This is a genomic window from Latilactobacillus sakei subsp. sakei DSM 20017 = JCM 1157, assembly GCF_002370355.1.
Lineage (GTDB): Bacteria > Bacillota > Bacilli > Lactobacillales > Lactobacillaceae > Latilactobacillus > Latilactobacillus sakei.
In genome coordinates this window covers 1,557,128-1,614,798 of sequence record NZ_AP017929.1, presented here as the reverse complement: position 1 = coordinate 1,614,798, position 57,671 = coordinate 1,557,128, and the positions used below count along the sequence as shown (strand labels likewise).

The window sequence follows — 57,671 nt, the reverse complement described above, 5'->3', positions numbered from 1 at the left end:
CCGCTCCATTTTCCCAAATATCCGCAGAAATTGCGAAAAGCACAGCAAATTACCGGACTAGAAGATAGTATTTTGACCGGTGTGGCAACTATTAAACAACAAAAATTCGCATTAGGTATCATGGACCCTTATTTTATTATGGGAAGCATGGGCAGTGCGACTGGTGAAAAAATTACACGGCTCTTTGAACTGGCAACTGAAAAAGGCTTACCCGTGATTTTAATTGCGGCTTCTGGTGGTGCTCGGATGCAAGAAGGGATTTTTTCTTTGATGCAGATGGCTAAAACCTCAGCGGCTGTTAAACAGCATGCCGAACAAGGGCTGTTGTACATTAGCTTATTAACCGATCCGACAACCGGTGGGGTAACAGCTAGTTTTGCAACGGAAGCCGATATTATTTTAGCCGAACCCAAAGCGGTGATTGGCTTTGCGGGCCGGCGTGTGATTGAACAGACGATGCACGAACAGATCGCACCGGATTTACAAGATGCCGAAACCGTCTTAAAAAATGGGTTTATTGATCAAATCATAGCACGTCAGGATCAAAAAAAGGTACTTCATCAATTGTTGAAGTTACATGAAAGAGGGGCTCATTATTAATCGTCAAAAAAAGACAGCCGCTAAGATTGTCGCCGGCGCCCGTAGTAGTCAAAAAATAACGACACCGGCATTATTGGCCAACCTTTTTGATGATTTAATGATTCTCAAAGGCGACCGAGTCGGCGGCGAAGATCCAGCCATTATTGGTGGTATCGCGTTATTTAATAATCAACCGGTGACGGTGATTGCAACTAATAAAGGGACAACACTTGAAGAACGTATGGCGTGTCACTTTGGTTGTCCTGAACCCGCCGGTTATCGCAAAGCGTTACGGTTAATGAAGGAAGCAGAGAAATTCAAACGTCCGATTATCACTTTGGTGAATACCGCGGGAGCTTATCCCGGGGCGCACGCTGAAGCGACCGGTCAGGGAATGGCGATTGCCAATAATTTATATGAAATCAGTACTCTGAAAACACCGATGATTAGCGTAATCTTCGGTGAAGGGGGCTCAGGTGGTGCCTTGGCACTAGCCTGTGGCGATCAAGTTTGGATGACCACTGAGAGTATGTATTCCATTTTATCGCCAGAAGGGTTTGCTTCAATTTTATGGAAAGATAGCCAGCGCGCTGATGAAGCGGCGGCAATCATGCAATTAACACCCCAATCTTTACAAGATGCCGGTGTGATTGAAGGGATTATTCAAGAAGAACCAGATGAACACCTTTTCTGTCAAAATATAACCACCGTCTTAACCGAACAATTAAATCAATTACAACAATTACCTGTCGAGACTTTATTGGCCACTCGACAAGCCAGATTTAGGCAATTTTAACGAAAAAAAGGAGTGTCAGAAACGTGTTAAATGGAAAGAAAATCCTAGTGATGGGCGTTGCTAATCAAAGAAGTATCGCGTGGGGATGTGCACAAGCAATTACACAAGCTGGTGGGGAGGTTATTTATACCTACCAAAACGACCGAATTAAACATAGTTTGTCAAAATTTGTCCCCGAAACAAGCTTATTGGTTGAATGTGATGTCAGCGATGATGCCGCAATTGAACAAACTTTTGCTGAAATTAAAGCTAAAGTGGGTCAAATTGATGGGATTGTTCATGCGATCGCCTATGCCAACCGTGAAGAGTTAGAGGGTAAGGTTTATGAAACATCTCGTTCAGGTTACTTATTAGCCCAAGAAATCAGTGCGTATTCATTAATCGCCGTCGCTAAATATGGTCGTGACCTCTTAAAACCAAATGGTAGCATTGTGACAATGACTTACTTTGGTTCAGAACGCGCTGTTCCTAACTACAACGTGATGGGTATCGCCAAAGCATCATTAGAAGCTAGTGTTCGCTATTTAGCACGAGATTTAGGCGCTGATCAAATTCGCGTTAATGCCATTTCTGCAGGGGCCATCAAGACACTCGCAGTGACCGGGGTTAAAGATTTCCGTTCATTATTAGAAGAATCAGAAAAACGAACTGTTGATGGTCAATCAGTCACGATTGAAGAAGTTGGGAATGTCGCTGGGTTCTTACTCAGTGATATGGCAACCGGTGTGACTGGTGACATTATCTACGTTGACAAAGGCGTTCATTTACAATAGACTTAATGACAATCGAGGCGGCGCAGATACAGCGGGTACTTTCCCCGGAACTACGCGATTTGCTCACCCTCTCAGTTCAGCAAGTCCTACCATCAACCAACGCTTATTTGTTGCAACAGCCAATGCGTGATCAGCAATGGTCAGTTGTGGTAGCGCAACAACAAACACAGGGCCGCGGCCAAAGAGACCACCAATTTGTATCGCCGATTGGTGGTCTTTATTTAAGTCTTTTGATGCCCGTTCGAGATCCTGCGTGTTTTAATGCCTTTCAACAAACAGCTGCAGCGGGCGTTGCACTTGCCGAAACAATTCAAGCCTTGTTGCATTATGAAGTTCAGCTTAAATGGGTCAATGACGTCTATAATCGGCGGCAAAAATTAGCAGGTATTCTAACAGAGGGTTATCTGGACGTTACCGGTCGCTTAAGTGGTGTCGTGGTAGGGGTCGGGCTTAACTTTGCCTCAACGATTGAAACTGAACATATTGGTAACTTGCGGGCGCTAGTAGTGGCACAGCAAGTCACGATTAACCAATTTAGTGCCCAGTATCTCAATCGATTATATACACTCTTACAATTACCAGCCCTTGAACTAACACGACGTTATCAGCGCTGGACGCCTTTGGTTGGTCGTAAGCTTCAATCGATTGCCGGACAACCGGTTAAAGGTCTAAGTGTTAGTGCACTCAAGCCAGATGGTACATTAATTTTAAGTAATCAACAAATCGTGCGAATTGGACAACGAGTCCGGTTTGCAGATTAATGAGCAGGAGGAATTGCGATGTCAGTATCAGTTGCGCGCCGGTTAAGCTATATCGGCGTATGTCTAGCCTTATTAATTGTTTGTGCCCAGATTAGTATTCCGATTTGGATTGTTCCGATTACACTTCAAACACTAGCTGTTGGACTGATTGCAACCGTCTTACCATTACAGTTGAGTAGTGCGGTAATTGCGGCTTATCTATTACTAGGATTAGTTGGATTACCAGTCTTCGCTAATTTTGCGGGTGGGGCGAGTGTTATCGTCGGACCGACAGGTGGTTATTTATTTGGCTTTATCATCTATATTGGCATCGTGCATTATGGCTTGCATTATTTTGGTCGTTCACGGCGCGTGATGTTTAGTGTTAATTTACTCGCTAGCCTCTGTCAGTTATTAATTGGCACGTTGTGGTTGAGAATAGCACTTCATTTAGGCTGGCAAGCTAGTTTCTTAACTGGTTTTGCACCTTATGTCCCAATTGAAATATTAAAAAGTGGGCTGATTGTGGCAGTGATTGCACGATTGCCACAACGCATTCAGCAGTTCCGTTAATCATGAAGAAAGTCGCCTTATTCGGCGACTTTTTTTGTGGTCAAAAAAAGCAAGATTTGCATAATATGCTATAATAAAACCGTTATCATATTCAAGTACAGTGGGGGATATTATATGAAAAAGCAAGGGGTATTATTTGGTGCAGCGGCGCTCTTATTATTAGCAGGGTGCAGTCAAAAGGTTGAAGGACCTAAGTCAACAGCCAAAAGCAGCAGTACGAGTCAACAAGTTAAAACGTCAAAAAAGGCGAAGAAAACAACAACTAGCTCAGCTAAAAAGGTTAGTCGCAAACAAGTAACACAAACGTCGTCTTCAGATAAGGCAGTCTGGTCGTCAGCCAAGTCACAAGCTTTGAAGAGCTATATGGCTAATTTTAGTCAATCAATGAATCAACAATACGCGGACTATCAACCCGGTAATGAAACTCATTTCTTTGGGCTTAACTATCCAAGTTACTTTAAAGAAGACAAACTAGCTGTTGATGATCAACACGTGACAGCTGATTGGTCAGCAGACGGGACTGGCAGCAGCGATTACAATGTCGTGGGGATTTATTCAGACAGTGCGGCTGCGCACGATATGTCGGCTCATCTATATCTATTTACGATTCATGACGGCCAACCGGTGGTCTTGATTACAGAACAAAATCAAGGCATGCCAGATGGTCTTGTGCACTTCAAAGAAACAGCCAATACAGATTTGAAGCAAAACTTTACACAAATTGTCGGTGGTGGCTCGGCAACAACGGCTAATACAACCAAAACGCCATCATCAACTGCCAACTATCAAGTGCCGTCAGAATTAGTTGGGACTTGGTATGGTTATAGTGAGTATAGTAAGCAGCCAGAGCAGATTGATACGCTTGAAATAGCTGGAAATAAGCTGACACTGAATGGCGAAACGACTGAATTACATCAAGATAGTGAACGAACAAGTCAAGAGCGCGAACTATTGAGTGGTAAAGGTGATCCAAATCAAATAGATAAAAATAAAATGGATAATTGGGGTGTTATTAAAGAGTTTGATGTCGAAGGCCGTCACTGGCTCAATGTTCGTGGTTGGTATCAAAGTGCCGGGGATGGTAGTTATTACGGTGTTAAGAGCCGTAATATCGATGGGGAAACCATGCCTGTTTTAACGATTGCTGGTGGGGCTGGTATGTGGCCTAGTCAACATTTATATCCAACTAAGGCAGCGGCGTTATCAATGAAAGATACGAAATTTGATGATGAGCATAATCAAGAATAATTAAAAAATTCACCGGAATTGCGTAAGATTCTGCTTTCCTCTATAATAATTTGAAAAGAGGAGTGATGGAGATGTTTAAATCGCGTGATGAAAAGGTAGCGGCTTACGAAATGTTACTCAAGCAACAAGCAGCATTATTAGAAGGCGAGACAAATTTAATTGCTAATTTGGCTAATTCTTCGGCCTTGTTGAACCAAACGTTACCAGAAACGGTTTTTGCCGGTTATTATTTGTATCAAGATAATGAGTTAGTTTTAGGACCTTTTCAAGGCAATGTCTCATGTATGCATATTACAATGGGCAAAGGCGTCTGCGGTGAAGCTGCTGCTGAACAAGCGACTGTGATTGTAACGGATGTGACGAAACATCAAAATTACATCGCCTGCGACTCAACAGCTCGCTCTGAAATCGTCGTACCAATGATGAAAGACGCGCAATTGATCGGCGTTTTAGATCTCGATAGCCGCGAAGTCGGCGCTTATGATGCAGTTGATCAAGAATACTTAGAACGTTTTGTTCAGTTATTAATGCAAGCATAAAAAACAAGGTCCCTTTTAGGGGCCTTGTTTTTAGTTTCTAGAGTGTGGCGATTTGTTTTTTGAGGTGGTAACAAACTTGGGTCACAATCACAATTGCCAACAAGCGGTCCAAGTAATCAGTTCCAGCTTGGACAAGCGTGATGCTCGCGAATTGATTGAGGCCGAGGCCACTGAGTAGTTGAACAATCATGCTGGAACCTGAAGACGTAATACCGTGGAATAGGAAATAAGTAATCAGTGAACTAACGACAGTGCCGGGCAAAGCAACGCCAATGGCAACTAACGGAATTTCGCGTTTACTACGTTGATGTTGGTATAAAAAACAACCTGCTAGTAAGCCGGTTAAAAGGCCATCTGGTAAATAGTATAGCGCGAATAAGTCAGTCGTAATACCACTAAGAACGCTACTGGCAGTCGCCGTTAATGCGCCAGCTAAGGGTCCCAGTAACGCACCGGCAAGGATTGTCCCAATACTGTCGAGGTAAATTGGGAACCGTAAGACGAGCGCAATGTTACTGCCAACGTAATTTAAGGCGATTGCTAAGGTGATAATTGTTAGATGGCGCGTTTTAAATTTTTTCATTAAAGGTTGTTCCTATCTGAGTTTTTTTAAGTCCGTTTTAATGATTGAAGCCTGTGCATTTAAAACGACGGTCAAAAACTGTTCAAAGAAACGATTTGTATCTACCTCAGTTAAAATGAGGCTATTAATAGGACGGTGCCAAAAGTCGAAGCGGTCCACCAGTGTTTGGTCAATACTGATGCCGGTTATTTCGACAGTGGTGTAGCTTTCAAAGCCCTGACAAAGTGTCGGGTCGATGAAATAGGCGACTGCGAGCGGATCATTAATGACACAGCCGATGATGTGTTCATATTGCCAGTGGAAATCAAAATAAAACTGCGTAATAGCGGCTAAATAGTCACCAACTTCAGGATTGATCCGCTGACAATAAGCTAACAAGGTGGGCGTGAAGACAATCTCACGAGTGACATCTAAGCCAATCATTTCGATTTTCTGATTGAGGTGTTCATAGACCGCCAAAGCAGCCTCCGGATCACTCCAATAATTAAATTCCGCCACTGGGGAGCAATTACCATGACTTTTATAGGTGCCACCCATCGAAACGAACCGCGCACAATTGGCCCCCAATTGGGGATTTAATGTTAGCGCGGTCGCAATGTTGGTCAGTGGCCCGAGTGCGATAATACTAATATCACAAGGTGCCTTAAAAGTCGTCGCTAAAAAATCGGCTGCCGATTGCTCAGCGGCCTTGGTAGTCGTTTGGCGGGGAATATGACTATCGCCCAAACCATCCATACCATGTGTATCTTGAGCACTAACAAAGGTCTTCTTGAGCGGCTGGGCCGCACCAGCGTAGACCGGGATGTCTAGTCGACCGAGTCGTTCTAGACATTTAAAGGCATTGTCGACGCCAATTTCGACGGGGACGTTGCCGCAAACAATCGTTAAAGCAACGACTTCTACTTCAGGCGATTGAATGGCCAAATTCAACGCGAGAGTGTCATCGATGCCTGGATCGCAATCAATAATAATTTTGCGAGTTTGCATTTATTTCTAACCTCCTTGAGATCCTTAGTTTTTTATTCTGGGAAGTTTCCGAACCAGTCCAAGCGGGGCTTAGGCGCTTGATTTCAAATGCACCATTTCATGATAACGTGTTGATAGCGTCCTGTAAATAGGGGGTTTTAAGCCGGATTGAAAAAAATTAAATAACTTAGTAAATTTGAGTTGACATTAATTGTCAGACTTGGTATTATAATAAACGTTGTAAGATATTGATATGGAGAATTACCCAAGTCTGGCTGAAGGGAACGGTCTTGAAAACCGTCAGGTGGGTTCTGCCCACGCGAGAGTTCGAATCTCTCATTCTCCTTAATGAATAACAGATAAACACCTCATCGGATAATCGATGAGGTGTTTTTTGTTCTAATTGCGTAAAAAAATAACCAGTCGATTGAAAAATCAATGGCTGGTTATTTTTTGAAACGCCTTAATTAAAAGCGATTATTTATTGTATGTTGTGAAACGGTCTTCAACAGTTGCGTATTCCTTAGCATCTGCTGGATTTTCGATTGAGCCAAATGGCATTTGAGCACGAAGTTTCCAGTTTGATGGGATATTCCATTTAGCAGCAACTGCTTCATCAATGACTGGATTGTAATGTTGCAAGTTAGCACCGATATTTTGTTCAGCAAGTGCCATTCATGTTGCGTATTGTGCCATACCATTTGATTGTTCTGCCCAAACTGGGAAGTTTTCAGCATATAATGGCACGTTTTCTTGGAAGCCCTTGATAATATCTTGATCTTCGAAGAACAGAATTGTGCCGACACCACCAGCAAATGATGCTAGTTTAGCTTGTGTATTAGGGAAGTATTCAGCGGGTGTTAATGGTTTTAAGGCACTTGCTGTAATATCATTCCACAAAGTATTGTTGGCTTCACCGAATAAAATAACTGCACGTGAACCTTGGCCGTTGAAAGCACTTGGTGTTTCTTTGATTGTCTTGAAGATTAATTCTGAAACTTCAGCTTCAGTTAAGTCGATGTTTTGACCTAAAGCGTAGATTGAACGGCGTTGTTGTTGTAAATCGAATAAGTTTGTCATATTTAAAATGCCCCTTTAGAAGTTAGTTTATTGATAACAGGTATTACTATATCACACTTACAAAAGATAAGTAAAGTGTTTTGTAAGCCTTTTTTTGTTAACTAATTTATAGATTGTTGGCAATTTAATTGTTAAAACCCGTTATGGCGCTATTTATAGCATATCTAAATGGCGGGATTAATATTTAATTTAGTAATATTTTTTTGGCGATTAGGATTATTAGTTTCAGAAAGCGTTTTATTAATCTTAACGGTTTATGTCTGGGGTAGAATACTCTATAATAAGGAGCTATGAGCAGTTGTCTGTAGAAAGTAGGGTGACGATTAATTGAAACAAGTTCAAAATGTTATTCAGCAACTTACAGAAATTAGAACAGCACTAATGAATGGTGAAATTTATCAATCTGTACCAGAAAAAGTATTAGCCGTCATGGACGGTGTTCAATACAAAACACGGCGCACGCACATTGCAATTCCGGATGATGCGGATGCCGCTTTGGCACGAATTGCTGCAATTGACCAACAAATCAAAACCGATGGTAAAGCAGCGCAGATATCGGATGAAGCGTTGGATGATTTATTACGGCATATGGCTAGTCCAGATGCACGTGTGAGAGATAAGGGTGTCTTTTATCTCTTTAATCGGTTATTACGCCAAACCGTTTTAACGAAAGAACAATTATTATGGGTTAAAGATCGTTTGTTAAGCGATGACTATTTATTCGCCCATATTTTTGAACCTGAAAACGATGGTGTTTTCTTGCGCTCATTTAGCGCGATGTTTCTGGCTGGTGTTTTATACGCTAACCGGACGTTCTATCATGTATTAACAGAAGCCGAGTTAGTGGCGATTGAAATGCGCATTATGGCGTATACGGTCATTGAATTGGATTCAAGAGGGTATGTTGAAAACAAGGGCTGGGCGCACGCAATGACGCATATTATTAACGTCTGGTCTGAACTAAACGAAACGACCGAATTACAACGGGCGGATAAATTATTAATGCTAGTGGTTGTGATGCAAGCTTATCGCTTCTCTGATAATGCATTAGCGTATGGTGAAGACAGTCATTTAACCAACGTGATTATCAATTTAATGAAGAAGAATCGGTTATACATCGATTACTTTTTAATCGTGCTGCAAGAATGGCAACAAGCGATGTTAACCATTGCGCCGGAAGAAAACGTGGCGTTTTGGAATCGTTGGTATAACCGGAATCGATTTTTACAATCATTGCTGGTACAGCCAGAATTACCAGAAAAAATTGCGGATTATTTACGTAAAATTTCTGATTTATTTTAAGACTATTAGTGAGGATTGAAACAAGGATGACAGTAAAAGGTGTAATTTTTGATGTTGATGGGATCTTAGTCAACAGTGAACCATATTATTTTGAACAACGCTTAACATTTTTAAATGCAATTGGGGCAAAGTTAACCGTTGAAGAAAGTCGACGCCAAATTGGCTCTAACATGAATGCCGTTTTAAAACAGGTTTATCCGGGTAGAACTATGAATGACTATGCGATGATTAAAGAGGGCTATCGCTCTTATAAGCGTAAACATCCGATTCGCTTTGATAAAATTTTAAATCAGGATGCGCAGACGCTGTTAGCCGAGATTGCACCGAAATATCAAATCGGGTTGGCCTCAGCTGGTGAACGTCAAATTATTAATCAAATGCTTGCTGAAACTAAACTAACGCCTTATTTTGAAACAATTGTCAGTGGTGCGGAGACGGCTCACAATAAACCGGCACCGGATGTTTATACAACTGCAATTGCACAATTGGGGTTAAAAAGTGATGAAGCAGTGGCCATCGAAGATTCTGAGTTTGGCATTAAGGCTGGTAAGGCGGCGGGATTAACCGTCATTGCTTTAAAACCGCTTGACAGTCAATTTAAAATTAACCAAGAAGAGGCTGACTACCGTGTTGAATCTTTAACCGAGGTACCGGCTATTCTGGCACAATTATCATAAAAGTATAATCTTGAACCCGAGATTATTTTTTAGTTAATTGGCTAAATAACGTATATTAATACCTGTTTATCGTATATAATGGTAGGCAGGTATTAAGTGTCAACGGGATTAAATAAGAATGTCACTGGGGAATTTGAAGATGATGAAGATATTAGGGGAAAACTTTAAACGAATCCGTAAGTCAAAAGGATTCACGCAAGCTGATTTAGCGCATGGTATTTGTACGCAAGCGACGGTTAGTCTCGTCGAACGTCGTAATCAGGTGCCGAGTACGAAAATCTTAATGCAGCTTTGTCAACGCTTGGAAGTCTCGGTCGATAAAATTATCGTCCAAGAAGAAGATCAATTACACGTTTTAATGCGTAAACTACAAGATTTAGCGAATGATGATGAGTTTGAACAGGCGCATCACATTATTCAACAGATTCATAGTAATGAGTTAGCCGAACCTGAAGATTTTAAACGTTACTACTATTATCAGGGGCAGATTAGCTTATTATTACAAGATAGTCCGGATGATGCACTCTTTTTCTTCCACCGGGCTTATGAACAATATGTGACGTCACGAACGGATACGTATGGTGTTTTATGTATTATTGGTATGAGTTTGGCCAATGTGAAGAAGGGTCAATTAGACCGCGCGCAAAAGCAAGTCGATAAAGCAATCCGAATTATGGATAGTGAACCGGGCTTAATGATGATTGATTTTCCGAATCATTTGCGCATTTACGGCACCATTGCTGAAATTTTCTGTGCATTAGGCGCTTATCCGACAGCACGACGTTATGTCAAAGAAGCTATCCAAGATGCACTCGATAAACATAGTTTGTATCTATTGGATTATCTCTACTTCGTTTTAGGCCAAATTGAAGTTCAACGCGAAAACGACCAAAAAGCATTGCAACATTTTCACGTTGCCCAAACACTTGCGCAAATTAGAAAGCATCCTTTAATTTTGACGCAAGCCAACGCACAAATTCAAAAATTAGCATAAAAAAAGCTGAGGATTTAAATCCTCAGCTTTTTTTAGTGCCATTAAATATCTTGGCCAATACTACTTTTCTTCTTATTGAGTGCATGTTTATTGTCGAGATCTGTTCTAACCACTAAAACGTCGCAAACAGCTGTCCGAGTAACGTATTCCGTTACTGAACCGATTAATAATCGTTCAACCGCATTTAGACCTGTCGCACCAATCATGATGAGATCGATGTCTTTTTTCTCAGGGACTTCGCGAGCGATAAGACTCTTAGGTGCCCCATATTCGATACTGTAATCAACGTCGGTTAAGCCGAGGTCATTGGCAGTAACGATATATTCGTCCATTGTTTTCTTAGCTGTTTCAGTTACTTGTTCGACCATTGCTGAATCGAAACTTGAAATGTTTTGGAAAGCGCGTGTATCGATAACGTGAATCAAATGTAATTGACCGTTGTTTCTAAGGGCTACTTCAACTGCTTTTCTAAAAGCAAGTTCAGCTTCATAAGAACCATCAATTGCGACCAAAATATGTTTATATTGTTGTAACATAGTCATCACCTCATTTAGATTTACAAGCTTATTGTACGCTAATTCAAGAACAAAAGTAAAACTTAAAGACTACCAGCAAAAGATAATGCAACAAATCCAGTGACTAAACTAGCGGCAATTACGGTGATTAGATTCCATGTGAGGGGCAGTGTTATAAAAATAACGAGGCCCAACACAGCAATTAATAAGAGTAACCAACCGGCAACTAGCACGCGACGACCTAAGCGACGATTCTCAGCGAGGTTGAAAAGTAAAAATGATTTATTTTGGTAGTAACAAAGTACACCGCCTAATAGAGCGATGACTACCAAAAATAAAATAAGGACAAAAGAAATCAAAAGAAAACCTCCTAAAAATTGTCAACAAAAAAGGGCCAACGCAAACGTTAGCCCTGTCAAAGTCATTGGACTTTGGGAAATCTAGTGGTACCGTAGAAGCTTCCCGATAGTTGAGCCCGCTTTAATATGCAGGTGGGTCAGACTATTGTTAGACTTGGTTCCTTCATGAAAAAGTATACACTTGCTAACAACTCGTCCATCCCATTAACGAATTACTTGATCGGTCAACATAAGGTGGGAAGACGCGCATACCTTAGAAATCCTACTATTATAGTAGCACGCTTATGGGATTGGTGCAACTTTTTTGTAACCGTTCACTTGTGGCGGCTTGCTTGTCTCAGCCGTTCAAGTTGTTGTTTTAAAACTTGCTCGTATTTACCAGTTGCTTTGGCTTCGTAGTAATGACTCCCTAAAAGTTTTGTCGGGAGGTAATCTTGTGCGACCCAATCATTGGGATAGTTGTGTGGATACTTGTAGTCTACACCATGACCAAGCTTAGCAGCACCGGCGTAATGGGCGTCTTTTAAATGCGCGGGCACTTCACCGGCCTTACCGGCGCGAATGTCGCCTAACGCATTATCGATTGCTGTGATAGCGGAGTTTGATTTTGGTGAGAGACAGAGATCAATCACGGCAACTGCCAATGGAATCCGTGCTTCGGGGAAACCTAATTGCTTGGCGGCTGTTACTGCTTCAACGGTTCGAGCGCAGGCTTGCGGATTAGCTAAACCAACGTCTTCATAAGCCATCGTCATCAAACGGCGACTAATGGAAGGCAGATCACCGGCTTCAATTAAGCGGCCCATATAATGTAAAGCGGCGTCAACGTCGCTACCGCGAACAGATTTTTGAAAAGCCGAGATGACGTCATAGTGCGCATCGCCATCTTTATCATGGGTAATGGCCTTTCTTTGAACGCATTCCTCAATGACAGCAATATCAATGTCGATTAAACCAGTTTCTGGGTTTTTAGGTGTCGAGCGGACGGCTAATTCTAGCGCGTTTAAGGCACTTCGAAGATCACCATTGGTGACTTGTGCGAGGTATTTTTCAGCCGTTTCATCGAGGTTAACGGGTTCATCGCCCAAGCCTTTTTGCGGGTCGGTTAAGGCCCGCTGGATGGCGACGTGAATATCGGCTTCATTAAGTGGGTGAACTTCAAATATCTGGGTCCGACTCCGAATGGCGGGGTTGATCGTGATGTAGGGATTTTCGGTAGTAGCGCCAATTAGAACAATCCGACCGCTTTCGAGATGGGGCAGTAAGAAATCCTGTTTTGTTTTATCGAGCCGATGAATTTCATCGAGTAATAAAATAACAGTGCCACTCATTTTAGCTTCTTCAGCGACAATTTGAAGATCCTTTTTACTATCTGTTGCGGCATTCAGCATCCGAAAGGCGTATTGCGTACTACCAGCAATGGCGCTGGCAATACTGGTTTTTCCGGTGCCAGGTGGGCCATAAAGAATCATTGACGAGAGTAATTTGGCATCAACCATTCGTCGAATGATTTTTTGCGGACCCACTAAGTGTGTTTGACCCACAATTTCATCGATATTTGTGGGGCGCATACGATATGCGAGTGGTTGTTGCATAGCTGTCATCCTTTAAAATAATGTTTACCATTAGTATAACACGTGTCAAAAATTTAACGACGAACAAGCGTTTTAAAAAACGGTGGGGATGTGTATAATGGGGATACAACTTTGAATAAAAGAGGCCTCGATATGTCCAATCAACTATTTGAACAAATTCAACAATTACATTTAGCCCCACTTTTAAATTGGGGGGCCTTCGGGATTGAAAAAGAAGGGCACCGGGTGACAGCCGTTGGACAATTAAGTCCGCTAAGTCATCCAGCGAGTTTGGGTTCTCGTGATTTTCATCCGTACATTAAAACTGATTTTGCCGAAATGCAGACGGAGTTGGTTAGCGATACCTTCGATAATACCGACGAAATCATGCAACAGCTAGGTGCCTTATCAGAAGTACTTGAGATGAATCTAGCCGACGATGAATTGATTTGGCCCCTCAGTATGCCACCTGTATTACCAAGCGATGAAACGACGATTCCAATTGCAGACGTCGCACCAGATGCGCGTGCTTACCGTGATTACTTAGCCAAGCGGTATGGTCGTCGGCTACAGATGATTTCTGGCGTTCACTTTAATTTTAGCCTGGCCCCAGCCTTAATCGCGCGCTTATACGATGAGGTCTATCATGATCAATTTGCAACGGTGAAAGATTTTAGCGATATGTTGTACTTACAAATCGCACAGAATTATAGCCAATACCGGTATTTATTAACTTATTTATTTGGTGCTAGTCCGATTACTGAAGCACTTTTTCAAACAGATACGACGAACTTGCCAGATTATGCAGTCCGCAGTTTACGTTCAAGTCAACTCTTTGGTTATGCCAATCATGACTTGGTAGTCTCGTTTGAATCGGTTGCTGCGTATCACGATTCATTGGAACAGGCAATTAGTAAGAAACAATTGATTTCAGAACGTGAATATTACGGCAGTGTTCGGTTACGTAGTCACGGCCATCTCGCCCAAGACGGTGTTGATTATCTTGAATTCCGCGGTTTTGATTTGAATCCATTCGCTGCAAGTGGTGTGACACAAGAACAACTTGATTTCTTACATCTGTTCTTTACGTACTTATTATCGTTACCTAAGGCTGTTGAAAGTTTAACGGCTCGCATGGCGGAAGGGCAACAACTAAATGAGGCGATTGCGCTTGAAGATGCGACGAAAGCATCGGCACAACAAGCTAATATGCAAATATTGATGACTAATATCCGTCAATTTATCACGACTTATCAATTGGATCAACGATTTATTGATGCGTGGACAGTTATGAATGAACGAGTTAATGATTTCAAACAGACATTGAGTTATCGACTAGCCCAAGAAGTCCAAGACGATTCTCTAACCGCTTTTGCCATGCAGCAAGCACGGCAATTTAAACGCGAATTAACCGAGAAACCATTCCAATTACAAGGCTATACGGATATGGAATTATCAACGCAAATGTTAATGCTAGATGCCTTTCAAAAAGGGCTCCACGTTGCCGTATTAGATCGCAGTGATCAATTTGTCGAATTGACCTACCAACAACATCATGAGTTGGTGAAAAATGGCAATATGACCAGTCTCGACCGTCTAATTAGTTGGCCGTTGGTGGATAACAAAGTTGTTACCAAGATTGTCTTGGCCAACCAAGGTATTCGCGTGCCAGCCGGTGCTGAATATGCGGATTTAGAAGTTGCTAAGCGCGACTACCAAGCGGCCTTTGGGCAACGGGCGTTGGTGATTAAGCCCAAGACTAGTAACATGGGGGCCGGTATTACGACCTTTTTAACACGGCCATCAGAAACTGATTTTGTTACAGCCTTTAAACTCGCGCAACAATACGACCAACAGGTGTTAGTTGAAGAGTATATCGCCGGTTCAGAATACCGTTTCTTAGTCATGGATCATCAGGTGCAAGCCGTCTTGGAACGCGTGCCTGCCAATGTTGTTGGCGATGGCCGTTCAACAATTACGCAATTAGTCGCTAAGAAAAATCGGAATGAGTTACGTGGTGAGGATCACCGCACACCGCTCCAAAATATTCGCTTAGGGGCTCGTGAACAATTGATTTTGAAACAACAAGGTTACCAAGTCGATGATGTGCCAATGCGTGGGTCGCAGGTCTTCTTATTACAAAATTCCAATATTTCAAATGGTGGGGATTCCGTTGATGTGACGGATGATATCGATAAGAGCTATTTTGCAATTGCTGAAAAGGTTGCGGAAATTCTTAATCTGAACGTTACCGGTGTTGATATCATTATTCCTAATTTATATCAACCGTATGATCCTGAACATCCTGAAATGGCGGTTGTCTTAGAAGCTAACTACAATCCAGCGATGTTGATGCATCTTTTCCCAATGATGGGGCAACAGCGCCGTGTGACAACTAAAATGTTAACGATGTTGTTCCCTGAAATGGATTAATTTAAAAAGAATACCAAAAAAGCCGTTGGCATTGCCAACGGCTTTTTTGTGTGGTTAATCGAATAGACGACCGAAAAGCCCTTCTTTTTTAGGCTTTTCCGGAGTCGGTGCTGCTGATGGATATTTAGCGCTAATTGCGACAGTTTCGCAATTAATCGCGTCTTTGGCAACGACTAGTAAGCCGATTGCTTCTGGTGCAGTTTGCGCAGTTTCGTTATTGACCAAAGTAAATTCAACTTGGTGTTTGGTAATTGCCGCGAGATAATTAGTGGCCGCGTCATTTTTACCATTCAAGAGAATATGGTAAGCCTTGAAATCGGGTAGATGGCTTTCAAATGTCGCTTGAATTGCAGGTTGGCTTAATTCAGCATTGGTGATGCTGAGTAAGACGCGTTCGCGCAGAGAGCCTAAATACCGACGGCGTTCATCAGGATTGGTTTGGGGCGCGCCATGGATCGCACTATCTAGATGTTGTTGCAATTGATCGTTCTCTGACAAAATGGTCACCTCATTTCTAATTTGTGCTATATTAGAACTAAACCTAAGTATAACATGTTGGAGGAAAAAGATGTTTACACGTGCTGATTTTGAAATTTTTGATGACCCGACTCTAAAGGGGCGTTTAAATAAAATTTATACGGAACTTGATCCCAAATTTGAAGTATTTGGGGCACAATTACAAAATGAACTAGCTGTAGCTACTAACCGCGAATTTACGCTGCATATTGCCAAACATTTACGCCGCTTCAAAAATCCACCAATGAATACTTGGATGGCGCTTAGCGAGAGTTCACGTGGTTACAAGATGATGCCGCACTTTGAAGTTGGCTTTTGGGATGACCGAATTTTCGTTTGGTTTGCCCTAATGGCCGAAATGCCAGACAAGACGGATTATGCACCACTATTGGCGAGCCAATCAGAAAAACTCTTAAGTGATTTTACTGATTGTGATTTAAGTTATGATCACATGACGAAACAAAAATTTCCGATGTCACCGGATAACTTACAGTTGATCCAAGACAAGTTTGCTAAGACCAAAAAAGGGGAGTGGTTGCTCGGAAAGGTCTATCTGAAGGACAATCCTTTGTTTGACCACCCTGAAGCACTAATGGCCGATATCCAGGCCACATTATTAAAGATGGTGCCACTTTACGAATTAATAAATGCTAAATAAACCAAAAGGCGCTGCTAAATTTTAGCAACGCCTTTTTTGATGACAAAAAAAGAGCCAGACCGAAGTCTGACTCTTTTTGTTTAACAGATAACAGCTTATCTGTTGTAGAATTCAACGATTAAGGCTTCGTCGATTTCTGGTTCTAATTCTGAACGTTCTGGTAAACGAACAAGTGAACCTTTTAAGTTGTCAGCGTCAAATTCAACGAATGAAGGACGACCAACAGTGCCTTCGATAGCGTCTTTGATGATAACAAGGTTCTTAGATTTTTCACGGATTGAAATTTCTTGACCAGGTTTTACTTCGTATGAAGGAATATCAACACGTTTGCCATCAACGGTAACGTGACCATGGTTAACTAATTGACGTGCTTGTGCACGAGTGCTTGCTAAACCTAAACGATAAACAATGTTGTCTAAACGTTGTTCTAGTAAGATCATCAAGTTAACACCATGTTTACCTTCGCGAATCTTACCAGCGCGAGCAAATAAGTTCCGGAATTGGCGTTCTGTTAAACCATACATTAAACGTAGTTTTTGCTTTTCGCTTAATTGCATACCATATTCTGAAATCTTACCGCGACGGTCGTTACCATGTTGACCAGGAGCGTATGGGCGACGGGCAAGTTCTTTACCTGTACCTGATAATGAAATTCCTAAACGACGTGAAAGTTTCCACTTTGGACCTGTATAACGTGACATAAAAAAATCCTCCAATAATTGTTTTGGAGTAAAATAATCCGATGTAAACTTAGTAATCGTTCAGTTCACTTATTAACAATCTTCACCTTTGCAGCCGCAAGGTTACACAATTGAACCAAAACTCTGGGCAAATGAACTGTTGACGGCTTTACCGTTTACTGCTGCATTATTTTACACAATGGCTAGTATAGCTTATTCATTTGGACAACGCAAGCTATTTTAATAGTTGCTTGGTTTAATTTTTATACAATTTATCGGCAAATATTGCTGTATCAACGGCTTATTCATGCTATAATCAAGATTAGTTTGTAATAAAGAAATCGGTTAACTATTTAAAAATCTGAGTTAAATCGCAAAAGGGTGGGTCTTTGAATGCTTTACATTCTCATAGGAATCGTAGTCGTCGTTTTGATTGGCTACTTAGGAGTTGCTTTTTATCAGCGTTACTTCACCAAACAAATTAAGAGTTTAGAAGAACGTAAGGGCGCTTTAATGGCGTTGCCGATTCCCGAAAAGTTGACGAAGTTGCGCTCACTACGTTTAACGGGTGAAAGCCAACAAAACTTTGATCGTTGGGAAAAACAATATAATGACATTACCAATCATAATTTCGAAGCGATTGAAGCTTATTTATTTGATGCGGAAACAGCCAATGGTAAGTATCAATTCCTATTAGTAGCGCGGATTTTAAAACAACTACGTGCCTACCTACAGGAAACGGATCAAGATTTGGTTGATGTCAAAGATGCGCTGGATCAACTATTAGCAAACGAAGCTGATACGCGCGAACAAATCGAAACGCTGCGGGTTAAGTATCAAGGCCTGCGCAAACGTCTGTTGACGAAGAGCTTTTCATTTGGCCCAGGACTAGAAGGATTAGAAGCCATTTTAGGTCAATTAGAAGAAGATTTTAACCAAGCTAATGAATTAACGGGTGCCGGTGATTACTTAGGTGCCAAGATGATGTTACAAAAATTAATTGAACAAACTGATGATTTAGAAGATAAAATGGCACGTATTCCGAAGCGTTATAGCGAGTTAGCCAATGAGTTCCCTGAACAAATTGACGAAATTAGTGAAACGTATCAAGCCATGTTGCGTGAACATTATAATTTTGGCGATAATCAATTGGAAGTGCAGCTCACACAAGTGACAGAACGCGTTGATAAGAGTTTAGATTTAATGGAAGCTCTTGATATTGAATCTGTTGAAGCCAATAATGTTGAAATTGCGCAAAATATTGATCAACTCTACGCGAGTTTAGAGGTTGAATTAAATGCACGCCAAACAGTTGAGGAACATATTGGTAAGACTGAGACAATTGTGTCACACGCGCAAACTCAAAATCGCGAACTACTATTAGAACTTGATCATTTGAACCAAAGTTATGCCTTAACGCATGATGAGTTGGTTACTGCTAAAAAATTAACGAAGCAAATTAATGAGCAAAAAGCGATGCTTGAAGGCCATCAAGGTAAGATTGCCAATCATGAAGCCGTTTATTCTGTTATTGCGGATGACTTAATGGCCATTGATGAGCGCCTTACTGAGATTGAAACACAACAAAGAGATATTCATGAACAAGTTTCTGGATTACATCAAGGTGAAGCAGTTGCTAACGAGAATTTACAACAATTCGAATTAGAATTGCGAAATTTAAAACGAACCGTCGAAAAATTACACTTACCAGGTCTTGCGGATAGTTACCTTGACTTCTTCTTTGTCGTAACGGATGAAATTAAACGCTTAGATCATGATTTAAGTCAGATTAAGATTAATTTAGACGAGATTGCCAAACAAATGGTACTTATTCAAGATGATCTAGATAAGTTGAAAGTCAAAACAAATAATTTGATCGATAGCGCGTTGATTACAGAACAACTCTTGCAATATGCTAACCGTTACCGAATTGATTTCCCTGAAATTCAAACGGCTTGTGAAGAAGCGCAAGCGGTCTTTAACCGTGAGTTTGATTATCCTAAATCAGTTGATATTTTAGCAACAGCCTTAGAACGAATCGATCCAGGGGCTTATACGCAGGTTGAAAAGAACTACTATAGTCAAAAACAAACTGATGCATTATAATCTTTAAAAAAGTGGGCTAAAAGATAGCGCTGATATTAATCAGGTGTTGTCTTTTGGCCCACTCTTGTGTTTAATGTAAGATAGAACACTGGTCTTTATAAAAGAATTTGTTATAATTAAAAAAGTTTAAATACTAATTTTTAGTAAGAAGGATCGATAATGATTTATTTTGATAATAGTGCGACTACCAAGATAGCGCCCGGCGCGCTACAAACTTACCAGGCAGTCAGCGAACAGTTTTACGGTAATCCCTCAAGTTTACACGTTGTCGGCGAAAAAGCATTTCATCTTCTAGAACAATCACGGCAGCAAATCGCCGATTTATTGAACGTTCAATCCGATGAAATCTACTTCACCAGTGGCGGGACTGAAGGTGACAACTGGGTATTAAAGGGGACTGCGATTGAAAAGAGTGCTTTTGGCAAGCATCTAATCACAACGTCAGTCGAACATCCAGCCATCATCAAATCAATGCAGCAACTTGAAAAGTTAGGCTTTGAAGTGACCTACTTACCAGTTGATAAGTTTGGTCGGATTAATCCGGCTGATCTAAAAGCGGCGATTCGTTCCGATACCATTTTGGTGTCAATCATGGCCGTTAATAATGAAATTGGGACGTGCCAACCATTAATGGCAGCGGCAGAAATCTTAAAAGATTATCCTAATATCCATTTCCACGTTGATGCGGTTCAGGGGATCGGTAAAGGTATCCAAAAAGAAATCTTTAACGATCGCGTCGATTTTGTAACGCTCTCTGGGCATAAGTTCCATGGCCCACGTGGCACGGGAATTTTATACAAAAAACGAGATCGTCATCTTGCGCCGCTACTAACAGGTGGCGGTCAAGAACATGATTTGCGTTCTGGTACCGAAAACGTTCCGGCAATTGCCGCTATGGCTAAGGCCCTTCGTTTGTTATTGACTGATGAAGCACAAAAGGTTCAAAAACAAGCAGCTATTCGTGAACGCATCTACCAACATGTCAGCCAAGCTGAAAAAACGGTGATGTTTTCACAATTGACACCTGATTTTGCACCGCATATCTTATGTTTTGCAATCAAGGGTGTCCGGGGTGAAACGACGGTTCATGCTTTTGAAGAACACGAAATCTATATTTCAACGACGAGTGCTTGTTCTTCTAAGAAGGGCATGGAATCAAGTACGTTAAAAGCGATGCACGTTAACGAAAAGATTGCGACAAGTGCCATTCGGATTTCATTGGACGAATATAACACTTTAGCTGAAGCGGATGAATTCATCAAAGCCTTTGACCAAATTAACCACCGTTTCAAGAAAATTAATTCTTAAAATTAAACATTAAGGGAGATATTAATGCAATACACTGAAATTATGGTTCGCTACGGCGAGCTTTCAACAAAGGGTAAAAACCGTAACGATTTTATCGGTCGTTTGAACGGTAACGTGACAAAAGCACTTCACGAATACAAGCAATTAAGAATTCATCCAAAACGCGATCGGATGCACATTATTTTAAATGGCGACGATGCTGAAGGGGTTATCGAACGTTTGCGCCACGTTTTCGGAATTCAAAACTTTTCACCAAGTATTGAAGTTAATCGCGATTTAGATTCTGTTAAAGAAACAGCTTTGGCGATGATGAAAGAAATCGGTAAGCCCGGTATGACCTTCAAAGTTAATACACGTCGTTCTGATCATAACTTCTTCTTGGATACCAATGATATGAACCGTGAATTGGGCGGTTACTTATCAGACGAATTACCAGAATTAGAAGTTCAAATGAAAAAACCTGATATCACATTGCGCGTTGAAATTCGCCAAGATGCGATTTATTTAACAAATCAAGTGATCCAAGGTGCCGGTGGTTTACCAGTTGGTTCAGCCGGTAAAGGGATGTTGATGTTATCTGGTGGGATTGATTCACCAGTTGCTGGCTACTTAACGCTTAAACGGGGCGTGGATATTGAAATGGTGCATTTCTTTAGCCCACCATACACAAGTGATAATGCTCTAAACAAAGCGAAAGAATTAACGGCTAAATTGGTGCCATACGTTGGTGGAATTAAGTTTATCGAGGTCCCATTCACTGAAATTCAAGAAGAAGTGAAACATTCTGTACCAGAAGGCTACTTGATGACGATTCAACGACGGATGATGCTACGTTTAACGGATCAAATTCGTGCTAAACGTCAAGGGTTAGCCATCTTTAATGGCGAATCAGTTGGCCAAGTGGCTTCACAAACGCTTGAAAGCATGATGGCAATCAATGACGTTACAACAACGCCAATTGTCCGCCCGGTAGCAACGATGGATAAGAATGAAATCATCGAAATCGCTAAAGATATCGATACGTATGATTTATCAATCATGCCATTTGAAGATTGTTGTACGATTTTTGCACCACCAGCACCAAAGACGCGTCCTAATTTGGATAAAACACGTTTTTACGAACAACGGATCGATGTCGACGCTTTAATCGAACGTTCACTTGCTGGTGTTAAGGTAACAGAAATCAAAGCAGGTGATCAATTCTTAAATCAAGACGAAGAGATCATTGCCGAATTTTTATAGCATCAAACGGTCCAACCAGAAATGGTTGGGCTTTTTTGTTTTTAAAAGAATATGAAATATTTCACAAAAACGAAAGCGCTTATGTTATGATAAATTTATCAGGATTAATAAAGTGAGGTTAGCAAAATGAGAACGCCAAAGCATGATTTACCAGAAGCAGTTGCTAAACGGATTCCAATTTATTATCGTTACTTTAAACTACTCGAAACAGATGGTATCGAGCGGATTAAATCGGAACAATTGGCAAAATTGGTTGCCATTCCTTCGGCGACGATTCGCCGCGACTTTTCTTATATTGGTGACTTAGGCCGGAGCGGTTACGGTTATGAAGTGAGTCACTTAATTCAAATTTTTTCAGCTGTTTTAAAAGCCGATATTCTAACTAAAATGGCCGTTATCGGGGTTGGTAACTTGGGCCGCGCCCTAATTGAAAACAACTTTAGAAGAAATGACAACTTACAGATTACATGTGCTTTTGATACGAACCCCGCATTAGTCGGTCAAATTTTAAATGGCGTACCAATCTACGCCATTGATCAACTGGCGACCGTTATTCCCGCTGCTGGGATCACAACGGCGATTTCGACCGTGCCTAGTGAAGCCTCGCAACGGTCAGCTGAACAGCTGATTGATGTTGGGATTACATCAATTTTAAATTTTGCACCGACGCGTCTGCAAGTGCCACGGCATATCAATGTGCGTTATCTAGATTTAACGGCGGAACTTCAAACTTTATTATTATTTGAGGAATGAAGGCCCTAGCCTATTGACCTTTGGCGTCGACTCAGCTAAACTATTAACAACGCGTTGAACAAGAGCGATTAATATTGGACTAGTTTAGAGAGAAGATGCATGGCTGAGACGTCTTCCAATGACCAATTAATCGGTAGCTTGTGAGCTGTTAACCTGAAATTTAGTAGGGCTAACCGGACCATTTCGTTCGTTAACAAATCATGAGTTGGGGACTAGTCTAGTCCTAATTTAGGTGGTACCGCGAAAAAGCATTCGTCCTATTGTGAGGAATGCTTTTTTGTTTGCCATTAAACGCAATATTCAAAAGGAGTGAAGCAGATGACTGATCACAAAGAAATGTCAACCAAATACGATCCTAATCAAGTCGAAGACGGTCGTTATCAAGATTGGTTAAAAGAAGATTTATTTAAACCAAATGCCAATCCAGATGCAAAACCATATTCAATTGTTATTCCACCGCCCAATGTTACAGGTAAACTACATTTAGGCCATGCTTGGGATACCACTTTACAAGATATGTTAATTCGCCAAAAACGGATGCAAGGTTACGATGTGTTATGGCTACCAGGAATGGATCACGCCGGCATCGCAACCCAAGCCAAAGTTGAAGCAAAATTAGCAGAACAAGGGATTTCACGTTATGACCTTGGCCGCGAAAAATTCATCGATCAAGTTTGGGAATGGAAAGATGAATATGCCGCAACAATTCATGATCAATGGGCTAAAATGGGCTTATCACTTGATTATTCACGTGAACGTTTCACATTAGACGATGGTTTATCAGACGCTGTTCGTAAAGTCTTTGTTAACTTATACAACAAAGGACTGATCTATCGTGGCGAATACATCATCAACTGGGATCCAAAAGCGCGGACTGCTTTATCAGATATCGAAGTGCTTCATCAAGATGATGAAGGGGCCTTCTATCATGTTAGTTATCCATTGACAGACGGTTCTGGCAGCATTGAAATTGCCACAACGCGTCCCGAAACATTACCTGGTGATACAGCAATTGCCGTTCACCCAGATGATGAACGTTACGCTGATCTTGTTGGCAAGACGGTCACATTGCCATTAATGAATCGTGAAATTCCAATTATCGCCGATCACTATGTTGATAAGGATTTTGGAACAGGGGCGCTTAAGATTACACCAGCGCATGACCCTAACGATTTTGAAGTTGGTAACCGTCATGACTTACCACGGATTAACGTGATGAATGAAGATGCAAGCATGAACGAAAGTGCCGGTAAGTATAACGGTATGGATCGTTTTGAAGCACGTAAAGCAATTGTTGCCGACTTAAAAGAACAAGGTTTCTTAATTAAAGTCGACCCAATGACGCATAGTGTTGGTCATTCAGAACGGACTGGTGTTCAAGTTGAAGCCCGCCTTTCAACTCAATGGTTTGTTAAGATGAAACCACTTGCTGAAATGGCTTTGAAGAATCAAGAAACAGATCAAAAGGTTAACTTTGTGCCAGAACGATTCGAAAATACCTTCACACAATGGATGGAAAACGTTCATGATTGGGTTATTTCACGTCAATTATGGTGGGGTCACCAAATCCCAGCTTGGTACCATAAACAAACTGGTGAAATGTACGTTGGTGAAGAAGCGCCAGAAGATATCGAAAACTGGACACAAGATACTGATGTCTTAGATACATGGTTCAGTAGTGCGTTATGGCCATTTTCAACAATGGGTTGGCCTAACACAGAAGCACCTGATTTCAAACGCTATTTCCCAACAAATACGTTGGTAACTGGTTATGACATCATCTTCTTCTGGGTATCACGAATGATCTTCCAAAGTTTGGAATTCACGGAACAACGCCCATTCGAACACGTCCTTATCCACGGTTTAATCCGTGACGAACAAGGCCGTAAGATGAGTAAATCACTTGGTAACGGGATTGACCCAATGGAAGTCATTGAAAAATACGGCGCTGATGCATTACGTTGGTTCTTAACAAGTGGTTCAACACCTGGTCAAGATGTGCGTTTCAGTTACACGAAGATGGATGCTGCCTGGAACTTCATTAATAAGATTTGGAACGCGAGTCGTTTCGTTATCATGAATCTTGAAGATACACCGGCACCAACTAAGGTTCCAGAAGCTGCTAACCTCGATTTAACGGATAAATGGATCTTAAGTCAATTAAACCAAACCGTTGCTGACGTGACCCGTTTATACGAAGGCTTTGAATTTGGTGAAGCTGGTCGGACATTGTATAACTTTATCTGGAATGATTTCTGTGATTGGTATATTGAAATGGCTAAGGAAGTGCTTTATGGTGATGATCAAGAAGCGATTGCCAATAAACGCTATAACTTAGCTTACGTATTGGACCAAACATTGCGTCTATTACACCCAGTAATGCCATTTGTAACGGAAGAAATCTGGCAAAGTATGCCACATACTGGCGAATCAATCATGACCGCTAGCTATCCTGAAGTACATGCTGAATTAGATGATCAAGAAGCAACAACTCAAATGAACGCTTTGATCGATTTAATTAGAAGTGTTCGGAATATCCGTTCAGAGGCAAATGCCCCATTAAGTAAGCCAATCGATATCTTAATCAACATCCAAGATACACCGTTGATGGCCATCTTTAAGCAAAATCAAGACTTTATCGAACGTTTCGTTCATCCTAAGTCACTTGAAATTGCAGAAGGCCTAACAGCCCCTGCATTAGCTAAGACAGCCATTATCAGTGGCGCTGAAGTTTACGTGCCATTGGCAGAACTATTGGACTTAGACGAAGAAATTACGCGCCTAGAAGGCGAATTGAAACGTCTAAACGGCGAAATCAAACGCGCACAAGGTAAGTTAGCCAATAAAGGCTTCACTGACCGCGCTCCTGAAAAAGTCGTCCAAGAAGAACGCGATAAACAAGCTGATTATGAACAACAATATCAATCAGTTGAAAAACGGCTTGCAGAACTAAAAGCAGCTCGTTAAAGCACATCTCAAAACGCCACCTTATTTTAAGGTGGCGTTTTTGTATGCCATCAGTTTTTGGCAACCGATTAGCGGTCAATCTATGCTAAAATGGAAGGAGCATGTTAAAGGGGATTGAGCAATGTTGGTGACAGATTACGAAACAGCTTTGGCATATATTCATTCACGGCCAAGATTACATAAAGAAGCAAATTTAAACCGAATGACCCAGTTATTAGCGGCACTGGGTAATCCACATCAGGGACAACAGTTTATTCATGTGACAGGCACCAATGGGAAAGGCTCAGTGGTCAATATGGTCAGTAGCTTGCTGGTCGAATTGGGTTTAAAAGTTGGTCGCTACACATCGCCATTTATTACCCGTTTCAATGAACGCATTGCGATTGATCAACAACCAATTGCGGATGACGATCTGGTCGCAGTTACGCAACATGTTCAACAGACAATTGAAACAGTCCAACAAACAGACGCGGACTTTGAAGTGACGGAATTCGAACTGATTACTGCAATTATGTTCACCTATTTCAAGCAGCAAGCAGTTGATATTGCGGTCATTGAAGTTGGCATTGGCGGCTTATACGATTCTACTAACGTCCTAACACCATTGATTTCGGTAATTACTTCGGTTGGGCTAGATCATCAAGCCTTGCTGGGCGATACGTTGGCAGCGATTGCCACCCAAAAAGCCGGCATTATCAAAGCGCAACACCCTGTAGTGATTGGCAAATTACCAGCGGAAGCACAAACCGTGATTGTTGAAACAGCCAAACGATTAGCAAGTCCACTAGCAATTAGTGGGGTCGACTTTTCGACAACAGCGGTTAAAACCTTACCAACTTGGGGGCAACAGTTAAACTTTCAGAATCAAACGGTGACACTTAAGCAACTTCAAATACCATTGATGGGCGATTATCAGATTGAAAATGCTGCAGTAGCGTTAGAAACCTTTTGTCAGTATCTAGCGTTGACGCAGCAGCCACTTGATATTAAGACGCTTAAGCGGGGCTTGGCTCACGTGAGTTGGCCGGGCCGCTTTGAAAAAGTAAATGATGAACCGTTGATTATTTTGGATGGGGCGCATAATCCAGCCGGTGTTGAGCAGTTGGTTAAAACAGCTAAGCATCAATTTAAACATCAAGATATTTATATTTTATTCGGTGCTTTGGGTGATAAATCACTGGCTGGGATGTTGCCTCAACTTAATCAGTTAGCAACCCACTTAGTATTAACGACGGTGCCGGACAATCCGCGAGCTGCTACCCAGGTGCAGTACGCGGCAGTTGATAACACGATTCCATTTGAAGCGGGTTGGCCCGTGGCATTAACCACAATGATCAGTGAATTATCGGCCGATGATGTTTTATTGGTGACCGGTTCCTTGTACCTAATTAGTACCATTCGTAGTTATTTTAAAGGAGTGTCATAGATGCAAACTAGAGGGATTATTTTTGACATGGACGGCTTATTAGTCGATTCAGAAAAAGTTTATTATCAAGCTAACCAATTAGCGGCGCAAAAAATGGGCTTTGAGGTGACGGCAGAAGACCATCAAGCCATTCTGGGGACGACAGATACTTATTTACGCCAATATTTCTTACAGAAATTAGGCTCACCGGAATTAGTGAAGCAGTTTATTGATTTGTCTTATAGAACAGTTGATGAAATTATTCAAGACCAAGGGGTAGCCATTAAACCGGGGTTAGTAGAATTATTGGACTACTGTGACAATCACGGGATTAATCGGGTGATTGCTTCTAGTAATTTTAGAACAATGGTCGAAGATTTCATGCAAAGCACAGGGTTAAAGCCCCGTTTCAACCAGATTGTCTCGGGCGATGAAGTGACACACGGTAAACCTCATCCAGAAATCTTTTTAAAGGCTTTAGATAAACTTGCCATTCCAGCCCCTAGCGCTTTAGTACTCGAAGATTCACCAAATGGGATTTTAGCGGCTAGCAAGGCTGACATTCCAGTGATTATGGTGCCAGATTTGATTGCCCCAACTGCCATTACTAACCAACAAACATTGGCAACGGTTGATAATTTAGCAGCCGTTATTCCGTTTTTAGAAAAATAAAGGACCAGTTAACACGTATAGTTAAATGAATCGAAAAGGCGATTAAAAATGCCTTTTGCAGGAGGCTATGACGATGTTAACGAGTCAATCAAAGTTACAACCCAGAGAGCAAGTCGCACTGTATGGTGCGGCCAGTCTAAGTGATGAACAATTAGCAACCGTAATTTTACGTTCAGGCACCCAACATTTACCCGTTGAAGTCGTTGCACAACGATTATTGCAACGCTATCCCGACTTTCAAGATCTTGAACAAGCGGACTTAGTACAATTACGTCAAATCGAAGGTATTGGACCGGTTAAAGCGATTGAACTCCAAGCGATTTGTGAGTTAAGTCGGCGCATTCAAAATCAGCGGACATTACGTTTTGGTGTAGTGGCTTCTAGTCAGATGGTAGGCCAACGGATGATTGAATCCTTAGCGGGAGAGACACAAGAACAGCTATTAGCGGTCTATTTAGATGTTAAAAATCAGATTATTCAGATTAAGCAACTCTATCTGGGTACACTTAATAGTTCTGTTGCACATCCGCGGGAAGTCTTTAAATGGGCGGTTCAGTATTCAGCGGCTAAGTTTATCTTGGTCCATAATCACCCGAGCGGTCAATTGGCACCATCAACGCAAGATATTAACTTTACAAAAAGAATTGTTAATTGCGGACAGTTGATGGGGATTACTTGTTTGGATCATTTAATCATTGGTAGCTCACAGTACTTAAGCCTACGTGAAGAAGGGTATCTAGTCGATTAAAGGTGTTTTGAATCTTGTTAAGAATCTATTAATTTTAAGGTAGACTTGAAAATTCTCCTGAAAATCAGGTACCATGAAGCTACATTGCGTTTTTTATTATTAAAAATTATGATATAATGCCAATGACTATAAAAACGTTTGGTTATTGAAGGAGAGAAAAATAGTGTTCGGATTAGGGACTAGAAATATTGGTATCGACTTAGGTACCGCAAACACACTTGTATATATGGACGGGAAAGACATTGTCTTAAGAGAACCCTCTGTTGTCGCCAAAAATACACAAACAGGCGAAGTCATCGCTGTCGGTTCCGAAGCACGCGACATGATCGGCCGGACACCTGGTAATATTGTAGCGATTCGTCCTATGAAAGACGGCGTTATTGCAGATTATGATACAACTGCAGCAATGCTTAAATATTTTATCGAAAAAACAATCGGCCATTCATCAAGTAAACCATTTGTAATGGTTTGTGTGCCTAGTGGTGTTACAGAAGTTGAAAAACGCGCCGTTATCGATGCCACTAAAGTTGCCGGTGCGCGTGATGCTTATGTAATTGAAGAACCTTTCGCAGCCGCAATTGGTGCAGGACTTCCTGTAATGGATCCAACTGGTAGCATGGTTGTTGATATCGGTGGTGGTACAACAGATGTTGCTACCATTTCATTAGGTGGGATTGTCTCAAGTCGTTCAATTCGAATGGCTGGCGATAAGTTTGACGACGCAATTATTTCTTACATCCGTCAAAACAGTAACCTATTAATTGGTGAACGGACAGCTGAACAAATCAAATTAGCGATTGCTTCAGCTTCACCAGAACGTGCTAAAGAAGTTGAATCAATGAGTGTTCGTGGCCGTGATTTAGTCACTGGTCTACCAAAGACTGTTGATATTAAAGCAAGTGATATTGCCGAAGCAATTAAGGAAATTGTGACAGCAATTATCGATGCTATCAAAGAAACGCTTGAAGAAACATCTCCTGAAATTGCAGCCGATGTGATTGATCACGGGATTGTTTTAACTGGTGGTGGTGCTTTATTGAAACATTTACCAGAAGTTATCTCTGATGCTACTAAAGTACCTGTCTTCATTGCCCAAGATCCATTGGACTGTGTTGCAGTCGGTACTGGTGAATCATTGAAGAATATCGAAGTCATGAAAAAAATTAAGATTAGCGTAAAATAGTGGGACAAAGAGCGGTTAGCGTTTAAGTAGGCCTAAATTAGTGATTGATTCAGGTTTTTTTGAATCAATCGCACAAGGCCCTTAATAACCGGTTTTTGTCCCATATTTACGATATTAAAGATGGATGGTGGCGAATAAACCATGCAAAAATTCTTTTCAAATAAAAAGTTAATCATTTTATTGGTGACATTAATCGTCTGCATGGGCTTTATCGCAATGTCAGTTGGCTTGCGTAATAGTAAGAAGAGTCCAAGTTTTATCCGTCAATTCGGAAACGATGTGACAGGCATTACAAACCAAGTTGTTAGTGTGCCTGCTAATGGGATTGGTAAAGGTGTCGATGCACTGACAGACTTAATTAATACTTATCAAGAAAATAAAGCCTTAAAAGCGCAATTAGATGATTTAGCACAAACTAAGGTCCAAGCACAAACTTTAAAAGAAGAAAACAAGAACTTGAAAAAAGAATTAAACTTAGCAGGGACTTTAACAGACTATACGACGCTCAATGCTTCCGTGTTGTCACGAAATCCGGATAATTGGCAGAATTCACTGGTGATCAATAAGGGTGCTCTAGCAGGCCTTAAGAAGAATATGCCAGTGATGTCTGAATCAGGCATTATCGGGCGTATTTCAGAAGTTAATAAGACCAATGCTAAGGTGGAACTCGTTTCAAGCACTGGTCGTAACAGTAATGGTTTTGCCGCAGTGGTTAATACCAAAGATGGTAAACAAGTTAACGGTATTATGACGGGCTATAATTCAGATAAAAAACAATTGAAATTAGGTCAAATTAAAACCGATACAGCGATTGCTAAAGGCGATAAAGTTGTTACTTCTGGCTTGGGTGGTTTAACACCTAAGGGACTTTATTTAGGTAAAGTAGCTTCAGTTAAAAAGGACGACTATGGTTTGGCATTAACCGTGTATGTTACGCCAGCTGCTGATCTGAATAACTTAACAGTTGTAACGGTTATCAAACGTTCGATTGAAGGTGAGTAATATGGGGACATTTCGCTTGAAACATCGCTATTTAATCCCAATTTACTTACTAGTCGCTTTTTACCTGGATGGTGCGATTAGTTCATTAGGGGAACAATGGCTATATACGCCAGATCATACCCTAATTAGTCGGTTATTCATGTTAATGTTTATCATGGTTGCGTTTGTTCTGCCTGAAGAGACGAATTTATCATGGTATGCAGTGGGGATTGGTCTTTTGTATGATTTATATTATACGGGGATGATTGGCATGTATCTTTTTGTATTGCCACTGATTATTTATATCGTGCGTTACTTAAAACAATACATTCCAGATTCACCATTCTTTATTGGGTTAGTCGACGTTATTTGTTTAACGTTGTTGGAGGCCTCAATTTATATTATGAATCGGCTCGTTAATTTAACGAGTATGACACCAGTTGATTTCATTAGTAACGTTTTAGCACCGACAATTGCATTAAACTTAGTCTTTTTTATCTTTTTGTATTTGCCTTTAAAGAAATTATTGCTAAAATTAAAATCAGAACGATGAGGGGTTTGATTTTTTTATGGATGCAGTCACGTTAAGAGGACGCAAAGAAGGATTCGAATTAAACATTGATGCTGGTGCCGATTTTGATCAAGCATTAGATTCAATTGTCGCATTATTGAGTAAAATTCGCTCAGAACAACCTAAGTTGGGTAATGATAAGATTGAACTTGAGTTAACAACTGGGATGCGTTTATTAAGTGAACAACAAAAAAAGGCGCTATATCAAACACTAGAACCATTCCCTGAGTTTGATATTATGAGTATTCAGTCTTCGGTAATGACGATTGAGCAAGCCCAAATTGAACGGCAAGAAAATAGTATTCATGTTGAACCGAATGTTATTCGGAGTGGACAAGAAGTTAACTATGTCGGTGATGTTTTATTTGTTGGTAATTTACACCAAGGGGCTGTCATCAAAGCGACGGGGAGTATTTTCATTCTAGGGTCTGTTGCAGGGATTGTGCATGCTGGTTTTCCAGATAATGCAGATGCAATCGTTGCTGGGAACCTGACGAAAGCTGTCCAACTTAGAATTGCAGATGCGGTTGAAATTATCGATCCAAAGAAAACGCCCTTTAATTCACAAAGTATCAGTTATATTAACGATTTACACGTCATCGATTACGGTGAGATAACGGATTTAAAACAAATTAATCCTAAACTATATCGTAAAATGGAGGAGCAATAAAATGGGAACAGCTTTGGTCATCACATCCGGTAAAGGCGGTGTTGGTAAAACAACCTCGAGCGCTAATATTGGAACGGCGCTTGCGCTTTTGGATAAAAAAGTTTGTTTGCTTGATTTAGATATCGGTTTAAGAAATTTAGACGTCGTATTGGGATTAAGCAATCGAATCATCTATGATATCGTGGATGTTGCCAAAGGCCGTGCCAAATTACATCAAGCGTTGATTAAAGATAAACGCTTTGATGAAAAACTCTATTTATTACCAGCCGCACAAAACACGGATAAAGAAGCACTCGTACCAGAAGATGTTACAGCGATTGTGACGGCTTTAAAAGAAGAATTTGATTTTGTCATCATTGATTGCCCAGCCGGAATTGAATCAGGCTTTAAGAACGCGATTGCCGGCGCAGATGGTGCGATTGTAGTCGCAACGCCTGAGATTTCATCAGTAAGCGATGCTGATCGTGTTGTTGGTTTGCTTGAAGAAACTGAAATGCAAATCGCACCACGTTTGGTCATCAATCGCATTCGTCGTCATATGATGAACGATGGTGAAACAATGGACGTCGATGAGATTACGAAACATCTCTCAGTATCATTGTTGGGGATTGTTTTTGATGACGACGCCGTTATCAAGACATCCAATGCTGGTGAACCGATTGTCTTAGATCCTAAAAACTCGGCCAGCCAAGGTTATCGCAATATTGCCCGGCGCCTATTAGGTGAAACAGTGCCATTAATGACGTTGAAAGAAAAGAAAATCGGTTTTTGGGGTCGACTCTTTGGTAAAAAATAGTTGACTTTTCAAGTGAGAATCACTAGAATAATGTCAATACTTAAAACGTTGAACGGACCAAATTAGTTTTTAAGGCACAGAGAGCTGAGGTATGGTGTAAATCAGCCCTTCGAAACTAGTGGCACATCCGTGAGTTGATTATCTGAACGAAGTAAGATAATCCGTTAGCCCGTTATCGCTGTAGTTTTAGAAACTACATAAGTTTAAGCAATGTGAGTTGTTTATTAAACTGAGGTGGAACCGCGATAATATTCGTCCTCTTGGAGTAATCCGAGGGGACTTTTTTTATTGGTCTAAAACTAGTAGAGTTGTTTGCTGTGAAGTAAACAAAAAAACTGAGGTGGAACCGCGATTGATCGCCCTCTTGACGTGTAAACGTGAAGAGGGCTTTTTTTGTGGCAATGTTTAGCTAACACGCTTTGAAGGATATGTTTATATAAGGGAGATTTTATCATGCAATATAGTTTATCGATTTTACCAGCGCTTTTGAGTGGCGCTAAAATGACGTTAGCCATTTTTAGTTTAACCGTGATTGGTGCCATTCCCCTGGGGTTATTATTGAGCCTTGGGTTATTATCTAAATTCAAGCCACTGCATTATTTGCTTAACCTGTATGTTTGGCTAATGCGGGGAACGCCATTGCTATTACAATTGATCTTTGTCTTTTACGGCTTACCGGTGATTGGGATTGTCTTTAATCGTTTCGACGCCGCATTAATTGCATTTATCTTGAATTACGCCGCTTACTTCGCTGAAATCTTCAGAGGGGGCTTTCAAGCGGTTGATGATGGTCAAATCGAAGCCGCATCAGTTTTAGGATTAACCTATCCCCAAACCATTTTAAAAATTATCGTGCCCCAAACGGTTAAAATCGTTTTACCGTCTGTCGGTAATGAAGTCATTAATTTGATCAAGGATTCATCATTAGTTTATGTGATTGGGATTGGCGATTTATTACGGGCAGGAAACGTTGCCAGCGCGCGTGACGTTAATTTAGTGCCATTGCTGTTAGTGGGTGTGATTTATCTCGCATTAACCGCCATTTGTACATGGTTGTTAGGCCGATTAGAACAATATTATCGTTATTACCGTTAGGAGGACTTATCGATGTTTAAATTAGAAAATATTAATCAGTCATTCAAGGGTCGCCAAATTTTGAATGATTTAAATTTAGAAGTTGAAACGGGCAGTATTTTAGCAATCGTGGGTCCTAGTGGCGCCGGTAAATCGACCTTGCTCCGCTTAATCAGTGGGTTGGATCAACCAGACAGTGGCCGGTTCGTGATTGACGGTGAAACCTATGTCCCAAGTGCCGCTGAAAAAGGGGGCCGGATAGGTGTTGTCTTCCAAGATTTCCGCTTATTCCCGCATTTATCAGTGTTAGAAAACGTCACGTTAGCGCCTAAGATGGTGAAGCAATTGGCTAAGGACAAAGCGAATGCATTAGGTCAGCAATTATTACGCCAATTAGGATTAAGTGCACAAGAGGCGGCCTATCCGTTTCAATTATCAGGTGGTCAACGACAACGGGTTGCGATTGCGCGCGCGTTAGCGATGCAGCCGGATATTTTGTGCTATGACGAACCAACCAGTGCCTTAGATCCATCGTTAGTCGCTAGTGTGGCAGAATTGATTTTAAGCCTTAAGGAAGACGGCATGACCCAAATTGTTGTCACTCATGATATTCAATTTGCGAATAAAATTGCCGATCAAGTTTTTGAATTACAACCAAACGAGGCCAACCAATGATGAGATTAAAGAGATTAGCAACAGCTGGTTTATTATTAGGCCTATTAGTCAGTCTAGCGGGCTGCCATAGCCGCCAAAAGACCGATAGTTGGGCAACGATTGAACGCCGCCAAAAAGTAGTGATTGGCATCGATGATAGCTTTGTACCGATGACTTATCGTGAAAAAAACGGGCAATTAACCGGCTTTGACGTCGAGTTAGCCAAGGCGATTTTTAAAGGTAGTGGCATCCAGGTTGATTTTCAATCGATCGATTGGGATATGAAAGAAACCGAATTGAACAATCAGACGATTGATTTAATTTGGAGTGGTTATTCTAAGACCGAAGAACGGGCCAAACGAGTGGCCTTCAGTCAACCTTATCTTACGAATCACCAGATGATTGTCTCGATGAAAAAGGATCCTGTTAATCGCTTAGCTGATTTGAAGGGCCAAAACTTAGGTGTTCAAACGGGTTCATCCGGCATGGCCCAGTTGGATCGAAAACCAGCTGTTTTAAAACAAAAAATTGCCAATCAAACGCCAATCCTATATGATACCTATAACAATGCTTTTATCGATTTACAGGCTAAGCGGATTAAAGGGATCTTAATTGATCAAGTTTATGCTAACTTTGAGATTAAAGCGCGGGCAAATGGGCAAGATTTTCAAGCGATTGAAAGTCCTTTTGCGGCTGAGAAGTTTGCGGTTGGCATGCGCCCAGAAGATCAAAAATTACGACGCTTTATTAATCGCCGGTATCAAGTCCTCAAACAAAATGGACAATTAGCGAAGATTCAAGCCAAGTGGTTTAAAGAATAGGACGCGACAGAGATGACGACGATTATTATCATAATTCTTAGTCTCATATTAGTAATTAATACAATCGGTGCGATCATTACCGTTTTTCGACAATCAAGAGATATTGCGGCGACTTGGGCCTGGCTACTCGTTTTAATTTTATTGCCAGTGATCGGGTTTGGTTTTTATCTCTTTTTTGGTAAGAAATTATCAGCAGAGCACCTTTATGATTTACGGACACAGGCCAAATTAGGCATTGATGAACGCGTGACGCAACAAAAAGCGGAATTACGGCAACGACGGAAGCAAAATCACCATTCTACAACGCCGGAGATTCAAAGCTTAATTAATCTCTTCCTAGTGTCTAATACAGCCGTTTTGACGCAAGAAAATAAGGTATCGGTCTTAACGGACACAACCACTGCCCAAGAGCGACTACTGGCCGATATGAGCCGTGCTCGCGATCACATCCATTTAGAATACTATGCGTTTTTCGATGATCCTTTCGGGCACATCTTAATTAAAACGCTCGCCTATAAGGCATATCAAGGGGTTAAAGTCCGCGTCATTTATGACGGCTTTGGTTCGCAAAAGATTCCACGCTCTTTTTTTAAACCATTAGAAGAAGCGGGTGGGCAAGTAACGCCCTTTTTCAGTTCGCGGTTTCGTTTGATTAATTTTCGGTTGAATTTTAGAAACCACCGCCAATTAGTCGTGATCGATGGTAACACGGCCTATCTTGGGAACTTTAACCAACATAGTGTTGATACGCATTTGCCAGTTCGAGACACGCGCTTACGAATTAGTGGCGACGGTGTTTTATCGTTTCAATCACGTTTTTTTATGGATTGGAACGCGGCAACACAACGCCAGAAGGTTTATTACAGTCAGCATTATTTCCCGACTTCTGTCGAACATGGACAAACTAGCATGCAACTTGTTTCGGGTGGCCCTGATCGCGATTTACCTGAAATTAAGCTTGGTTTTTTAAAGTTAATTGCGGCCGCTAAAAAACGGTTATGGATTCAAACCCCATTTTTTATTCCGGACGATTCCGTTTTGGCAGCATTAATACTTGCCATTAATTCTGGGGTAACGGTTAAAATTATGATTCCCGAAAAAGCGAAACATAGTTTAGTCCAACATGCTAATCTCTACTATGCTAGGCAGATTGTTAAAGCGGGCGGACAGATTTATCTATATAAAGCGAGTGCTTTTAGAGCACGGACGATGATGGTCGATGGTCAGTTATCAGCTGTGGGAACGGCTAATTTAGATATTCGTAGTTTTAAACTTAATTTTGAAACGACCAGCTTTTTATATGATCCTGCATTGACCAATACGTTAGAATTGACCTTTCAAAGGGATTTAAAAGCAAGTGTACCGCTGACTAAACAACAGTTAAATGCACAAACAACAAATCAGCGACTCTCGCAAGATTTAGCGCGACTGTTGGCGCCCATTTTATAAAAGTAGTTACAAAAAGGCCCTCGAAAAATTTCGAGGGCCTTTTTTGATAGTGATTATTTGAAATAGTTTTGTAAACCAGCGTAAACGGCATCCGCCACTTTTTCTTGATAACTACTACTACTGATGTAATTAAAGTCTTGATCAGAATTGATATAACCCATTTCCAATAGAACAGAAGGGCGTTCGTTATCACGAAGTACTTGATAATTACCGTATTCAACACCACGATTAGTTAGTGGTAATGATTTAATCTGATTATTAAGCGCGTTGGCTAAGCTAGTGTCCTTACTATTTGAGTAATAATAAGTAGTTGTGCCACTCGCTTGGTTAGATTGCGCACTGGAATCAAAATGAATACTGATAAAGGCATCTGCACGTAATTTATTAGAAAGTGCAGGCCGAGGTGCTAAATCAACGAATTTATCAGACGAACGGGTTAAGACAACGTTGGCGCCGGCGGCTTTTAACTTCTTAGCAATCGCATCGACGGTCTTAAGCGTATAAGTCTTTTCGTATTTATTACTATTTGATAGCGCCCCAACATCGTTACCACCGTGACTGGCATCTAAAACAATGGTTGCCTCAGAAAGGGAGGTAGCACTTGTTTTAACGACTTCGTTCTTAGCAGAAGGGGTGACGACCCAACTGGCGACATAACCCGTATTACCGTCCGCGTCTTTAACTTTGTACCAAGTGTCTTTCTTATCGAGATACGTTAGCTTCGTGTTGGCGGAATAGACTTGAGAATAGGCGTAGTTGACACCAGGACCGCTTCGCAACTTAGTATTATCCAGTTGCGTTGTGACGGATTTAATATCAGAAGTGGATTGACTGCTACTATCATCTGTTTTCGTATCCGTTTGAACAGCTGTTGGTGCTTCGTTAGAAATACTAATCAGGTCACTTTGGACCCACCCCACAGCTGAATTATATTTAACTTGGCTCCAACCGTTTTGTTGGTAGAGAACTGTTAACTTGTCGCCTTTATTGACTTTTCCTAACAGGGGGCTGCTGGCATTGCTGCTTTGGCGGACGTTTGCAAAATCATTGGTGACAGTTGCGACCCGGTTAGAGGTTGCGCTGACTTCCGTATTATTGACCAACCAACTGGCAACCCAGCCAATTTTATCGCCACTTAAGCGGACTTGATACCAGTTATTCTTTTGTGAAATGACGTTCATCACTTCGCCTTTGCTTGCCTGGCCCATTGTATCGTAGGAAAGACCGGGTCCTTGGCGCACATTAACGACGTTTGCTTTAATGGTAATTTGTTGGTACGTTGCAAGGACGTGTGTCGCGAAGAGACCGACACCAACTAGAATGAATAATATGAGAACGGCAGGATACCGTTTTATCCAGTTCAAAGGTTTTTGCATATCTTCAACACCTTTGTCATTTATTTATAAGAGCTTCATATGGTTCATTATAGCAAAGATAGTGGATATCTAAAGGGGTTGACCCTTAAAAATTAGAAAAAATTCAGGAATTATTGACTTTTTTTTCAAATAACGTTAATCTAATAGCAACGAGAATATGAGATGACCAGTGATAAAGTATGGTAAACGCACCACTTAACAGAGACGATTTCAGAGCTGAAAGAAATTGGCGGTGTCCACCTGACTGCTTTTGAGGTCTGCGTGTCTAACACGCCGTTGGCTAACAACGTTATGCTTAAGCAAAAATTAAGGTGGTACCGTGCATTCAAGCACCCTTGTTCAACGACAGGGGTGTTTTTTTATTGGGTATCTATTGGAGGAATGGAACATGGGTTATCAAAAGCCAAAAGGCACAGCCGATATTTTGCCAGGAGAATCAGATCAATGGCAACTTGTTGAAAAAACAGCGCGCGACGTTTTTGCGCGTTATCAATTTAAGGAAATCAGAACACCATTATTCGAAAGCTACGATGTCTTTTCACGAAGCTCAGGCGATACATCTGATATTGTCAGCAAAGAAATGTATGATTTCATGGATAAAGGGGATCGGCACATTGCGTTGCGCCCAGAAGGCACAGCCGGTGTTGTCCGCGCCTTTGTTGAAAACAAATTATATGGTCCTGAACATCAAAAACCTTACAAAGTGTATTACATGGGTCCTATGTTCCGTTATGAACGGCCACAATCAGGTCGGCAACGTCAATTCCACCAAATCGGCGTGGAATCATTTGGTTCTGAAAGCCCAGCAGTTGATGTTGAAGTCATCAGCATGGCAATGCGTCTGTTACGTGAATTTAAAATCACTGATTTGAAATTAGCGATTAATACACTGGGTGATGCTGCTAGTCGGGCTGCTTATCATGAAGCCTTAGTTAATTACTTAGAACCACATTTTGATGAACTGAGTGATGACTCTAAAGTTCGTCTACACAAGAATCCATTGCGGGTTCTTGATAGTAAAGATGCGAAAGATCAAGAAATTGTCAAAGATGCACCAGTCATTCTTGATTATTTAACGGATGAAGCCAAAGTGCATTTCAATACAGTGAAGACTTTATTAGAATCATTAAATATTCCATACGAAGTTGATACTGAAATGGTTCGTGGTTTGGATTATTATAACCACACCATCTTTGAAATCATGACGAACAATAAAGTCTTGGGTCGCGGCTATACAACGGTCTTAGCCGGTGGTCGTTACAATGGCTTAGTTGAACAATTAGGTGGTCCTGACATGCCAGGGGTTGGTTTTGGCCTTGGTGTTGAGCGCTTATTATTATTGATGAACGCTCAAAATAGTGACTTAGTAGCGGCACCTGTGTTAGACGCCTACGTGGTTGGCATCGGTGCTGAAACGAGTGCAACAACGCTCCACTTGGTTGAAAGCTTGCGGGAAGCTGGGTTGACAGCTGATCGTGATTATTTAGATCGGAAACCAAAAGCCCAATTTAAGACAGCCAATAAGTTAAACGCCCAATTTGTGGTGACAATTGGTGAATCAGAATTAGCTGATAAGACGGCCCACGTGAAGGATATGACCAGTGGTGTTGAAATCACAGTGCCATTGACGATGCTAGAAGCCGATTTTGCAGCAGTTAAAAATGAACTAAAAGCACAAGAGGAGAATGCATAATGAAAACAAGAACAACTTACAGTGGTTTAGTTGATGAAACATTTGTTGGTCAAACAGTCACATTACATGGCTGGGTTCAAAAACGCCGGAGTTTAGGTAATTTAATCTTCGTTGATTTACGTGATCGTGAAGGCTTAGTGCAATTAGTCTTTAACCAAGATAATGCTGATATCTTAACGCTTGCTAACACTTTACGTAACGAATACGTTATTGAAGTGACTGGGACGGTGCAAGCCCGTGATGAAGCGGCTATTAACCCAGATATGAAGACTGGTAAAGTAGAAGTCATCGTGAGTGAATTAACGATTTTAAACGAAGCTAAAAACTTACCTTTTGAAATCAAAGATGGCATCACAACTTCTGAAGAAACAAAATTAAAGTATCGCTACCTTGATTTACGTCGGCCAGAAATGCAACAAGCAATTATTCGCCGTTCACAAATTACACAAGCAGCCCACAAATATTTAGACAATAATGGTTTCTTAAACATTGAAACACCTGATTTAACACGTTCAACACCAGAAGGCGCTCGTGATTACTTAGTGCCATCTCGTGTTTATCCTGGTAGTTTCTATGCCTTGCCACAATCACCACAAGTCTTCAAACAACTTTTGATGGATGCTGGCTTTGATCGTTACTACCAAATGGCCCGTTGTTTCCGTGATGAAGATTTACGTGGCGATCGTCAACCAGAATTTACACAAATCGATGTTGAAACATCATTTATGAGTGCCGAAGAAATTCAAGACCAAGCAGAAGGTATTATCAAACAAGTGATGAAAGATGTCATGCATATTGATGTCCCAACACCATTCAAACGAATGAAATGGCAAGAAGCAATGGATCGTTACGGTTCAGATAAACCTGATATCCGTTTTGATCTTGAAATCCAAGACTTAACTGAAATGATGAAAACAAGCTCTTTTAAGGTCTTCAGTGACACTGCCAATAGTGGCAATCTGGTTCGTGCAATTGTGGTCCCAGAAGGTGCTGCTAAGTACTCACGGAAGATGTTGGACGAACAAACAGAATATATCAAACGTTACGGTGCTAAAGGGATGGCCTGGGTCAAAGTTGTTGATGGCGAATTAACAGGACCAGCTGCCAAATTCTTAAAAGAACAAGAAGCTGAATTGCTTAGTGCCCTATCAGCAAAAGATGGCGATTTAGTGCTCTTTGTAGCTGATAAGTTCCAAGTAGTCTGCGATAGCTTAGGCTACTTACGGAAACACTTTGCACATGACATGGGCTTAGTGGATGAATCACAATTTGCTTACCTTTGGGTTGTTGATTGGCCATTATTTGAATATGATGAAGGCTTTGGTCGTTGGATTGCAGCACATCATCCATTCACACGTCCAAACGATAGCGATGTTGATTTATTGGAAACTGATCCTCATAAAGCACATGCGCAATCATATGACATTATCTTAAATGGTTACGAATTAGGTGGCGGTTCACTCCGTATCTACCGACGTGATATCCAAGAAAGAATGTTCAAAGCACTTGGTATCAGTCCAGAAACTTATGAAGAACAATTTGGTCACTTATTAAGTGCCATGGATTATGGTTTCCCACCACATGGTGGCTTTGCCATTGGCCTTGATCGTTTTGCAATGTTACTCGCAGGCCGCGATAACATTCGTGACGTAATTGCCTTCCCTAAAAACTCACATGCTTCAGAACCAATGACGAATGCACCTAGTCGTGTTGCACCAGCACAATTAGATGAACTCGGCTTAGAAGTTGAACCAGAGGTTGAAAAGGATTAATTAAATACTCAATAAAAAGGGCTCTCCAAATGGGGAGTCCTTTTTTGTGAGCATATTAATCGCTAATTGCGGACATCTGACTATAATAATAACCATGAAGGAGTGATGGATAATGAGCGATGATTTACGACAACAGTTAACACCAGAGCAGTATGCGGTGACACAGGAGAATGCAACTGAGATGCCATTTAGTGGCGAGTACGATGAATTTGATCAACCAGGTATCTACGTTGATGTTGTCAGTCATGAGCCGCTATTTAGTTCCTTAGATAAATATGACGCTGGATGTGGTTGGCCCTCATTTACGCGACCCATTGTTAAGTTAAATGAAAAACGAGATCAAACACACGGGATGGAACGTGTTGAAGTTCGTAGTCAAAACGCCGATTCGCATTTAGGTCACGTTTTTACGGACGGTCCGCAAGAACAAGGTGGTTTGCGCTATTGTATTAATTCAGCAGCCTTAAAGTTTATTTCCAAAGATGACTTAAAAGCTGCAGGGTATGGCGAATATCTCGCGTTATTTGAAAAGGAGGGTCAATAATGGCAACTGAAACAGCAATTTTTGCAGGTGGGTGTTTCTGGTGTATGGTCCATCCGTTCGATCAACAACCAGGGATTATTAAAGTGGTCTCTGGCTACACTGGCGGGCACGTCGCTAATCCAACCTACGAACAAGTTTGTTCCCATACAACCGGGCATACAGAAGCGGTTGAGATTACGTTTGATCCCGCAGTGATTTCGTATGCTGAACTAGTCGAAATCTATTGGCGCCAAACAGATCCAACAGATGCGATGGGGCAATTCCAAGACCGAGGCGATAGTTATCGGCCAGTGATTTTTGTTAATTCAGATCAACAACGGGCAATTGCCGAAGCATCCAAAGAAAAATTGATTGCTAGCGGTCGATTTAATGAACCAATCGTGACACAAATCGAAGCAGCTAAACCATTTTATCCTGCTGAAGAGTACCATCAAGATTTCTATAAAAAGGAACCCTGGCGAGCAGAATTAGGAGAAGTCAAGCGAAAAGCCTTCATTCGAGCAAAATGGTCGGATTAATTCTAAAATAACCTTTAGTATTAAGGGGTTGTGTGCTAGAATGAAAGACATTAAAACGAATGATAGGTGATTATTAAGTGGACGATCTAGCGCGAAAACATCAGAATATGGCCAAAGTTTCGGCGGCTATCTTATATGGGATTTGTGTGTCAATTGCATTGAACTTTTTCTGGGAAGAAGGCGGCGTGTACGCCTCGGGCATTACCGGGTTCGCGCAATTTATTCATACCGTGACGGCGAAGTTTATGCCGTTTCTACCATTCCCATTATCAACTTCCTTGATGTTATTCTTGCTAAACGTACCGCTTTTTGTTTTAGCTTGGTTTAAAATTGGGCATCACTTTACAATTTATACGTTTATCGCTGTTATTTTTTCAAGTTTAATGGTCCAAATTATGCCGCTGACCCAATTGACGGACAATCCAATTATCTGTGCGATTTTTGGGGCCGTTATTAACGGTTTTGGGACCGGGATGGCCTTGAAAAATGATATCTCAACCGGTGGGTTAGATATTATCGGAATTGTTCTTCGGAAGAAGACCGGGCGTTCTGTTGGGACCATCAATATTATTTTCAACGTTGCGTTAGTCTTTGCGGCTGGCTTTATCTTTGGCTGGGAACATGCTTTATATAGTATCTTGAGCATCTTCGTCAATGGTAAGGTCATCGATATGGTCTATACGCGTCAACAAAAGATGCAAGTGATGATCATTACGGACAATCCTAAAGTCGTGATTCAAATGATTCAAGACGAGATGCGTCGCGGGATTACGATTGTGCACGACGTTGAAGGGGCTTATAACCGCGAAGAAAAAACGATGTTATTCACCGTTATCTCACGCTTTGAAATGCATGACCTTGAGATGGTCATGAAAGAAGCCGATGATCACGCTTTTGTCAGCATTACAGAAGCGGTCAAGATTCTGGGACATTTCTACGAACCGAAAATTAAATAACTATCAACGGAGCCGTCAATATTAAATTGACGGCTCTTTTATTTTCTGAACAGGCGTTTATCAGCTAATAACCGCGCTCTTTTTCGCTTGCTTTTTATTCTGGTATCTGTGACAATCGAAGTAATTATGATAGTTGGAGGTCACGCGATGTTATTAGGTAGTCACGTTAGTATGAAGGGCAAAGAAATGCTGTTAGGTTCAGCGCAACAGGCGGCTGAGTTTGGGGCAAACACATTCATGATTTATACCGGGGCACCTCAAAATACCCGGCGTAAACCAATTGAAGAGTTGAATATTCAAGCAGCACAAAAATTAATTGCAGCCAAAAACTTAGGCCCGATTGTCGTGCATGCGCCTTATATTGTTAACTTAGGCAATACAGTGAAACCAGAAAACTTTAAATTCGCAATTGAATTTTTACAACAAGAAGTCATTCGAGCTGAAGCGCTAGGCGCAAGCCAAATCGTTTTACATCCGGGTGCACATGTTGGTGCAGGCGCAGACGCTGGTATTCAACAAATTATTAAAGGGTTAAATGAAGTTTTACGACCAGATCAAACGGCTCAAATTGCCTTGGAAACAATGGCTGGCAAAGGAACAGAAGTTGGCCGTCGTTTTGAAGAAATCGCTCAGATGATTGACGGCGTAACGTTGAATGATAAGTTGTCCGTGACGTTTGATACTTGTCATACCAGTGATGCGGGTTACAATATTCGCGAGGATTTTGACGGCGTTTTAAACGAATTTGATCATATTATCGGTTTGGACCGACTTAAGGTGATCCATTTGAACGACTCTAAGAATCCACAAGGGGCGCATAAAGATCGACATGCCAATATCGGATTTGGCGAAATTGGTTTTGATGCCTTACACGGTGTTGTGACCCATCCACAGCTTGTTGATGTCCCTAAAATTATGGAAACACCATACGTTGGTGAGGATAAGAAACATAATTTTGCACCATATGCATACGAAATTGCGATGCTCAAAAAGGGCGAATTTGACCCAGAATTATTAACGAAGATTGAGCAGAATGAAGGTCGATTATGAGATTGAAACGTTCTCGCTATCTTTGGCTAGCGCTAATGGTTTTACCAGTATTGTTATTGCTGGTCAAACCGGTGCAAGCAGCCGATACGTATGATATTAGTCGCTATCACGTTCAGGTTAACGTCCAAAAAGACGGTAGCGCACTAGTAGAACAAAAAATGAATTTTGATATTCAAGATGATATCAACGGTATTTATCTCAATCAAAATTTACAAACAACCGTTGGTGAGCCTAAAAAGTTGGTGCAGCCACAAGTGGCCGTTAATGGCCGGACTTTCCAAGCGAGTCAATCCGAGACGGCGGGGACGTATTCGCTAACAGATGATGATCTAAAGTATCGTTTCAAGCTCTACCAACCAGCGACAGAAGATGATCGGTTAGCAGTCACTTTGAAATATCAGTTACAAAATCTGATTATTAATTATCAAGATACTGCGGAATTAAACTGGAAAGTAATTGGGGATGCCTGGGACAGCAGTTTGGGCGATGTTCAAGTCACGATTCAATTACCAACAACCCTGAAACAATCTGAATTAAAGTCGTGGACACACGGCGATTTAGATGGGCAACAGATTGTTGATCCGGCAAAAGGGCGGGTTACCATCGAAATGACGAATAATCCGGCCAATCAATTTGTTGAATCCCATCTTATTTTCCCAACTTCAGTTACCCCAACTAACCCCAATCGGGTGGCTAAAAAGCAACGGGCAACCATTATCGCGCAAGAAGCGAAACGGGCTGAAGAAGCCAATCAAGCACGTCAGGCGCAACAACGGCGGTATTGGGTACTTTCGGTGATTGCAGTGGTCTTAGCGCCAGTCTTATTGTTAGTGGTTTGGTATCGGGTTAAACGGGCATTACCACGAATGCATTATCAGGGTCATGCGCCAGAACACGTCTACGACCTACCAGATGATAATGGTCCAGCCGTTATTCGTTATCTATTAGCACTACCAATGACGGAAAAAGCAAAGGAAGAAAGCTTATCAGCTACCATTTTAGATTTGGTAGCCCGTAAAAACCTGACAATCGAGGTCCAAACACCTGAAAAACAGGTTTTTAGAAAAGCAAAACCACAATTTACGTTAACTTTATTAAATCGCAATCGATTATCACGTTCTGAGCAAAAATTAGTGACCTGGTTATTCGATGTCATTGGTAACGGACAACAGGTTAGCCTTTTTGAAATTGAAAAATATCCGAAACGTCATAGCAAAAAAGTCTTTAATCAACATTATCGCGGTTGGCAAATGGCGGTTGAAGATGAAGCGAACCAAAGTGGTTGGCTACGGGACCGTGTTTTTGCCGTTGCAACCAGTTTAAATTACTGGTTGATAGGACTTGGTACACTAACCGTGATTTTAATGTTAGCAGCGTTAATCGAAGTCGTCGCTTGGTGGACGATTTTACCAATGTTGATAGTCTTTCTCCTAACGGGCTGGCAGAGGCTACGATTGCAATTATGGACGCAACACGGTTATGAAAAACGGGGCGAGTGGTTAGGCTTTAAACAGATGTTGAAAGATATTTCGACGCTCGATATGGCCAATGTGCCGGATGTCATGTTGTGGGATCGTTATCTGAGTTTTGCAACGGCATTCGGAGTAGCCGATAAAGTGTTTAAAGCGTTGAAGATTAAATTGACTCCTGAGCAACTCCAAACAATGCCATTAGGTTATTATTATTACTACGGCTATACTGGCGGTCTCAATATTGGTCAATCCTTTACAAGTGCCCTTAGTAGTAGTGTGAATAGTGCGGTGAGTGCTGCTAATCCAACCAGTGTCAGTGGTGGCTCTGGCGGATTCTCCGGAGGTTCATCAGGTGGTTTTGGTGGCGGTTCCGGCGGTGGTACATTCTAGCAAACAAATGATTATGATATTCCCGTTAAACGTGGTATGACTATATGGAACAAAATACAAAGTATAAGTGATACCGGTTTAAAATAAGGGAGGCACCAACATGGAATTCAACGATGTTATTAATAACAGAAAGTCAATCCGCTCGTTTGATCCTCACAAAACAGTATCAGATGAATTAATTAAAAAAATCATTACCTCAGCACAACGCACACCATCATGGACGAATTCACAACCTTGGCGAGTTTACGTGGCAACTGGTGGAACACTTGCTAGTATCAAAGCAGATCACCTTGAACGGACGCAAAATAAGGTTAAGGGCAATTCTGATTTAGCAGTGATTCATCGTGTTGATTGGGGTCAGGCGATGGCTGAAAATAGTCGGGTATGGAATGCTGAAATCAGTGATTATTTGGGCGAAGAAGGTTTGGCAGCATTTAGCGATTTACAAATGCATCTTTTTAACGCACCGGCCGTTATCTATTTGACGGTTGAACGCAAAGTTTCACCGTGGATGATTTATGACATGGGCGCTTTTAGCCAGTCGATTTTACTGGCGGCGGCTAATGAACAGGTAGACACAATTCCGGCTTACGAAACAGCTAAATATCCGGATGCAATTCGCAAAATCGTGGGTATTCCAGACAATGAAGTAATTATTGGCGGCATTGCGATGGGTTATCGCAGCGACGGGATGATTAACCAATTCCACGCTAAACGAAGCCCACTGGATCATTTCTTGACGATTAAACATTAAAAAAGCCCTCGGACAAATTGAATTTTGTTCGAGGGCTTTTAATTGGGATTAATTAACGTGATCTGTCGAGCTACTTGCAAAATCTAAGCCAGTTTGTTCGAGAATGATAGCCGCTGTTTCTTCGATTGAGCGGTTGGCGACGTTGATGACTTGGCAACCAATTTTGTCATATAAATCTTGTGCGAAGTCTAATTCGGCTTTAATTTCATCCATATCGGAATAGGTTGTGTCAGGATTTAAGCCATAGGCAATCATCCGTTCACGACGAATATTATTTAAAACTTCCGGTGTATTCATTAAGCCGATAATCTTCTTAGGATCAACATGCCATATTTCGTCTGGAATGTGCGCCTGTGGCACGATTGGCAAATTGGCAACCTTGATGTTCCGGTTTGCTAAAAACAGCGACAGTGGCGTTTTAGAGGTCCGAGAGACCCCTAATAAGACGATGTCTGCCTCTAAGAAGCCATGGGAATCTTTACCATCATCGTACATTACAGCAAATTCCATTGCTGAAATCCGGTCAAAGTAGCGCTCGTTTAAATGATGGAGTGCGCCGGCTTCACCTGATGGGGCCAAACCTGTTTGAGCCGTAATTAATTTAGAAAGTGGGCTCATCATATCAAATGACGCAATTTTTTTAGCGTCACAATAATTTTGAGCAATTTCTGAAAGGCCTGTTGTGGCTAATGTATGCACAACAATTGTTTCTCCCGGAACAGCCTTGCTTAAAACGTCAGTTAATTTATCAACGGAATGCACAAATGGAAAACGAATAATATCGGGTTTAATGTTTGGATATTGCGCTAAGGCTGCTTGCGCAAGTTGTAAAGCGGTTTGGCCAACTGAATCTGAGAGGACAAAAACCGTTAAGGGGGTAGACTGTGACATAATAAAACTCCTTTTTGCACTTTTATAGCGCTATCATATCATATTTGGGCAAAAAGCGGCGATATTTAAAAAAAGTTTTAATTAATTGCCCGTGGGTTATTGACCGTATTTTCAACATTCGCTATAATAGCAAAGAACAGTTTATGTGAAACCAATTTTTGGGCGCGCATAAACGGTTATACTTAGCACGCGAGGGGAGGGATATCATATGGGCAAGACAGTCGTTCGCAGTAACGAATCTCTAGATGATGCTCTTCGTCGCTTCAAGCGTTCCGTATCAAAAGCTGGTACAATACAAGAATATCGTAAACGTGAATTTTACGAGAAACCAAGTGTAAAACGTAAGTTGAAATCAGAAGCAGCAAGAAAACGTAAGAAATTCTAATTTCTTCATAAAGGAAATGATTGAATGAGTTTACTTGAACAATTAAGTTCTGATTTGAAAACGGCGATGAAGGCCAAGGATAAGTTGCGACTAACAGTTATTCGGAGTTTAAAGACCGCTTTAACTAACGCAAAAATTAGTGCAGGGCAAGACTTATCTTCTGACGAAGAACTAAGTGTATTATCATCACAAGTTAAGCAACGTAAGGATTCTTTAGCTGAGTTTGAAAAGGGCGATCGTGCAGATCTCGCTGAACAAACAAAAGCAGAAATTGAAATCGTACAAGCTTATTTACCAGAACAGCTGGATGAAGCCGCTGTGATTGTAATTGTTGATGAAGCAATGCAGGCAACAGGAGCGACAGGCAAGGCTGACTTTGGTAAGGTGATGCAATATGTAATGCCTAAGGTCAAAGGACGAGCTGATGGCGCAATGGTCAATCAAGTCGTTAAATCAAAATTGAGTTAATTTTTGGTAGGACTTCCCGCGGGAGGTCCTACTTTTTTTGTGGCAAAGACGGGCTTAAACAAGGAAATCAGTTAATTTTTCCCCTTTGTGATTATAAAGCCGCTATAATTGAAGAAATAGCGCGGTTGTCTGCTTTTAAAACCGGGCTTGATTGTGATAGAATGAATGTAGTTTTCATCTTGAAAGGATGAATCGTGCTATTGAAAGTTGCTTTTCACACTTTCAAGGTAGTTTGATTTTGAAATGTGTTTAGATGAATAAGCTCACCTAAACATTCTGAGAGGGGTTTACTTTTTGGTTGAGGTAGAAGAGCGTTTATTTCAATTAGCAACGCCTAATTTGGCGGCTGCTTTAATGGGTGCACACGATCACTTTTTAAAAATCATTGAAGAAAGTCTAACCGTTGAATTGATTGCGTTTGATGATCATATTACGATTCGGGGGACTCAGCCGGGGTTAAGACAAGCAACCGCGGTTTTAGAGAGTTTAGTCGCGTTATTACAACACGGTGTGATCCTCAAGGAGACAGACGTGGTCAGTGCGACGAAAATGGCGCTCAAAGGGACGTTAAATCAATTTGAGGCCCTTTATACTGAACCGCTCATCAATGACCGCAAAGGCCAACCAATTCGTGTTAAGACGTTTGGACAACGGCAATATATCGATGCAATTCGCCACAATGATGTGACGTTTGGGATTGGGCCTGCCGGAACCGGTAAAACGTTCTTAGCAGTCGTCATGGCGATTGCTGCTTTGAAAAAAGGAACGGTTGAACGCATTATTTTAACACGCCCAGCTGTTGAAGCTGGTGAAAGTCTCGGCTTTTTACCAGGTGATCTAAAAGAAAAGGTCGATCCTTATTTACGGCCCATTTACGACGCGCTTTATGCGGTATTGGGTAAGGAATATACGGAACGACTAATGGACCGTGGGGTCATTGAAATTGCGCCACTTGCGTATATGCGGGGCCGGACGCTGGAAGAAGCTTTCGTTATTTTAGATGAGGCCCAAAATACGACACCTGCTCAGATGAAGATGTTTTTAACGCGGTTAGGTTTTAATTCTAAAATGATTGTTAATGGTGATATCAGCCAAATTGATTTACCTAATAAAACCCAGAGTGGGTTAGTACAAGCGGAACAAATTTTGCGCGACATTCCTAAAATTAGCTTTGTGCAATTTAGTGCGGAAGATGTTGTTCGGCACCCAGTTGTCGCGAGAATTATTAATGCCTATGCGGCAATGGATAAGACGAGAAAGTAGGACGAATGAATGGATATTCAAATCATCGATGAAACAAAAATTGTACCAGAAGCACAAATTAAATTGGTGGAAGATGTATTAGAGTTTGCTGGTCAAAAGCTTGAATTAGCTGAAGATACAGAAATGTCAGTAACATTTGTAACCAACGAACGCATTCGTCAAATTAATCAAGAATACCGTAATACGGATCGTGCGACTGATGTTATCAGTTTTGCAATTGAAGAGGATCCTGAAGAAGAAGGCTTACCTGCCAACTTTGAAGAATTGTTTGATATTCCTAAGAATATTGGCGACCTATTTGTTTCATTAGAAAAAGCCGCTGAACAAGCAGAAACTTACGGACATTCATTTGAACGTGAATTAGGGTATACGATGGTTCATGGTTTCCTTCATTTGAATAGCTATGACCACATCCACACCGAAGATGAAGTTAAAATGATTCCTTTACAGGAGACTATCTTAGATGAATTCGGACTCAAACGCTAAAAAGACGCAGACGGATAAAAATCGTAATTTTAATCAATCGACACATCACGCTTTAGATGGGATTATCACTGCTTTTAAGGAAGAAGCTAATCTGAGACGTGATTTTGTGATTGCGATGGTCGTGCTAGTAGCCGGTTATTTGGCCCGATTACACTATCTAGATTGGCTATTTTTGATTTTAGCGATTTTTATGGTGTTGCTGGCTGAATTTTGGAATACCGTGATGGAACACTTTGTCGACTTATTGGTTGATCGGCAGTTTCATCCACTGGCGAAGAAGATTAAGGATATCAGTGCTGGTAGTGTTTTAATTGGCGCGTGTTTAGCCGTGATTATTGGTTGTGTCGTTTTTGGACACGCGGTGCTTTATTATTTTTAAAAGAGATTAATTAAGATTTAAAAAAGGGGACTATTATGTCAGATACTTATCGCTCAGGCTTTGTGGCCATTGTTGGCCGACCAAACGTTGGGAAATCAACATTTATGAATCGAATGATCGGTGAAAAAATTGCCATCATGTCATCAAAGGCACAAACAACTCGGAACAAGATTCAAGGGATTTATACAGATGACAACGCACAAATCGTGTTCGTTGATACACCTGGGATTCATAAACCACATAACGAATTAGACGAATACATGGATCAAGCAGCTCTTTCAACATTTAATGAAGTCGATGCGATTTTATTCATGATTAGTGGTGTTGATAAGAAGGGCCCTGGTGATCAATACATCATGGACCAACTTAAGAATGTTAAAAAGCCTGTTTATTTGGTTGTTAACAAAATTGATGCCATTCACCCAGACGATTTATTACCAATGATCGAACAATATCGTCATGAATTGGACTTCAAGGCTGTTTACCCAATTTCAGCATTGGAAGGCAATAATGTGCCAGAAATGTTAAAAGAACTTGAATTAACATTGCCAGAAGGCCCACAATACTATCCTGAAGATCAATTAACAGATCACCCAGAATATTTCGTTGTTGGTGAATTAATCCGCGAAAAAATTCTTGAATTAACCCACGAAGAAGTGCCACATTCAGTAGCCGTTGTGGTCGAACGAATGAAAGACCGCGTCAATGGCAAACTTCAAATTGAAGCCAACATCATTGTTGAACGTGATGGTCAAAAACGGATTATTATCGGTCAAAAAGGCTCAATTATCAAAGAAATCGGGATTCGTTCACGTCGCGAAATCGAAGCTCTTTTAGGCGAAAAGGTTAACTTGAAGCTCTGGGTCAAGATTCAAAAGAACTGGCGTGATAATAACCAATATCTCCGTGAATTTGGTTACAATAAAAAGAGATTGTAGGCTTTAAAGATGGCGGAACATCGATTTGAAGACTTTAACGGTCTAGTGATGTATCGAAAGAATTACAAAGAAAAAGATATGTTGGTTAAGATTTTAACCGATCGTTTTGGTAAAAAGATGTTTTACTTGCGTGGGGCCAATAAGCCTAAATTTCGTCTAAGTGCGGCTATTTTGCCGTTTACGCAGGCCGAATATGGTGGCGATATTCGCGATGATGGCTTATCATTTTTGAATAATGTGAAGTCAGCCACGCAATTTCAAACGATCAGTCAGGATTTATTTTTAAATGCTTATGCGACTTATATCCTGAACTTAATTGATGTCGGCTTTCCGGACAGTGAACCATTAGGTATCTGGTATGATAAGGTTGAACAGGCGTTAAATCTGATTGATGAAGGTTTTGATGCCGCGATGATTACCCATATTATTGAAATTCAATTACTACAGGTGTTTGGCGTCCAACCGCAATTACAAGGATGTGCCGTTTGTGGCCGAACTGATTTAGCGTTTGATTACTCTGAGAGTTACGGGGGGCTTTTGTGCCAACGTCATTGGCATTTAGATCCCAATCGTTTCCACAGTAGTCAGCGGGCAATCTATTACCTTCGGTTGTTTTCCGTGATTGATCTGTTTAAGATTCAATCGGTGAACGTGAAGGAAGCCACTCAGGTCGAACTCAAAATGATTATTGACCGACTCTATCAAGATACTGTAGGCCTGTCATTGAAGAGTAAGCAATTCATCGATAAGATGTACAGTTTCGATAGTCAATTACCACAATTAAAAAAAGTGCCGTCAGAAATTGACAGCACACCAAAAGACGACTAAAATAGTAATCAACTTAATAGACGTTGAAGAAAAGGGTCCCTTGAAACGGTCAGACAGTGATTCTAGGTGAGTGAGAACTAGAACAAGTTTTAAGTGGATTGGCATTTCGGAGTCATACCAATGAAGCAGCAGCTCGCTTTGAGCTGAAGTAGGGTGGAACCGCGAGAAATCGTCCCTATGTGACTAACTGTCGCATAGGCTTTTTTTATGCGCAAATAACGGAAAAGAGGAATTGAAATGGTTAAAAAGTTGAATGTTCAAGAAATGATTTTAACCTTACAGCGTTTTTGGTCTGAAAAAGGCTGTATGTTGATGCAATCTTATGATACAGAAAAAGGGGCCGGCACAATGAGCCCTTACACGTTCTTACGGGCAATTGGACCAGAACCTTGGAACGCCGCTTACGTGGAACCTTCACGGCGTCCAGCCGATGGCCGTTATGGTGAAAACCCTAACCGTTTATTCCAACATCACCAATTCCAAGTGATCATGAAACCAGCGCCTTTAAATATTCAAGAATTTTATTTGGATAGTTTACGGGCCTTAGGAATCGATCCTTTAGAACATGATATCCGTTTTGTTGAAGATAACTGGGAAAACCCATCAATGGGCTGTGCCGGTGTTGGTTGGGAAGTTTGGTTAGACGGAATGGAAGTCACACAATTCACATACTTCCAACAAGTTGGTGGTTTGCAATGTGACCCTGTCACGAGCGAAATCACATACGGTGTTGAACGTCTCGCTTCTTACATTCAAGATGTTGATAATGTTTTTGATCTTGAATGGGGTAACGGCGTTTTATATGGCGATATTTTCAAAGAACCAGAATATGAACACTCAAAATACGCCTTTGAAGATAGTAATCAAGAAATGCTTTTGAAATTCTTTGATGAATACGAAACAGAGGCCAAACGTTTAATCGATTTAGGTCTTGTTCACCCAGCTTACGATTACGTCTTGAAATGTAGCCATACCTTTAACTTATTGGATGCACACGGTGCTGTTTCCGTTACAGAACGGGCCGGCTACTTGTCACGCATTCGTCGGATGGCACATTCAATCGCACAAGCATTCGTCGCTGAACGTGAAAAACGCGGATTCCCACTATTAAAACATGCACAAGAAGCAAAAACGGAGGTCGTAGATCATGACTAAACCATTCTTATTAGAAATTGGCTTGGAAGAAATGCCAGCCCACGTTGTGATGCCAAGTATCCAACAATTAGAAAAACGGGTGCGTGACTTCTTAGAAGAACAACATCTTGAATTTGGTCAATTAAAAACTTATGCCACACCACGGCGTCTTGCAATCTTGATTGAAGACCTAGCTGACAAGCAAGCCGACATTCACGAAGAAGCAAAGGGTCCTGCTAAAAAGATTGCCCTCGATGCTGAAGGCAACTGGAGTAAAGCAGCCCAAGGTTTCGTTCGGGGTCAAGGCTTAACAACAGATGATATTACTTTTAAAGAATTAAAAGGCGTTGAATACGTCTATGTTGAAAAATCAATTATCGGCAAACCCGTTGAAGCCATTTTACCGGAGTTAAAAGCTGTCATTATGGCGATGACCTTCCCAACACGGATGCACTGGGCTGATTACGATTTCGAATATATTCGCCCAATTCACTGGATTATTGCGCTATTAGATGATGAAGTTATCGACTTTAGTATTCTAAACGTCACAACTGGCCGCACAACGCAAGGGCACCGTTTCTTAGGCCAAGAAGTGACTTTGGCTAAAGCAACTGACTATGAAGCAGCCCTTGAAGCCCAATTCGTGATTGCTGATGAAGCTAAACGCCAAAACTTAATTCAAACGCAAATTGAAAAAATGGCGCAAGAAAACGACTGGCAAGTTGATTTAGATGCTAACTTATTAGAAGAAGTGACGAACTTAGTTGAATGGCCAACCGCTTTTTACGGTCAATTTGATGCTAAATACCTTGAAATTCCAGAAGAAGTGCTCATTACTTCAATGAAGGATAACCAACGTTACTTCTATGCACGGAGCCAAGCTGGTGATTTATTACCAGTCTTTATCGGCGTTCGTAATGGGAACGACGCTTTCATGGAAAACGTGATCGCAGGGAACGAAAAAGTCCTCACAGCGCGTTTAGAAGATGCTGATTTCTTCTACCATGAAGATCAAAAAGTAACCATCGCTGAAAACGTCGCTAAGTTACAAAACGTTTCTTTCCACGATAAAATTGGGAGCCTTGCTGAAAAGATGACCCGTGTTGGTTTAATCGCTCAATTCTTAGGTCAAAAATTCGGTTTATCTGAAGCTGAATTAGTTGATTTACAACGTGCTAGCGACATCTATAAATTCGATTTAGTAACCGGCATGGTCGGCGAATTTGCTGAATTACAAGGTGTGATGGGTGAAAAATACGCGCTATTACAAGGCGAAACACCTGCTGTTGCGACTGCTGTTCGTGAACATTACATGCCAATCAGTGCAGAAGGCGCCTTACCTGCAACGAAAGTCGGTGCTGTTTTAGCAATTGCTGATAAGTTCGATAGTATGGCTGATTTCTTCGCTGTTGGGATGATTCCAAGTGGTTCAAACGATCCATACGCATTGCGTCGTCAAGCTTACGGGATTGTCCGGATTTTAGAAAACCAAGACTGGCACTTCCCAATGGCTGATTTCCAAGCAGCTATGAGCGACATTGTTAAACAACAAGCTAATTTCGATCTAGATTGGTCAGCCAATGCAGCTGCCATCAGCGATTTCTTAACGGATCGTGTTCGTCAACGCTTTAACGGGATGCGTCCTAAGGTTCGTCGAGACATCGTCGACGCTGTCTTGAAAAACCGAGGGCAAGACCCAGTTGTGATGTTTGAAGCCGCTAAAGTGCTCTCAGCACATCAAGATGATGCTGATTTCAAAGCAACAATTGAAGCGATCACGCGTGTCTTACGTTTAGCTGAAAAAGTTGACTTTGAAACAACTGATTTAACGGTTAATCCATCGTTATTTGAAAACGATGCTGAAAAAGCACTTTATACAGCAGTCGAAGACTTACGTGGCGCAACAGCGACAAATACGTTAGCTGAAAATTATGCCGCGTTACAAACACTACGACTATTAATTGAAGCTTACTTCGATGCCACAATGGTAATGGCTGAAGATGAAGCCGTTCGTCGTAATCGTTTGACACAACTCATGATTATCGCTCAAATCGCGCTTAGCTTAGGCGATTTAAACGAATTGATTGTTAAATAAGCAATTCAAAAGGGGATAATAAACATGTTACAAATGAAACGGGTTTATGAAGCAGCCGCCGATTCTGACGGTTATCGGATCTTGGTTGATCGAATTTGGCCACGGGGGATTTCAAAAGAACGCGCCGAAATTGAGACGTGGGCTAAAGAAATTACACCCACCACTGACTTACGGAAGTGGTTTGGTCATGAACCAGCTAAGTTTCCCGTTTTTAAAGAAAAGTATCTTGCTGAAATTGCTACCAACCCGGATTGGCCAGAATTCTGTCACTTAGTGCAGCATCAATTAGCGCTTGGTGATGTGACGCTCGTCTATGCGGCTAAAGATCCGCAATATAACCATGTTGTGATTTTAATGGCACTTTTAAAAAAGACGCTTGACAAGTAATAAAAATGTTTGTTATATTTATTTGCAACTACACCTAAATGGTGCTATGATATATAGTGTATTTTTGTGCTGATAATCCTAAGAGTCGCATTTCATTGTGAGGTGCGGCTTTTACAGTCTTAGTACAAATTGAAGTGAATTGTGAGGTGAGACCAATGGCGGGTAAGATTCCGAACGAAGTCATCGATGAGATTCGGAGCCAGACTAATATTGTTGATGTTGTTGGTCAATACGTTCAACTCAAGAAAGCCGGCAAGAACTTATTTGGGGTTTGTCCTTTTCATGATGAGAAGACACCATCATTTTCTGTGAGTGAAGAGAAACAGATTTTCCATTGTTTTTCTTGCGGTCGCGGGGGGAACGTCTTCAAGTTCTTGATGGAATTGGAACAAATTAGTTTTCCAGAAGCACTGACGAAGGTCGCAGATTTTGCTGGAGTGACATTGGCGGATAGTTATAAGCCAACTGCTGTTCATCGCGAATCAAGCGAGGTTACGCAGTTTAAGCAACTCTATCAACAAGCCAACGAACTGTTTAAACATATTTTAACTAGTACGGTGGCTGGGCAACTAGCGCTTGATTATTTACACGAACGACAGATGACCGATGCGTTAATTGAGACCTTTAGTATTGGTTATTTACCGGATCAATCGGATCTATTGTTGACGTTTTTCCAGAATAAGGATATTCCTTATCAGGTATTGCGCCAATCCGGATTGTTTATTGAAACACAAACGGGTAAGTTACACGATCGTTTTTCTGGGCGGGTAATGTTCCCAATTCGAAATGCGCAGGGTGAGGTCATCGCCTTTTCCGGGCGGGTTTTAACCAAACAGCCGGATCAACCAAAATATTTAAATAGCCCTGAAACCGTGATTTTTAATAAGCGGAAAGTACTGTTTAACTA

The 57,671-nt window shown here is 41.2% G+C and carries 57 protein-coding genes, 1 tRNA gene, 1 pseudogene, 1 riboswitch and 2 other annotated features (2 of these 62 running past the window's edge); of the genes and pseudogenes, 49 read left to right on the top strand and 10 right to left on the bottom strand.

Translation table 11 applies throughout. The features are described 5' to 3' along the window. From LEUCM_RS08055 to msrC, 7 genes are all read left to right on the top strand, one after another. Positions 1-600, top strand: partial view of an acetyl-CoA carboxylase carboxyltransferase subunit beta gene (locus tag LEUCM_RS08055; protein WP_016265004.1) — the 3' portion only. It extends 252 nt beyond the left edge of the window; 600 of the gene's 852 nt are visible here — the last part of the coding sequence; its start codon lies beyond the left edge, outside the window; the stop codon is at positions 598-600. Then, entirely contained in the window at positions 578-1,375 is a 798-nt protein-coding gene (accA, locus tag LEUCM_RS08050) for an acetyl-CoA carboxylase carboxyltransferase subunit alpha (RefSeq protein ID WP_016265005.1), read from the top strand. The genes LEUCM_RS08055 and accA overlap by 23 nt, the downstream gene beginning before the upstream one ends. A gap of 23 nt (positions 1,376-1,398) precedes the next feature. Next, positions 1,399-2,148 (top strand): enoyl-ACP reductase FabI, encoded by a 750-nt coding sequence (gene fabI, locus LEUCM_RS08045; RefSeq protein ID WP_016265006.1) that lies wholly within the window; start codon positions 1,399-1,401, stop codon positions 2,146-2,148. 5 nt (positions 2,149-2,153) lie between these two features. Continuing rightward, positions 2,154-2,909 carry a biotin--[acetyl-CoA-carboxylase] ligase gene (locus LEUCM_RS08040; RefSeq protein ID WP_082267647.1) on the top strand — a complete coding sequence of 252 codons (756 nt, stop codon included), beginning with the start codon at positions 2,154-2,156 and terminating at the stop codon, positions 2,907-2,909. Positions 2,910-2,927: 18 nt separating this feature from the next. After that, on the top strand, positions 2,928-3,461 hold the full coding sequence (locus LEUCM_RS08035) for a biotin transporter BioY (RefSeq protein ID WP_011374531.1): 534 nt from the start codon (positions 2,928-2,930) through the stop codon (positions 3,459-3,461). 114 nt (positions 3,462-3,575) lie between these two features. Continuing rightward, entirely contained in the window at positions 3,576-4,709 is a 1,134-nt protein-coding gene (locus LEUCM_RS08030; protein ID WP_016265008.1) for a DUF4767 domain-containing protein, read from the top strand. A 71-nt stretch (positions 4,710-4,780) separates the two neighbouring features. After that, entirely contained in the window at positions 4,781-5,248 is a 468-nt protein-coding gene (gene msrC, locus LEUCM_RS08025; protein WP_016265009.1) for a free L-methionine (R)-S-oxide reductase MsrC, read from the top strand. Between the two features lie 37 nt (positions 5,249-5,285). Here the strand turns inward: msrC and LEUCM_RS08020 are convergent, their stop codons facing one another. Beyond that, on the bottom strand, positions 5,286-5,831 hold the full coding sequence (locus LEUCM_RS08020; protein WP_025015821.1) for an ECF transporter S component: 546 nt from the start codon (positions 5,829-5,831) through the stop codon (positions 5,286-5,288). Positions 5,832-5,843: 12 nt separating this feature from the next. Continuing rightward, positions 5,844-6,818, bottom strand: coding sequence for a nucleoside hydrolase (locus LEUCM_RS08015; protein WP_025015820.1), 975 nt, complete (start codon positions 6,816-6,818; stop codon positions 5,844-5,846). A gap of 18 nt (positions 6,819-6,836) precedes the next feature. Further along, positions 6,837-6,881: riboswitch (PreQ1 riboswitch) on the bottom strand. Positions 6,882-7,052: 171 nt separating this feature from the next. On the opposite strand from LEUCM_RS08015, the gene LEUCM_RS08010 reads away from it, so the two are divergent. Then, a tRNA-Ser gene (locus tag LEUCM_RS08010) sits at positions 7,053-7,143 on the top strand. A 131-nt stretch (positions 7,144-7,274) separates the two neighbouring features. Here the strand turns inward: LEUCM_RS08010 and LEUCM_RS08005 are convergent. Then, positions 7,275-7,877 (bottom strand): annotated as a pseudogene (locus tag LEUCM_RS08005) (nitroreductase family protein). 327 nt (positions 7,878-8,204) lie between these two features. On the opposite strand from LEUCM_RS08005, the gene LEUCM_RS08000 reads away from it, so the two are divergent. The 3 genes from LEUCM_RS08000 to LEUCM_RS07990 all read left to right on the top strand — a co-directional run bounded on the left by LEUCM_RS08000 (position 8,205) and on the right by LEUCM_RS07990 (position 10,850). Further along, a complete protein-coding gene (locus LEUCM_RS08000; protein ID WP_016265013.1) occupies positions 8,205-9,179 on the top strand; it encodes a DUF2785 domain-containing protein in 975 nt (324 codons plus the stop codon). A 26-nt stretch (positions 9,180-9,205) separates the two neighbouring features. Further along, the gene (locus LEUCM_RS07995; protein ID WP_016265014.1) at positions 9,206-9,856 is read left to right on the top strand and encodes an HAD family hydrolase; all 651 of its coding nucleotides are present in this window, start codon (positions 9,206-9,208) and stop codon (positions 9,854-9,856) included. A gap of 139 nt (positions 9,857-9,995) precedes the next feature. After that, positions 9,996-10,850: a helix-turn-helix domain-containing protein gene (locus tag LEUCM_RS07990; protein WP_025015819.1), complete on the top strand. Its 855-nt coding sequence runs from the start codon at positions 9,996-9,998 to the stop codon at positions 10,848-10,850. Positions 10,851-10,891: 41 nt separating this feature from the next. Here LEUCM_RS07990 and LEUCM_RS07985 read toward each other — a convergent pair whose 3' ends face one another. From LEUCM_RS07985 to LEUCM_RS07975, 3 genes are all read right to left on the bottom strand, one after another. Continuing rightward, a complete protein-coding gene (locus LEUCM_RS07985; protein WP_011374541.1) occupies positions 10,892-11,386 on the bottom strand; it encodes a universal stress protein in 495 nt (164 codons plus the stop codon). A 62-nt stretch (positions 11,387-11,448) separates the two neighbouring features. After that, on the bottom strand, positions 11,449-11,724 hold the full coding sequence (locus LEUCM_RS07980; protein WP_016265016.1) for a hypothetical protein: 276 nt from the start codon (positions 11,722-11,724) through the stop codon (positions 11,449-11,451). A gap of 314 nt (positions 11,725-12,038) precedes the next feature. Further along, complete coding sequence (locus LEUCM_RS07975) at positions 12,039-13,319, bottom strand: replication-associated recombination protein A (RefSeq protein ID WP_011374543.1); 1,281 nt, start codon at positions 13,317-13,319, stop codon at positions 12,039-12,041. Between the two features lie 132 nt (positions 13,320-13,451). Here LEUCM_RS07975 and gshAB point away from each other — a divergent pair, with 132 nt between their 5' ends. After that, positions 13,452-15,731 (top strand): bifunctional glutamate--cysteine ligase GshA/glutathione synthetase GshB, encoded by a 2,280-nt coding sequence (gene gshAB / locus LEUCM_RS07970; RefSeq protein ID WP_025015818.1) that lies wholly within the window; start codon positions 13,452-13,454, stop codon positions 15,729-15,731. A 54-nt stretch (positions 15,732-15,785) separates the two neighbouring features. Here gshAB and LEUCM_RS07965 read toward each other — a convergent pair whose 3' ends face one another. Beyond that, positions 15,786-16,229: a YueI family protein gene (locus LEUCM_RS07965; protein ID WP_016265018.1), complete on the bottom strand. Its 444-nt coding sequence runs from the start codon at positions 16,227-16,229 to the stop codon at positions 15,786-15,788. Between the two features lie 70 nt (positions 16,230-16,299). Here LEUCM_RS07965 and LEUCM_RS07960 point away from each other — a divergent pair, with 70 nt between their 5' ends. Further along, positions 16,300-16,905: a DUF1054 domain-containing protein gene (locus LEUCM_RS07960; RefSeq protein ID WP_025015817.1), complete on the top strand. Its 606-nt coding sequence runs from the start codon at positions 16,300-16,302 to the stop codon at positions 16,903-16,905. A gap of 95 nt (positions 16,906-17,000) precedes the next feature. On the opposite strand, the gene rpsD is transcribed toward LEUCM_RS07960, so the two are convergent. Then, positions 17,001-17,606, bottom strand: a complete 606-nt coding sequence (gene rpsD / locus LEUCM_RS07955) for a 30S ribosomal protein S4 (protein WP_011374547.1) — start codon at positions 17,604-17,606, stop codon at positions 17,001-17,003. 372 nt (positions 17,607-17,978) lie between these two features. Between rpsD and ezrA the strand changes: the two genes are divergently transcribed. From ezrA to cls, 17 genes are all read left to right on the top strand, one after another. Further along, positions 17,979-19,691: a septation ring formation regulator EzrA gene (gene ezrA, locus LEUCM_RS07950; RefSeq protein ID WP_016265020.1), complete on the top strand. Its 1,713-nt coding sequence runs from the start codon at positions 17,979-17,981 to the stop codon at positions 19,689-19,691. Positions 19,692-19,850: 159 nt separating this feature from the next. Further along, on the top strand, positions 19,851-20,999 hold the full coding sequence (locus LEUCM_RS07945; RefSeq protein WP_016265021.1) for a cysteine desulfurase family protein: 1,149 nt from the start codon (positions 19,851-19,853) through the stop codon (positions 20,997-20,999). A 24-nt stretch (positions 21,000-21,023) separates the two neighbouring features. Further along, positions 21,024-22,241, top strand: a complete 1,218-nt coding sequence (gene thiI, locus LEUCM_RS07940) for a tRNA uracil 4-sulfurtransferase ThiI (protein ID WP_056936404.1) — start codon at positions 21,024-21,026, stop codon at positions 22,239-22,241. 126 nt (positions 22,242-22,367) lie between these two features. Then, positions 22,368-22,994: a redox-sensing transcriptional repressor Rex gene (locus LEUCM_RS07935; RefSeq protein WP_016265023.1), complete on the top strand. Its 627-nt coding sequence runs from the start codon at positions 22,368-22,370 to the stop codon at positions 22,992-22,994. Positions 22,995-23,039: 45 nt separating this feature from the next. Further along, positions 23,040-23,257: a binding site (T-box leader), on the top strand. Positions 23,258-23,312: 55 nt separating this feature from the next. After that, positions 23,313-25,961, top strand: coding sequence for a valine--tRNA ligase (locus LEUCM_RS07930; protein ID WP_016265024.1), 2,649 nt, complete (start codon positions 23,313-23,315; stop codon positions 25,959-25,961). A 121-nt stretch (positions 25,962-26,082) separates the two neighbouring features. Beyond that, entirely contained in the window at positions 26,083-27,387 is a 1,305-nt protein-coding gene (locus LEUCM_RS07925; protein WP_016265025.1) for a bifunctional folylpolyglutamate synthase/dihydrofolate synthase, read from the top strand. Beyond that, on the top strand, positions 27,388-28,038 hold the full coding sequence (locus LEUCM_RS07920; RefSeq protein ID WP_016265026.1) for an HAD family hydrolase: 651 nt from the start codon (positions 27,388-27,390) through the stop codon (positions 28,036-28,038). It begins immediately after the preceding gene. Positions 28,039-28,111: 73 nt separating this feature from the next. Continuing rightward, on the top strand, positions 28,112-28,786 hold the full coding sequence (gene radC / locus LEUCM_RS07915) for a RadC family protein (RefSeq protein ID WP_011374555.1): 675 nt from the start codon (positions 28,112-28,114) through the stop codon (positions 28,784-28,786). A gap of 163 nt (positions 28,787-28,949) precedes the next feature. Further along, complete coding sequence (locus LEUCM_RS07910; RefSeq protein ID WP_035146965.1) at positions 28,950-29,969, top strand: rod shape-determining protein; 1,020 nt, start codon at positions 28,950-28,952, stop codon at positions 29,967-29,969. 141 nt (positions 29,970-30,110) lie between these two features. After that, positions 30,111-30,971, top strand: coding sequence for a rod shape-determining protein MreC (gene mreC, locus LEUCM_RS07905; RefSeq protein WP_011374557.1), 861 nt, complete (start codon positions 30,111-30,113; stop codon positions 30,969-30,971). A 1-nt stretch (position 30,972) separates the two neighbouring features. After that, positions 30,973-31,503 (top strand): rod shape-determining protein MreD, encoded by a 531-nt coding sequence (gene mreD / locus LEUCM_RS07900; RefSeq protein WP_016265027.1) that lies wholly within the window; start codon positions 30,973-30,975, stop codon positions 31,501-31,503. 16 nt (positions 31,504-31,519) lie between these two features. Next, a complete protein-coding gene (locus LEUCM_RS07895) occupies positions 31,520-32,191 on the top strand; it encodes a septum site-determining protein MinC (protein WP_016265028.1) in 672 nt (223 codons plus the stop codon). Between the two features lies 1 nt (position 32,192). After that, complete coding sequence (gene minD / locus LEUCM_RS07890; RefSeq protein WP_016265029.1) at positions 32,193-32,987, top strand: septum site-determining protein MinD; 795 nt, start codon at positions 32,193-32,195, stop codon at positions 32,985-32,987. Positions 32,988-33,026: 39 nt separating this feature from the next. After that, positions 33,027-33,250 (top strand) — a binding site (T-box leader). Positions 33,251-33,440: 190 nt separating this feature from the next. Then, on the top strand, positions 33,441-34,082 hold the full coding sequence (locus LEUCM_RS07885; protein WP_011374561.1) for an amino acid ABC transporter permease: 642 nt from the start codon (positions 33,441-33,443) through the stop codon (positions 34,080-34,082). Positions 34,083-34,094: 12 nt separating this feature from the next. Next, complete coding sequence (locus tag LEUCM_RS07880) at positions 34,095-34,736, top strand: amino acid ABC transporter ATP-binding protein (RefSeq protein ID WP_011374562.1); 642 nt, start codon at positions 34,095-34,097, stop codon at positions 34,734-34,736. After that, positions 34,733-35,536, top strand: a complete 804-nt coding sequence (locus LEUCM_RS07875) for an amino acid ABC transporter substrate-binding protein (RefSeq protein WP_096695399.1) — start codon at positions 34,733-34,735, stop codon at positions 35,534-35,536. The genes LEUCM_RS07880 and LEUCM_RS07875 overlap by 4 nt, the downstream gene beginning before the upstream one ends. Positions 35,537-35,548: 12 nt before the next feature. After that, positions 35,549-36,985 carry a cardiolipin synthase gene (gene cls, locus LEUCM_RS07870; protein WP_025015815.1) on the top strand — a complete coding sequence of 479 codons (1,437 nt, stop codon included), beginning with the start codon at positions 35,549-35,551 and terminating at the stop codon, positions 36,983-36,985. Positions 36,986-37,038: 53 nt separating this feature from the next. Here cls and LEUCM_RS07865 read toward each other — a convergent pair whose 3' ends face one another. Continuing rightward, on the bottom strand, positions 37,039-38,361 hold the full coding sequence (locus LEUCM_RS07865; protein ID WP_056936406.1) for an N-acetylmuramoyl-L-alanine amidase family protein: 1,323 nt from the start codon (positions 38,359-38,361) through the stop codon (positions 37,039-37,041). 388 nt (positions 38,362-38,749) lie between these two features. On the opposite strand from LEUCM_RS07865, the gene hisS reads away from it, so the two are divergent. From hisS to LEUCM_RS07825, 8 genes are all read left to right on the top strand, one after another. Then, positions 38,750-40,054 (top strand): histidine--tRNA ligase, encoded by a 1,305-nt coding sequence (gene hisS, locus LEUCM_RS07860; RefSeq protein ID WP_025015814.1) that lies wholly within the window; start codon positions 38,750-38,752, stop codon positions 40,052-40,054. Further along, positions 40,054-41,826, top strand: coding sequence for an aspartate--tRNA ligase (aspS, locus tag LEUCM_RS07855; protein ID WP_025015813.1), 1,773 nt, complete (start codon positions 40,054-40,056; stop codon positions 41,824-41,826). The genes hisS and aspS overlap by 1 nt, the downstream gene beginning before the upstream one ends. Positions 41,827-41,938: 112 nt before the next feature. Beyond that, positions 41,939-42,370: a peptide-methionine (R)-S-oxide reductase MsrB gene (msrB, locus tag LEUCM_RS07850; RefSeq protein ID WP_025015812.1), complete on the top strand. Its 432-nt coding sequence runs from the start codon at positions 41,939-41,941 to the stop codon at positions 42,368-42,370. Further along, a complete protein-coding gene (gene msrA, locus LEUCM_RS07845; protein WP_025015811.1) occupies positions 42,370-42,888 on the top strand; it encodes a peptide-methionine (S)-S-oxide reductase MsrA in 519 nt (172 codons plus the stop codon). Before msrB ends, msrA begins: the two co-directional genes overlap by 1 nt. A gap of 107 nt (positions 42,889-42,995) precedes the next feature. After that, positions 42,996-43,844 (top strand): YitT family protein, encoded by an 849-nt coding sequence (locus LEUCM_RS07840; protein WP_016265038.1) that lies wholly within the window; start codon positions 42,996-42,998, stop codon positions 43,842-43,844. A gap of 147 nt (positions 43,845-43,991) precedes the next feature. Further along, the gene (locus LEUCM_RS07835) at positions 43,992-44,894 is read left to right on the top strand and encodes a deoxyribonuclease IV (RefSeq protein ID WP_025015810.1); all 903 of its coding nucleotides are present in this window, start codon (positions 43,992-43,994) and stop codon (positions 44,892-44,894) included. Beyond that, positions 44,891-46,756, top strand: a complete 1,866-nt coding sequence (locus tag LEUCM_RS07830) for a DUF2207 domain-containing protein (RefSeq protein WP_258421056.1) — start codon at positions 44,891-44,893, stop codon at positions 46,754-46,756. The genes LEUCM_RS07835 and LEUCM_RS07830 overlap by 4 nt, the downstream gene beginning before the upstream one ends. 100 nt (positions 46,757-46,856) lie before the next feature. Then, positions 46,857-47,510: a nitroreductase gene (locus LEUCM_RS07825; protein WP_025015808.1), complete on the top strand. Its 654-nt coding sequence runs from the start codon at positions 46,857-46,859 to the stop codon at positions 47,508-47,510. A gap of 48 nt (positions 47,511-47,558) precedes the next feature. On the opposite strand, the gene LEUCM_RS07820 is transcribed toward LEUCM_RS07825, so the two are convergent. Further along, on the bottom strand, positions 47,559-48,401 hold the full coding sequence (locus tag LEUCM_RS07820) for a pyruvate, water dikinase regulatory protein (RefSeq protein ID WP_025015807.1): 843 nt from the start codon (positions 48,399-48,401) through the stop codon (positions 47,559-47,561). 208 nt (positions 48,402-48,609) lie between these two features. On the opposite strand from LEUCM_RS07820, the gene rpsU reads away from it, so the two are divergent. From rpsU to dnaG, 11 genes are all read left to right on the top strand, one after another. Further along, positions 48,610-48,786 (top strand): 30S ribosomal protein S21, encoded by a 177-nt coding sequence (rpsU, locus tag LEUCM_RS07815; RefSeq protein WP_004270806.1) that lies wholly within the window; start codon positions 48,610-48,612, stop codon positions 48,784-48,786. A gap of 24 nt (positions 48,787-48,810) precedes the next feature. Further along, on the top strand, positions 48,811-49,254 hold the full coding sequence (locus LEUCM_RS07810) for a GatB/YqeY domain-containing protein (protein ID WP_016265043.1): 444 nt from the start codon (positions 48,811-48,813) through the stop codon (positions 49,252-49,254). A 354-nt stretch (positions 49,255-49,608) separates the two neighbouring features. Beyond that, the gene (locus LEUCM_RS07805; RefSeq protein WP_235803811.1) at positions 49,609-50,517 is read left to right on the top strand and encodes a PhoH family protein; all 909 of its coding nucleotides are present in this window, start codon (positions 49,609-49,611) and stop codon (positions 50,515-50,517) included. Between the two features lie 9 nt (positions 50,518-50,526). Next, positions 50,527-51,003 (top strand): rRNA maturation RNase YbeY, encoded by a 477-nt coding sequence (gene ybeY / locus LEUCM_RS07800; protein WP_025015805.1) that lies wholly within the window; start codon positions 50,527-50,529, stop codon positions 51,001-51,003. After that, entirely contained in the window at positions 50,981-51,382 is a 402-nt protein-coding gene (locus LEUCM_RS07795; RefSeq protein ID WP_025015804.1) for a diacylglycerol kinase family protein, read from the top strand. The genes ybeY and LEUCM_RS07795 overlap by 23 nt, the downstream gene beginning before the upstream one ends. Before the next feature lie 35 nt (positions 51,383-51,417). After that, positions 51,418-52,320: a GTPase Era gene (era, locus tag LEUCM_RS07790; RefSeq protein WP_011374580.1), complete on the top strand. Its 903-nt coding sequence runs from the start codon at positions 51,418-51,420 to the stop codon at positions 52,318-52,320. A gap of 9 nt (positions 52,321-52,329) precedes the next feature. Beyond that, a complete protein-coding gene (gene recO, locus LEUCM_RS07785) occupies positions 52,330-53,148 on the top strand; it encodes a DNA repair protein RecO (RefSeq protein ID WP_011374581.1) in 819 nt (272 codons plus the stop codon). A gap of 237 nt (positions 53,149-53,385) precedes the next feature. Next, positions 53,386-54,303 (top strand): glycine--tRNA ligase subunit alpha, encoded by a 918-nt coding sequence (glyQ, locus tag LEUCM_RS07780; protein ID WP_016265046.1) that lies wholly within the window; start codon positions 53,386-53,388, stop codon positions 54,301-54,303. Then, a complete protein-coding gene (gene glyS / locus LEUCM_RS07775; protein WP_056936407.1) occupies positions 54,296-56,377 on the top strand; it encodes a glycine--tRNA ligase subunit beta in 2,082 nt (693 codons plus the stop codon). Before glyQ ends, glyS begins: the two co-directional genes overlap by 8 nt. 24 nt (positions 56,378-56,401) lie before the next feature. Further along, positions 56,402-56,764: a DUF488 domain-containing protein gene (locus tag LEUCM_RS07770; RefSeq protein WP_016265048.1), complete on the top strand. Its 363-nt coding sequence runs from the start codon at positions 56,402-56,404 to the stop codon at positions 56,762-56,764. A 155-nt stretch (positions 56,765-56,919) separates the two neighbouring features. Next, positions 56,920-57,671: the 5' end (the start) of a DNA primase gene (gene dnaG / locus LEUCM_RS07765; protein WP_025015803.1), read on the top strand. Its footprint extends 1,132 nt past the window's final position; the window shows 752 of its 1,884 coding nt (coding positions 1-752); it begins with the start codon at positions 56,920-56,922; its stop codon lies off the right edge, out of view.

What these genes read in the sequence shown, in the direction of transcription:
- accA (WP_016265005.1), top strand. Translation starts at nt 578, where the DNA reads ATGAAAGAGGGGCTCATTATTAATCGTCAAAAAAAGACAGCCGCTAAG.
- LEUCM_RS08040 (WP_082267647.1), top strand. Translation starts at nt 2,154, where the DNA reads ATGACAATCGAGGCGGCGCAGATACAGCGGGTACTTTCCCCGGAACTA.
- LEUCM_RS08035 (WP_011374531.1), top strand. Translation starts at nt 2,928, where the DNA reads ATGTCAGTATCAGTTGCGCGCCGGTTAAGCTATATCGGCGTATGTCTA.
- LEUCM_RS08030 (WP_016265008.1), top strand. Translation starts at nt 3,576, where the DNA reads ATGAAAAAGCAAGGGGTATTATTTGGTGCAGCGGCGCTCTTATTATTA.
- msrC (WP_016265009.1), top strand. Translation starts at nt 4,781, where the DNA reads ATGTTTAAATCGCGTGATGAAAAGGTAGCGGCTTACGAAATGTTACTC.
- LEUCM_RS08020 (WP_025015821.1), bottom strand. Translation starts at nt 5,831, where the DNA reads ATGAAAAAATTTAAAACGCGCCATCTAACAATTATCACCTTAGCAATC.
- LEUCM_RS08015 (WP_025015820.1), bottom strand. Translation starts at nt 6,818, where the DNA reads ATGCAAACTCGCAAAATTATTATTGATTGCGATCCAGGCATCGATGAC.
- LEUCM_RS07995 (WP_016265014.1), top strand. Translation starts at nt 9,206, where the DNA reads ATGACAGTAAAAGGTGTAATTTTTGATGTTGATGGGATCTTAGTCAAC.
- LEUCM_RS07990 (WP_025015819.1), top strand. Translation starts at nt 9,996, where the DNA reads ATGATGAAGATATTAGGGGAAAACTTTAAACGAATCCGTAAGTCAAAA.
- LEUCM_RS07985 (WP_011374541.1), bottom strand. Translation starts at nt 11,386, where the DNA reads ATGTTACAACAATATAAACATATTTTGGTCGCAATTGATGGTTCTTAT.
- LEUCM_RS07975 (WP_011374543.1), bottom strand. Translation starts at nt 13,319, where the DNA reads ATGCAACAACCACTCGCATATCGTATGCGCCCCACAAATATCGATGAA.
- gshAB (WP_025015818.1), top strand. Translation starts at nt 13,452, where the DNA reads ATGTCCAATCAACTATTTGAACAAATTCAACAATTACATTTAGCCCCA.
- LEUCM_RS07960 (WP_025015817.1), top strand. Translation starts at nt 16,300, where the DNA reads ATGTTTACACGTGCTGATTTTGAAATTTTTGATGACCCGACTCTAAAG.
- rpsD (WP_011374547.1), bottom strand. Translation starts at nt 17,606, where the DNA reads ATGTCACGTTATACAGGTCCAAAGTGGAAACTTTCACGTCGTTTAGGA.
- ezrA (WP_016265020.1), top strand. Translation starts at nt 17,979, where the DNA reads ATGCTTTACATTCTCATAGGAATCGTAGTCGTCGTTTTGATTGGCTAC.
- LEUCM_RS07945 (WP_016265021.1), top strand. Translation starts at nt 19,851, where the DNA reads ATGATTTATTTTGATAATAGTGCGACTACCAAGATAGCGCCCGGCGCG.
- thiI (WP_056936404.1), top strand. Translation starts at nt 21,024, where the DNA reads ATGCAATACACTGAAATTATGGTTCGCTACGGCGAGCTTTCAACAAAG.
- LEUCM_RS07935 (WP_016265023.1), top strand. Translation starts at nt 22,368, where the DNA reads ATGAGAACGCCAAAGCATGATTTACCAGAAGCAGTTGCTAAACGGATT.
- LEUCM_RS07930 (WP_016265024.1), top strand. Translation starts at nt 23,313, where the DNA reads ATGACTGATCACAAAGAAATGTCAACCAAATACGATCCTAATCAAGTC.
- LEUCM_RS07925 (WP_016265025.1), top strand. Translation starts at nt 26,083, where the DNA reads ATGTTGGTGACAGATTACGAAACAGCTTTGGCATATATTCATTCACGG.
- LEUCM_RS07920 (WP_016265026.1), top strand. Translation starts at nt 27,388, where the DNA reads ATGCAAACTAGAGGGATTATTTTTGACATGGACGGCTTATTAGTCGAT.
- radC (WP_011374555.1), top strand. Translation starts at nt 28,112, where the DNA reads ATGTTAACGAGTCAATCAAAGTTACAACCCAGAGAGCAAGTCGCACTG.
- mreC (WP_011374557.1), top strand. Translation starts at nt 30,111, where the DNA reads ATGCAAAAATTCTTTTCAAATAAAAAGTTAATCATTTTATTGGTGACA.
- mreD (WP_016265027.1), top strand. Translation starts at nt 30,973, where the DNA reads ATGGGGACATTTCGCTTGAAACATCGCTATTTAATCCCAATTTACTTA.
- LEUCM_RS07895 (WP_016265028.1), top strand. Translation starts at nt 31,520, where the DNA reads ATGGATGCAGTCACGTTAAGAGGACGCAAAGAAGGATTCGAATTAAAC.
- minD (WP_016265029.1), top strand. Translation starts at nt 32,193, where the DNA reads ATGGGAACAGCTTTGGTCATCACATCCGGTAAAGGCGGTGTTGGTAAA.
- LEUCM_RS07885 (WP_011374561.1), top strand. Translation starts at nt 33,441, where the DNA reads ATGCAATATAGTTTATCGATTTTACCAGCGCTTTTGAGTGGCGCTAAA.
- LEUCM_RS07880 (WP_011374562.1), top strand. Translation starts at nt 34,095, where the DNA reads ATGTTTAAATTAGAAAATATTAATCAGTCATTCAAGGGTCGCCAAATT.
- LEUCM_RS07875 (WP_096695399.1), top strand. Translation starts at nt 34,733, where the DNA reads ATGATGAGATTAAAGAGATTAGCAACAGCTGGTTTATTATTAGGCCTA.
- cls (WP_025015815.1), top strand. Translation starts at nt 35,549, where the DNA reads ATGACGACGATTATTATCATAATTCTTAGTCTCATATTAGTAATTAAT.
- LEUCM_RS07865 (WP_056936406.1), bottom strand. Translation starts at nt 38,361, where the DNA reads ATGCAAAAACCTTTGAACTGGATAAAACGGTATCCTGCCGTTCTCATA.
- hisS (WP_025015814.1), top strand. Translation starts at nt 38,750, where the DNA reads ATGGGTTATCAAAAGCCAAAAGGCACAGCCGATATTTTGCCAGGAGAA.
- aspS (WP_025015813.1), top strand. Translation starts at nt 40,054, where the DNA reads ATGAAAACAAGAACAACTTACAGTGGTTTAGTTGATGAAACATTTGTT.
- msrB (WP_025015812.1), top strand. Translation starts at nt 41,939, where the DNA reads ATGAGCGATGATTTACGACAACAGTTAACACCAGAGCAGTATGCGGTG.
- msrA (WP_025015811.1), top strand. Translation starts at nt 42,370, where the DNA reads ATGGCAACTGAAACAGCAATTTTTGCAGGTGGGTGTTTCTGGTGTATG.
- LEUCM_RS07840 (WP_016265038.1), top strand. Translation starts at nt 42,996, where the DNA reads ATGGCCAAAGTTTCGGCGGCTATCTTATATGGGATTTGTGTGTCAATT.
- LEUCM_RS07835 (WP_025015810.1), top strand. Translation starts at nt 43,992, where the DNA reads ATGTTATTAGGTAGTCACGTTAGTATGAAGGGCAAAGAAATGCTGTTA.
- LEUCM_RS07830 (WP_258421056.1), top strand. Translation starts at nt 44,891, where the DNA reads ATGAGATTGAAACGTTCTCGCTATCTTTGGCTAGCGCTAATGGTTTTA.
- LEUCM_RS07825 (WP_025015808.1), top strand. Translation starts at nt 46,857, where the DNA reads ATGGAATTCAACGATGTTATTAATAACAGAAAGTCAATCCGCTCGTTT.
- LEUCM_RS07820 (WP_025015807.1), bottom strand. Translation starts at nt 48,401, where the DNA reads ATGTCACAGTCTACCCCCTTAACGGTTTTTGTCCTCTCAGATTCAGTT.
- rpsU (WP_004270806.1), top strand. Translation starts at nt 48,610, where the DNA reads ATGGGCAAGACAGTCGTTCGCAGTAACGAATCTCTAGATGATGCTCTT.
- LEUCM_RS07810 (WP_016265043.1), top strand. Translation starts at nt 48,811, where the DNA reads ATGAGTTTACTTGAACAATTAAGTTCTGATTTGAAAACGGCGATGAAG.
- LEUCM_RS07805 (WP_235803811.1), top strand. Translation starts at nt 49,609, where the DNA reads ATGGGTGCACACGATCACTTTTTAAAAATCATTGAAGAAAGTCTAACC.
- ybeY (WP_025015805.1), top strand. Translation starts at nt 50,527, where the DNA reads ATGGATATTCAAATCATCGATGAAACAAAAATTGTACCAGAAGCACAA.
- LEUCM_RS07795 (WP_025015804.1), top strand. Translation starts at nt 50,981, where the DNA reads ATGAATTCGGACTCAAACGCTAAAAAGACGCAGACGGATAAAAATCGT.
- era (WP_011374580.1), top strand. Translation starts at nt 51,418, where the DNA reads ATGTCAGATACTTATCGCTCAGGCTTTGTGGCCATTGTTGGCCGACCA.
- recO (WP_011374581.1), top strand. Translation starts at nt 52,330, where the DNA reads ATGGCGGAACATCGATTTGAAGACTTTAACGGTCTAGTGATGTATCGA.
- glyQ (WP_016265046.1), top strand. Translation starts at nt 53,386, where the DNA reads ATGGTTAAAAAGTTGAATGTTCAAGAAATGATTTTAACCTTACAGCGT.
- glyS (WP_056936407.1), top strand. Translation starts at nt 54,296, where the DNA reads ATGACTAAACCATTCTTATTAGAAATTGGCTTGGAAGAAATGCCAGCC.
- LEUCM_RS07770 (WP_016265048.1), top strand. Translation starts at nt 56,402, where the DNA reads ATGTTACAAATGAAACGGGTTTATGAAGCAGCCGCCGATTCTGACGGT.